The 49,063-nt window shown below is 41.5% G+C and carries 48 protein-coding genes and 1 pseudogene; 33 read left to right on the plus strand and 16 right to left on the minus strand.

Annotated elements, in window-relative coordinates; all coding sequences use genetic code 11:
- Positions 1–224, minus strand: a pseudogene (locus AAEY55_RS13850) (transcription elongation factor GreB); the annotation flags it as partial.
- Positions 225–417: 193 nt separating this feature from the next.
- Here AAEY55_RS13850 and ompR point away from each other — a divergent pair.
- A complete protein-coding gene (gene ompR / locus AAEY55_RS13855) occupies positions 418–1,137 on the plus strand; it encodes a two-component system response regulator OmpR (RefSeq protein WP_089368855.1) in 720 nt (239 codons plus the stop codon).
- Positions 1,138–1,142: 5 nt separating this feature from the next.
- On the plus strand, positions 1,143–2,444 hold the full coding sequence (gene envZ / locus AAEY55_RS13860) for a two-component system sensor histidine kinase EnvZ (RefSeq protein WP_089368854.1): 1,302 nt from the start codon (positions 1,143–1,145) through the stop codon (positions 2,442–2,444).
- A 72-nt stretch (positions 2,445–2,516) separates the two neighbouring features.
- Here the strand turns inward: envZ and AAEY55_RS13865 are convergent, their stop codons facing one another.
- A complete protein-coding gene (locus AAEY55_RS13865) occupies positions 2,517–4,559 on the minus strand; it encodes a glycoside hydrolase family 97 protein (RefSeq protein WP_089368853.1) in 2,043 nt (680 codons plus the stop codon).
- A gap of 179 nt (positions 4,560–4,738) precedes the next feature.
- On the minus strand, positions 4,739–5,602 hold the full coding sequence (speE, locus tag AAEY55_RS13870) for a polyamine aminopropyltransferase (RefSeq protein ID WP_089368852.1): 864 nt from the start codon (positions 5,600–5,602) through the stop codon (positions 4,739–4,741).
- A 200-nt stretch (positions 5,603–5,802) separates the two neighbouring features.
- Between speE and speA the strand changes: the two genes are divergently transcribed.
- The 3 genes from speA to AAEY55_RS13885 all read left to right on the plus strand — a co-directional run bounded on the left by speA (position 5,803) and on the right by AAEY55_RS13885 (position 10,110).
- Positions 5,803–7,683, plus strand: coding sequence for a biosynthetic arginine decarboxylase (gene speA, locus AAEY55_RS13875; RefSeq protein WP_011329474.1), 1,881 nt, complete (start codon positions 5,803–5,805; stop codon positions 7,681–7,683).
- 73 nt (positions 7,684–7,756) lie between these two features.
- On the plus strand, positions 7,757–8,629 hold the full coding sequence (locus AAEY55_RS13880) for an acyltransferase (protein ID WP_011329473.1): 873 nt from the start codon (positions 7,757–7,759) through the stop codon (positions 8,627–8,629).
- Between the two features lie 227 nt (positions 8,630–8,856).
- The gene (locus AAEY55_RS13885; protein WP_011329472.1) at positions 8,857–10,110 is read left to right on the plus strand and encodes a mechanosensitive ion channel family protein; all 1,254 of its coding nucleotides are present in this window, start codon (positions 8,857–8,859) and stop codon (positions 10,108–10,110) included.
- Here the strand turns inward: AAEY55_RS13885 and chrA are convergent.
- Positions 10,076–11,227, minus strand: coding sequence for a chromate efflux transporter (gene chrA, locus AAEY55_RS13890; protein WP_192531952.1), 1,152 nt, complete (start codon positions 11,225–11,227; stop codon positions 10,076–10,078). The genes AAEY55_RS13885 and chrA overlap by 35 nt on opposite strands.
- A 186-nt stretch (positions 11,228–11,413) precedes the next feature.
- Here chrA and AAEY55_RS13895 point away from each other — a divergent pair, with 186 nt between their 5' ends.
- The gene (locus tag AAEY55_RS13895) at positions 11,414–12,043 is read left to right on the plus strand and encodes an OmpA family protein (RefSeq protein ID WP_011329470.1); all 630 of its coding nucleotides are present in this window, start codon (positions 11,414–11,416) and stop codon (positions 12,041–12,043) included.
- A 12-nt stretch (positions 12,044–12,055) separates the two neighbouring features.
- On the opposite strand, the gene AAEY55_RS13900 is transcribed toward AAEY55_RS13895, so the two are convergent.
- Entirely contained in the window at positions 12,056–13,837 is a 1,782-nt protein-coding gene (locus AAEY55_RS13900) for an ABC transporter transmembrane domain-containing protein (protein WP_089368850.1), read from the minus strand.
- 88 nt (positions 13,838–13,925) lie between these two features.
- Here AAEY55_RS13900 and AAEY55_RS13905 point away from each other — a divergent pair, with 88 nt between their 5' ends.
- The 6 genes from AAEY55_RS13905 to AAEY55_RS13930 all read left to right on the plus strand — a co-directional run bounded on the left by AAEY55_RS13905 (position 13,926) and on the right by AAEY55_RS13930 (position 23,007).
- Positions 13,926–14,324: a DUF3224 domain-containing protein gene (locus AAEY55_RS13905; protein WP_089368849.1), complete on the plus strand. Its 399-nt coding sequence runs from the start codon at positions 13,926–13,928 to the stop codon at positions 14,322–14,324.
- Between the two features lie 12 nt (positions 14,325–14,336).
- Positions 14,337–14,525 carry a hypothetical protein gene (locus AAEY55_RS13910; RefSeq protein WP_076922740.1) on the plus strand — a complete coding sequence of 63 codons (189 nt, stop codon included), beginning with the start codon at positions 14,337–14,339 and terminating at the stop codon, positions 14,523–14,525.
- Positions 14,526–15,143: a LysE family translocator gene (locus AAEY55_RS13915; protein ID WP_089368848.1), complete on the plus strand. Its 618-nt coding sequence runs from the start codon at positions 14,526–14,528 to the stop codon at positions 15,141–15,143. It begins immediately after the preceding gene.
- A gap of 302 nt (positions 15,144–15,445) precedes the next feature.
- The gene (locus AAEY55_RS13920; protein ID WP_193038923.1) at positions 15,446–18,328 is read left to right on the plus strand and encodes a TonB-dependent receptor; all 2,883 of its coding nucleotides are present in this window, start codon (positions 15,446–15,448) and stop codon (positions 18,326–18,328) included.
- 21 nt (positions 18,329–18,349) lie between these two features.
- Entirely contained in the window at positions 18,350–22,354 is a 4,005-nt protein-coding gene (locus AAEY55_RS13925; RefSeq protein WP_193038922.1) for an alpha-1,6-glucosidase domain-containing protein, read from the plus strand.
- A gap of 110 nt (positions 22,355–22,464) precedes the next feature.
- Entirely contained in the window at positions 22,465–23,007 is a 543-nt protein-coding gene (locus tag AAEY55_RS13930; protein ID WP_089368845.1) for a PH domain-containing protein, read from the plus strand.
- A gap of 101 nt (positions 23,008–23,108) precedes the next feature.
- Here AAEY55_RS13930 and AAEY55_RS13935 read toward each other — a convergent pair whose 3' ends face one another.
- From AAEY55_RS13935 to AAEY55_RS13945, 3 genes are all read right to left on the minus strand, one after another.
- On the minus strand, positions 23,109–24,008 hold the full coding sequence (locus tag AAEY55_RS13935) for a hypothetical protein (RefSeq protein ID WP_089368844.1): 900 nt from the start codon (positions 24,006–24,008) through the stop codon (positions 23,109–23,111).
- Between the two features lie 159 nt (positions 24,009–24,167).
- Positions 24,168–24,512 (minus strand): rhodanese-like domain-containing protein, encoded by a 345-nt coding sequence (locus AAEY55_RS13940; protein WP_076922736.1) that lies wholly within the window; start codon positions 24,510–24,512, stop codon positions 24,168–24,170.
- Between the two features lie 5 nt (positions 24,513–24,517).
- The gene (locus AAEY55_RS13945; protein ID WP_010392474.1) at positions 24,518–24,706 is read right to left on the minus strand and encodes a DUF2892 domain-containing protein; all 189 of its coding nucleotides are present in this window, start codon (positions 24,704–24,706) and stop codon (positions 24,518–24,520) included.
- 129 nt (positions 24,707–24,835) lie between these two features.
- Here AAEY55_RS13945 and AAEY55_RS13950 point away from each other — a divergent pair, with 129 nt between their 5' ends.
- Genes AAEY55_RS13950 through AAEY55_RS13960 form a run of 3 tightly spaced genes read left to right on the plus strand, consistent with a single transcriptional unit; the run spans position 24,836 to position 29,503 of the window.
- Positions 24,836–25,138, plus strand: a complete 303-nt coding sequence (locus tag AAEY55_RS13950; protein ID WP_010392476.1) for a metalloregulator ArsR/SmtB family transcription factor — start codon at positions 24,836–24,838, stop codon at positions 25,136–25,138.
- A gap of 5 nt (positions 25,139–25,143) precedes the next feature.
- On the plus strand, positions 25,144–28,428 hold the full coding sequence (locus AAEY55_RS13955; RefSeq protein WP_089368843.1) for an efflux RND transporter permease subunit: 3,285 nt from the start codon (positions 25,144–25,146) through the stop codon (positions 28,426–28,428).
- Entirely contained in the window at positions 28,418–29,503 is a 1,086-nt protein-coding gene (locus AAEY55_RS13960; RefSeq protein ID WP_350551813.1) for a sporulation protein YqfD, read from the plus strand. The genes AAEY55_RS13955 and AAEY55_RS13960 overlap by 11 nt, the downstream gene beginning before the upstream one ends.
- Before the next feature lie 43 nt (positions 29,504–29,546).
- On the opposite strand, the gene AAEY55_RS13965 is transcribed toward AAEY55_RS13960, so the two are convergent.
- The 8 genes from AAEY55_RS13965 to AAEY55_RS14000 form a co-directional block, all read right to left on the minus strand.
- Positions 29,547–29,942 carry a YfeK family protein gene (locus AAEY55_RS13965; RefSeq protein ID WP_226898065.1) on the minus strand — a complete coding sequence of 132 codons (396 nt, stop codon included), beginning with the start codon at positions 29,940–29,942 and terminating at the stop codon, positions 29,547–29,549.
- A 1-nt stretch (position 29,943) separates the two neighbouring features.
- A complete protein-coding gene (locus AAEY55_RS13970; RefSeq protein ID WP_086998950.1) occupies positions 29,944–30,798 on the minus strand; it encodes an endonuclease/exonuclease/phosphatase family protein in 855 nt (284 codons plus the stop codon).
- 194 nt (positions 30,799–30,992) lie between these two features.
- Positions 30,993–32,231 carry an ABC transporter permease gene (locus AAEY55_RS13975; protein WP_011329457.1) on the minus strand — a complete coding sequence of 413 codons (1,239 nt, stop codon included), beginning with the start codon at positions 32,229–32,231 and terminating at the stop codon, positions 30,993–30,995.
- Entirely contained in the window at positions 32,224–32,931 is a 708-nt protein-coding gene (locus AAEY55_RS13980; RefSeq protein ID WP_011329456.1) for an ABC transporter ATP-binding protein, read from the minus strand. Before AAEY55_RS13980 ends, AAEY55_RS13975 begins: the two co-directional genes overlap by 8 nt.
- A complete protein-coding gene (locus tag AAEY55_RS13985) occupies positions 32,931–34,094 on the minus strand; it encodes an efflux RND transporter periplasmic adaptor subunit (protein WP_089368841.1) in 1,164 nt (387 codons plus the stop codon). Before AAEY55_RS13985 ends, AAEY55_RS13980 begins: the two co-directional genes overlap by 1 nt.
- Positions 34,095–34,148: 54 nt before the next feature.
- Entirely contained in the window at positions 34,149–34,862 is a 714-nt protein-coding gene (locus tag AAEY55_RS13990) for a YIP1 family protein (protein ID WP_011329454.1), read from the minus strand.
- Positions 34,863–35,048: 186 nt separating this feature from the next.
- Positions 35,049–35,726 (minus strand): TorF family putative porin, encoded by a 678-nt coding sequence (locus tag AAEY55_RS13995; RefSeq protein ID WP_011329453.1) that lies wholly within the window; start codon positions 35,724–35,726, stop codon positions 35,049–35,051.
- A 265-nt stretch (positions 35,727–35,991) separates the two neighbouring features.
- A complete protein-coding gene (locus tag AAEY55_RS14000; RefSeq protein ID WP_086998963.1) occupies positions 35,992–37,155 on the minus strand; it encodes a hypothetical protein in 1,164 nt (387 codons plus the stop codon).
- 424 nt (positions 37,156–37,579) lie between these two features.
- Here AAEY55_RS14000 and AAEY55_RS14005 point away from each other — a divergent pair, with 424 nt between their 5' ends.
- The 18 genes from AAEY55_RS14005 (at position 37,580) to rplQ (ending at position 48,277) form a co-directional block, all read left to right on the plus strand.
- Positions 37,580–39,529 carry an AsmA family protein gene (locus AAEY55_RS14005; RefSeq protein ID WP_089368840.1) on the plus strand — a complete coding sequence of 650 codons (1,950 nt, stop codon included), beginning with the start codon at positions 37,580–37,582 and terminating at the stop codon, positions 39,527–39,529.
- A 272-nt stretch (positions 39,530–39,801) separates the two neighbouring features.
- Entirely contained in the window at positions 39,802–40,170 is a 369-nt protein-coding gene (gene rplN, locus AAEY55_RS14010) for a 50S ribosomal protein L14 (RefSeq protein WP_011329449.1), read from the plus strand.
- 10 nt (positions 40,171–40,180) lie between these two features.
- On the plus strand, positions 40,181–40,495 hold the full coding sequence (rplX, locus tag AAEY55_RS14015) for a 50S ribosomal protein L24 (protein ID WP_011329448.1): 315 nt from the start codon (positions 40,181–40,183) through the stop codon (positions 40,493–40,495).
- Positions 40,496–40,511: 16 nt separating this feature from the next.
- Positions 40,512–41,051, plus strand: a complete 540-nt coding sequence (gene rplE, locus AAEY55_RS14020; protein ID WP_011329447.1) for a 50S ribosomal protein L5 — start codon at positions 40,512–40,514, stop codon at positions 41,049–41,051.
- Positions 41,052–41,061: 10 nt separating this feature from the next.
- Positions 41,062–41,367 (plus strand): 30S ribosomal protein S14, encoded by a 306-nt coding sequence (gene rpsN, locus AAEY55_RS14025; protein ID WP_011329446.1) that lies wholly within the window; start codon positions 41,062–41,064, stop codon positions 41,365–41,367.
- Between the two features lie 21 nt (positions 41,368–41,388).
- Positions 41,389–41,781, plus strand: a complete 393-nt coding sequence (rpsH, locus tag AAEY55_RS14030; RefSeq protein ID WP_011329445.1) for a 30S ribosomal protein S8 — start codon at positions 41,389–41,391, stop codon at positions 41,779–41,781.
- Positions 41,782–41,794: 13 nt separating this feature from the next.
- Entirely contained in the window at positions 41,795–42,328 is a 534-nt protein-coding gene (rplF, locus tag AAEY55_RS14035) for a 50S ribosomal protein L6 (RefSeq protein WP_011329444.1), read from the plus strand.
- Between the two features lie 9 nt (positions 42,329–42,337).
- Complete coding sequence (gene rplR / locus AAEY55_RS14040; protein ID WP_011329443.1) at positions 42,338–42,688, plus strand: 50S ribosomal protein L18; 351 nt, start codon at positions 42,338–42,340, stop codon at positions 42,686–42,688.
- Between the two features lie 9 nt (positions 42,689–42,697).
- Positions 42,698–43,204 (plus strand): 30S ribosomal protein S5, encoded by a 507-nt coding sequence (gene rpsE / locus AAEY55_RS14045; protein WP_011329442.1) that lies wholly within the window; start codon positions 42,698–42,700, stop codon positions 43,202–43,204.
- Positions 43,205–43,206: 2 nt separating this feature from the next.
- Complete coding sequence (gene rpmD / locus AAEY55_RS14050) at positions 43,207–43,389, plus strand: 50S ribosomal protein L30 (RefSeq protein ID WP_011329441.1); 183 nt, start codon at positions 43,207–43,209, stop codon at positions 43,387–43,389.
- Between the two features lie 4 nt (positions 43,390–43,393).
- Positions 43,394–43,828: a 50S ribosomal protein L15 gene (gene rplO, locus AAEY55_RS14055; protein ID WP_011329440.1), complete on the plus strand. Its 435-nt coding sequence runs from the start codon at positions 43,394–43,396 to the stop codon at positions 43,826–43,828.
- 10 nt (positions 43,829–43,838) lie between these two features.
- On the plus strand, positions 43,839–45,167 hold the full coding sequence (gene secY, locus AAEY55_RS14060; protein ID WP_011329439.1) for a preprotein translocase subunit SecY: 1,329 nt from the start codon (positions 43,839–43,841) through the stop codon (positions 45,165–45,167).
- A gap of 22 nt (positions 45,168–45,189) precedes the next feature.
- Positions 45,190–45,303 carry a 50S ribosomal protein L36 gene (rpmJ, locus tag AAEY55_RS14065; protein WP_002959476.1) on the plus strand — a complete coding sequence of 38 codons (114 nt, stop codon included), beginning with the start codon at positions 45,190–45,192 and terminating at the stop codon, positions 45,301–45,303.
- Between the two features lie 124 nt (positions 45,304–45,427).
- Complete coding sequence (gene rpsM / locus AAEY55_RS14070) at positions 45,428–45,784, plus strand: 30S ribosomal protein S13 (RefSeq protein WP_006794252.1); 357 nt, start codon at positions 45,428–45,430, stop codon at positions 45,782–45,784.
- A gap of 12 nt (positions 45,785–45,796) precedes the next feature.
- Positions 45,797–46,183 (plus strand): 30S ribosomal protein S11, encoded by a 387-nt coding sequence (gene rpsK / locus AAEY55_RS14075; RefSeq protein WP_002959471.1) that lies wholly within the window; start codon positions 45,797–45,799, stop codon positions 46,181–46,183.
- 21 nt (positions 46,184–46,204) lie between these two features.
- The gene (gene rpsD, locus AAEY55_RS14080) at positions 46,205–46,825 is read left to right on the plus strand and encodes a 30S ribosomal protein S4 (RefSeq protein ID WP_011329438.1); all 621 of its coding nucleotides are present in this window, start codon (positions 46,205–46,207) and stop codon (positions 46,823–46,825) included.
- Positions 46,826–46,849: 24 nt separating this feature from the next.
- Entirely contained in the window at positions 46,850–47,836 is a 987-nt protein-coding gene (locus AAEY55_RS14085; RefSeq protein ID WP_011329437.1) for a DNA-directed RNA polymerase subunit alpha, read from the plus strand.
- Between the two features lie 39 nt (positions 47,837–47,875).
- Positions 47,876–48,277, plus strand: a complete 402-nt coding sequence (gene rplQ, locus AAEY55_RS14090; protein ID WP_002959450.1) for a 50S ribosomal protein L17 — start codon at positions 47,876–47,878, stop codon at positions 48,275–48,277.
- Positions 48,278–49,063 lie beyond the last annotated feature (786 nt).

Raw genomic sequence — 49,063 nt, forward strand, 5'->3', positions numbered from 1 at the left:
AATAGTACGCATACTAGTTTTTGAAGCTTTAAAAGCTTAGCTCTTATAGTATTTAGTATGTTTGTAATGGTTCTAATGGCATAATCTGCATTTTCAGATCTATCTCCTAGGCTGGCCGCCCAGCTTACTATTTTGGTGATTTCAGGGCGTTTTACATTCCATAAATGGGTATGTTCTTGTTGTAATTGTAAGTAGCCTTCGCGGGTAATTAAGTTTGTTTTCACGCCATGTTCTTTTTTAATACTCATACAGAGCAAGGTATTAAAATAACCCAAACTTGTCGAGTGTATTATTAATAAAACACGCGCACAAATGAGTTTGAAATGTTCAGTAACAATCTAAGCGGCTAATAAATTGTTGCTTACAGGTTTTTTCATTTATATTAATGGGTAATAGATTATAAAAATAAGAAACACAATGGGACACGAAACGACAAAAGTATTGGTTGTAGATGATGACATGCGTTTACGCAGCTTACTGGAGCGCTATTTAGTAGAGCAAGGCTTTATTGTAAGAACAGCGGGTAATTCAGAGCAAATGGATCGGCTTATCGAACGTGAAAACTTTCATTTAATGGTGCTCGATTTAATGCTGCCGGGTGAAGATGGTTTGTCTATTTGTCGTCGTTTACGCCAAAAAGAAAACGACATTCCAATTGTTATGCTTACCGCTAAAGGTGATGAGGTTGACCGTATTATTGGCCTTGAATTGGGAGCAGACGACTACATTCCAAAACCATTTAATCCACGAGAGCTGTTAGCGCGAATAAAAGCTATTTTACGACGCCGTGCCAAAGAAGTGCCGGGCGCACCTGCTGCAGAAGAAAATTTGATTGAATTTGGGCGATTTTCGCTTAATTTAGCCACTCGCGAAATGAGCGAAGGCGAAAAAACAATTTCCTTAACCAGTGGCGAATTTGCAGTGCTTAAAGCGCTGGTCTTGCATCCACGTGAGCCGCTGAGCCGTGATAAATTGATGAACCTAGCGCGCGGGCGAGATTACAGCGCACTGGAGCGCAGTATTGATGTGCAAGTGTCGCGACTTCGCCGCATGATTGAGTTAGATGCCGCCAGCCCACGTTATATTCAAACTGTTTGGGGCTTAGGATATGTATTTGTTCCCGATGGTGAAAAGTAATTTATATGGGACTATTTCCGCGTAGTGCATTTGGGCAAACCGTTTTTTTAGTGGCGGCTTTGCTGTTAATAAATCAAATAGTATCTTACGTAACGGTGAGCTTATACGTAGTAAAACCTACCATTGAGCAAGTTAATTTAATGCTGGCTAAGCAAATTAAAACCGTATTTATTGACTGGGAAGATGGTGTTGAAGTAACTAATGAAGTATCGGATAAGTTTTTTGAAATTACCGGTATTGAAGTCATGACTCAGCATGAAGCAATGCGCAGTGGTTTGGGGCAAAGTCGCGAATATTCGGTATTATCGCGTAGTATGTCTGAGCAGCTAAATGGTTCTGCGCGGGTGCGTATTAGCCAAACCGATCCACTCATATACTGGGTAGAAGCCCCGCAAGCATTAGGTTATTGGGTAAAAGTGCCGCTTAGTGGGTTTAAAGAAAATAACCTCGAGTTTTTAACCTTTTACTTATCAAGTATTGGTTTTTTAAGTGTATTAGGTGGCTGGTTATTTGCTAGGCACTTAAATAGGCCGCTAAAAGCATTGCAACAAGCGGCGGTTAAGGTAGGTAAAGGCGATTTTAGTACTAAGTTAGCCGAACAAGGATCGAGTGAAGTTATTGCTGTAACACGGGCATTTAATCAAATGTCGCGGGGTATTGCTGCGCTTGAAAATGATCGTCGGCTGTTAATGGCAGGGGTGTCTCATGATTTACGCACTCCACTAACCCGCATTCGTTTAGCCACCGAAATGATGGCAGATGAAGATGACTATTTGCGTGAAGGCATTATTTACGATATTGAAGACATGAACGGCATTATCGACCAGTTCATTGAATATTTACGCCATCACAAACGTGAAGAGCTAAGCTGTGAGGACATTAACGCGTTAGTGGCAGAGGTAGTGCACACTGAGCTTAAACACCAGCGAGTAATTACCTTTAAAGGTAATCCTAGTATTGGCAATATACCTATTAGTGCAGTGGCAATTAAGCGTGTAATAACCAATATGATTGAAAATGCGCTGCGTTACTCAGAAGGTGATATTGAAGTGCTCTGCTATTTTAATAGCAATAAAAAGTATGTTGTTATTGCGGTAAACGATAGTGGCCCGGGTATACCAGAGGGCGAACTGGAGTCGGTATTTGAGCCGTTTAAGCAAGGCGATACAGCACGTGGTAGCGAGGGCAGCGGTTTAGGGCTGGCTATTATTAAACGCATTATAGATATACATAACGGTAAAGTTAAATTATCTAACCGGCCTGAGGGCGGGTTAAGTGCACAAATTTACTTACCAATTAAAGTATAATACCAACCCACTTTACTGCAGCGGGTTGCTATTAAGTTGTGCTGGCCAAAATTATAAACACGCAGTAAGCGATTAAAGTGCTTTAAAACGAATAGCCGTACCGCCACTGGTGGCCAGCTTAAGCGTTAATTTATCGCTTGCAGTAACAAGGCGTTTTTCAATAGTTAAATCGTACGGATTATTTTCCCACTCGGCATTCTTACCATCTTTATAAATATGTGCCTCAAACTGTTTGCCGTTATCTAAAAAGTCTAAACTAATCTCAATAGTACGCGCTTGCTCGTCAGTCACTGCGCCTAAATACCAGTCGTTGCCGGTATATTTGTCGCGCTTTCGCTCTTTTCGCGCAAATACAATAAAGTCACCTACTGCACCATCAAGGGCAATGCTTTGTTGCCAGTCGGTCGGTACGTCTTGAATAAATTGAAATGCATCGGGTTTAGCTAAATAATTTTTAGGTAGGTCGGCCGCCATTTGAATCGGACTATACAATACAACATACAATGCTAGTTGTTTAGCCAGCGTAGTTTGCGGGCGATTAGTATTAGCGCCTAAACCGTTAAAACTTAAATCGAAAATACCAGGAGTAAAATCCATAGGCCCAGCAAGCATGCGGGTAAATGCCAGCATAGCAATGTGCTCGGGTGGATTAGGAGGAGTACCCCATGCGTTAAACTCTTGTCCGCGTGCGCCTTCTCGAGTGATCCAGTTTGGATAAGTACGGCGCAGTCCGGTATCTTTAATCGGCTCGTGGGTGTTAATACTTATTTTATGTTTAGCAGCTAGCTTAACGTTATGTAAGTACTCGTTAACCATAAATTGGCCGTCGTGCCACTCATGGCGAGCTATACCGTTTTTGTCAATGCGCTTAATGTTTCCGCCATCGGCTACGTAACCGGTTTTAACTTGGCTAACGTTAGATTTTTCATACAATGCAAAGGCATCTGCCATTTGCTTGCGATAGTTACTGACGTTGCCGGATGTTTCGTGATGGCCAATGAGTTGCACGCCTGTTTGCTTAGAATATTTTGTTAGCGCTGCTATATCAAAATCATCGTAGGGCTGAGTAAAGCTAAACACATCACCATTAAAAAACCAGTCGCCATCCCAGCCTGTGTTCCAGCCTTCAACTAATACGCCATCAAAACCATATTTGGCGGCAAAGTCCATGTAGTATTTGGTATTTTTTGTAGTAGCGCCGTGTTTGTCGCCGCTGCCCCAAGTGTGTGTATTTATATGCATACCCCACCAAATACCTATGTATTTACCAGGTTTTACCCACGACACGTCACCGAGTTTATTTGGCTCATTTAGATTTAAAATGATATCTGAGTTAACTAAATCAACGGCTTTTTCGCCAATTTGAATAGTGCGCCATGGGGTATTAAACGCGCCCTGTTTTTTAACGGCAACACCGCTCGACCATGGCGTTAAATCGGCTTGAAAAACCCCAGGGCGGCGTTGATTAAGTACCATGGCGGCGTAATCAACAAGGGCGGCTTCATGAATACTAATATGCACACCATCTTGGTTTTTAAAGGTAAATGGCGTATGTACCAATGCGGCATCGTTTAATGGGGTGGTATTATATACATATTCGTAGCGATTCCAGCCGCGGGCAGGGATCCACCAAGCTGTAGCTGTGTGGCTGTTATTAACAGCAAACTCGGTAAGCTCTTTGGTTATTTCAATATTGTTAAGGCCTGCTTGTTTTGGTACTTCGTATCTAAAACCCACGCCACTATCAAACGCTTTAAAGCGCACGCTATAAGTACCGCCTTGAGGTTGTGGCTTAGCAAAGGTTACAGTTACCTCGTTATGCTGATCTACAACCGTTTGTCGCTCGCCCCAAGGTTGTTGCCACTGAGTGTTGGTACTTTGTTGTTGAACTTTGGTTATTTTAAAGCTGTTACTAAACGGTGCATGTTGTTTAAATTCAAACCCGAGAGCAGAATTATTAATGACTGTTTTATTTTTAAAACTAATAGAATAACTAGGTGTACTCTGCTCGTCTGAGATGATTATTTTTATATTACCGTCAGGCGATTGTACGGTAGCTGTTTGAGCAACCGTGATACTTGAAAAAGCCATGAGTAGCAGTGCCAATGTGCGCATAATAGTTCCTTGGGTTAGCGACGTGTTTGGCTATCAAGCATAAAGCGAGAGGGTGGTGAATACGACAGGTTGCATACGTATTCAGGGTGATAAAAAGTGAGCAGTGAGGTTGCTTGTACGCTAAGCAATAAAAAAGGGCTCTGTTGAGCCCTTAATTTAGTATTGCTTAGATTGCGAGATTATTTTTTATCAAAAGCGCGTTGCATAAAGTTTGGCGTAGCTAATGCACCGTGATGAATGCCGTTGTTGTAGTATTCGCTGTTCTTTGCAATATCGGCTGCTGCATCTTCTCTAAAGCCATTAAAGGCTGCAGATTTACGCGCTAAAGTTACTGACCATAAACCACTTGGGTATATAGGTTGCGGGAATGGCAGTGTTTGTAAGTCGTTAAAACCTACCGTTAGCATAGCTTCGCGCATTTCAACTAATAACGGCATATGCATAAGCGGTGATTCGCTTTGTTGTACTAAAATGCCACCTGGGCGAAGGGCGTTTAAGCAGCTAGTGTAAAATGCATGATTAAATAAACCTTCACCTGGGCCTACTGGGTCGGTGCCATCAACAATAACAACATCGATTGATTCGCTTGCGGCTTCGCGCATGTATTTAATGCCGTCGTCAAACATAACTGTTGCACGAGGATCGTTGTTAGATTCACACAGCTCTGGGAAGTATTTTAACGACATTTGCGTTACTACTTCGTCTATATCTATTTGCGTAACGCTCTCTACACCAGGGTGCTTTAACACTTCGCGTAAGGTACCGCAGTCGCCGCCGCCAATAATAACTACATTTTTAGGTGCTGGGTGCGCTAAAAGTGCAGGGTGGCTGATCATCTCATGATAAAAAAAGTTTTCGCGGCTACTTACCATAGTGCAACCGTCGATGATCATTAAATTACCAAAGTCGGTGGTTTCGAACATGTCTACTTTTTGAAAAGGAGACTGTTTTTCATCTAACTTTTTGTTAATACGTAATGAAAATGCGCTGCCATCGCGGTCGCTAATTTCAGTAAACCACTTACTTTGATCTAAATTTGCCATAGTTACTATTACACTTTTTTAAGTTGAGGATGAAAAAGGGGGCAATTTTGCCAGTGCTTGACGTTTTGCTCAATGACATTTTAACTGATTTAACCAATAAAGTTAGTTAGGAATGAGGGAAAGTTCAATTTTTGTTAGCCTAGAGGATAGCGACGTATTAAAATGCGTCATTGTATTTAATTGATTAAAGAAGAGTTGCCATGACTTGGGGTTTAGAAACAGCACGTGCCACTTATAATGTTGCACATTGGAGTGAAGGCTATTTTGATATTAACGCACAAGGCGAGTTGGTGGCCTACCCAGATGGCGACCAAGCAAAGGCCGCAATTTCTTTAACGCAATTAACCGAACAATTTAAACAACAGGGTTTAACCTTACCAGTATTGGTGCGCTTTACCGATATATTACAAAACCGGGTAGATACGCTTACCAATGCCTTTACTCAAGCACGAGCAAATCGTGAGTATCAAGGCGAATATACCTGCGTTTATCCAATCAAAGTAAATCAGCAGCGCTCTGTAGTGAGTAAACTTTTAGCTCACCCTAGCGGGCTGGTTGGCCTTGAAGCTGGCTCTAAACCAGAGCTAATGGCTATTTTAGGGGTGGCAAAAGAGCCCATTACTATTGTGTGTAATGGCTATAAAGACAGTGAGTTTTTACGCTTAGCCTGTATTGGTCAGGCTATGGGTCACAAAGTTAAAATAGTGGTAGAGAAGCTCTCGGAGTTAACCACCTTACTGGAAGAAATTGATAATTTAGGCATTGAACCGGCTATTGGTATTCGTATTCGCCTAAACTCAGTGGGCAAAGGTAAATGGCAAAACACCGGTGGCGAAAAAGGTAAATTTGGTTTAACGGCAGGGCAAGTGCTTAGCGCTGTTGAAGTGTTAAAAAAACATAATAAATTGCACTTAATGCAAATGGTGCATTTTCATATTGGCTCTCAAATAGCCAATATTCGCGATATTCACCGCGCTTTGCGTGAATGTGCACGCCATTTTGCTGAACTTACTCAGTTAGGTGTACCACTTAATACCGTTGATGTAGGCGGTGGGTTAGGGGTTGATTACGAAGGTTCGGGTTCACGTAGTGCGTGTTCAATGAACTATACCGTTGCAGAATATGCCCGTAACGTAGTAAATGCGTTTTCTGAGGTGTGTGACCAACATCAATTAACTCATCCGGCCATTATTACTGAATCAGGGCGTGCGTTAACCGCGCACCACGCGGTATTAATTACCGATGTAATTGACGTTGAAAAAGCGCCTAATCACTTAAACCCAGAGGCGCCTGCGCAAAACAGTACACTGGTATTAGATGAAATGTGGCAATGTTTACAGCGTTTAAGCCCGCGTATGGCGCTGGAAATTTATCACGACGCAATGCACTTATTTAGCGAAGCACACGATCAGTACGTACACGGTTTAGTGAGCATGCTAGAGTGGGCGAAAATAGAGCAACTTTACTTTACTATTTTACATCGGGTGCGCTCATCTTTGAGCAATAATGTGCGTGCGCATCGCGAAGTACTCGATGATTTAAACGAAAAATTAGCTGATAAATTATTTGTTAATTTTTCACTATTTCAATCGTTGCCAGATATATGGGGAATTGGCCAATTGTTCCCAGTAATGCCTATTGAAAACCTCACTCAACCGCTTACCCAGCGCGCTATTATTCAAGATATAACGTGTGATTCTGATGGGCAAATTCGCGAATATGTAGAAGGTGCAGGTATAGAAACAAGCTTACCTATACCTGAATATACACAAGGGCAGCAGTATCATATTGCAATGTTTATGGTTGGCGCTTATCAAGAAATTTTAGGTGACTTACACAACCTATTTGGCGACACCGACTCAGTGCATGTGGAGTTAAACGATGATGGTTATGTACTTACTAACGCCATTAAAGGTGACAGCGTTAAGGATGTATTAAAGTGTGTTGACTATGATAGCGCCATTTTAGCAGACAACTTTGCAGAGCAAATTAATAAGCTCGATGTGTCTGAGCCATGTAAAGCAGGCTATTTAGCAGAGCTTAATGCGGGACTAGAAGGCTATACCTATTTTGAGGACTAACCTCAGCCATTATTAATTAAGTATAAAAAGCGCAGTAATTAGCTGCTGCGCGCTATTTAAAGGAATAGAAACAATGTCAGTTATCCGCAGTGTATTTAGTATTTTGTTGTACTTTATAAATACTCTTATTTGGTTTGTGCCAATTTTTATTTGTGGTGTTATTAAGCTTATACCAATTAAGCCGCTACAAAAGTTAATGAGTTGGGCCGCCAAACAATTTGCCACTATTTGGGTTACCTTTAACAGCTTAAATCAAAAATTATTTACGCCAACTAAAATTAACGTTACTGGGCTTGAAGATATAAAGCTAAAAGATTGGTATTTAGTTATAGCTAATCATCAAAGCTGGGTTGATATTTTAGTATTGCAACGCGTATTAAATCGCAAAATACCCTTTTTAAATTTCTTTTTGAAAAAAGAGCTTATTTACGTGCCTATATTAGGTTTGTGCTGGTGGGCGCTTGATTTTCCGTTCATGACTCGTACGAGTAAAAGTCAGCTTAAAAAGAACCCTAAATTACGCGGTAAAGATTTAGAAACCACGCGTAAGGCCTGCGAAAAATTTAAAGAAATGCCAGTAAGTGTGGTTAATTTTGTAGAAGGTACGCGCTATACGAAGCAAAAGCACGCTCGCCAAAACAGCCCTTTTCCACATTTGTTAAAACCCAAAGCAGGAGGCGTTGCCTTTGTAATGCAAGCTATGGGAGAGCAAATTACTAAAGTAGTTAATGTGACTATTCATTATCCTGAGGGCATTCCGACCTTTATGGATTTTGCCAGCGGTAAAGTAAAAAATATAAACGTACATGTTGAAGTAAGACCGGTCAGTGACGAGCTAATTGGTGACTACACTAACGATCCCGACTTTAGAGTGCGCTTTCAAAGTGAGCTTAATCGGTTATGGAAAGAAAAAAACCAAACATTAATAAACCTTGAACAAAAATAAATGCATAAAAATATGAGCCTACAGTTACGCTAAAAACACTTAGCTATTCACGGTCAATACAGATTAACTTAGGTAGTGTTTTTTAATGTCACTTTGCTTGGCTCTGTTAATTTTACAGCGGGTATTACCCGCTGTAGTTACTATAATTGGTTATGCTGCAATGGCGCTTTTTACTCTAGCTAGCACTGTAATTTTAAACCTAACTCCCGCAAGGAAATAAAAATACCATGACCGATACCCACTTACAGAAGTTAATAGCGCCTTGGTTTGAAAAAGTGCCCGACGCTTTTTTTCTAAGCACTATTACTGCCGTCGCCATTGGTATATTTTCATTATTATTTGTGTACTTATTTACTCGTCGCTTAATGTTTCCTGCGATCCAAAAAATTGTTACTAAAATCTCACCTGAACGCATTGGCTTACTTGCACCTATGCTAAACAAGCTCAATAAGCGCATAGCTTGCTTACTTTGCTGTGCATTGTTTCTAGCCACATTTGATAGTGTGTACCCGGTGAATGAGATTGCAGAGGAAATTTTAAAAACCTTAGGCCAAGCGCTGCTCATTATTTATGCGGGCTTTATTTTTAGTAGCATAGTGAGTATTGCGGGCGCTATTTATAATCAATTAGATTTTGCCCGCGAAGTACCCATTCAGGGATTAATTCAGGTTGTTAAATTAATTACCTTTATTGTCAGTGTTATTTTAATTGTTAGTATAGTGCTAGAAAAATCACCTACTTATATTCTCTCGGGTTTTGGTGCTATTGCCGCCGTCACTTTATTAGTATTTAAAGACACCATATTGGGGTTTGTCGCAAGCATTCAAATTGCAGCCAATAGACTCGTTACGTATGGCGACTGGATCCAGGTAGATAATTATGGGGCCGACGGAGAAGTAATTGATTTAGGGTTAAACACAGTAAGAGTGCGTAACTGGGATAATACTGTAACGACTATTCCTACTTACATGTTAGTAGCAGGTTCATTTAAAAACTGGCGTAGTATGCAAGAGTCTGCCGGGAGGCGCATGAAGCGCTCGCTTAATATTGATATGAATAGTATTTTTTTAGTTGAAGATGATTTTCGCCAGCAAATAGAAGCGGCTATACCTTTGGCCGACTACATTCGTACGTCTTCACTGCCTGATCCTGTGTCTAATTTAGGTTTGTTTCGCCGTTATGCCGAAGGTTACCTAAAGCAACATAAAAAAATCAATACTTCACTGACCTTGCTAGTACGTGAGTTACAGCCGACAAACCACGGCTTACCGATTGAGTTTTATTGCTTTAGTAGCGATAAACGTTGGATATCGTATGAGCATTTACAAGCCGAAATAATGGATCATTTATTGGCTGTGTTACCTATTTTTGGCCTGCGTCCGTATCAAAGTGTGAGTGGCCAATTTAGCCCACCCACAGCCGTGCCTACAAGCGAAAAACCTAAAATTAAAGTGCCCAATAATACTGAGCCAACCCCGTAGTAATAAAGAGTATTAACAGCCACCAAATAGGTGGCTTTTTTAATCTTAGCCAAGCGAATGCTGCAATAACTAGCGCAATGTGCCAAAAATTGTGCACCGCCGATGTCCAAATAGGTGAATACAGCGCCGCAGCTAAAAAACCCACTACAGAGGCATTAAGTGCGGCAATAACACTGGCAAAGCGAGGCTTGTTGGCTAAGTTTAACCAACTTTTTTGAAACGCAAGTATGAGTAAAAACCCGGGCATAAATATAAGTACAGTGGCTACGATAGCGCCAAATAAAGGTTGTTCGGTACTTAGTTGTGCACCTAAGTAAGTAGCAATGGTAAACATGGGTCCAGGCACAGCTTGCGCGCTTGCATAGGCGCTCAAAAACTGATCGCTGCTTAGTGTAGGTACGCTTGCTTGCAATACAGGTAATACTACATGGCCACCACCAAACACCATGGCACCTGCTTGATAAAAGGGGGCAAACAAAGCTAATTCAGTAGTCAAAGGAATGAAACTGAGCACTAGCAGCAGTGTAAATAACCCTAAAGCGAGCCAATTTATATTACTTTTTGACTTACTTTGCTGTGCGGGTTCCGGATTTAATTTTAATAATGGCCATATTGCACCCACAGCAGCCGCGGTAATTAAAATAGCTATTTGTGTGCCCAGCAGAGGAAAAAGTATTAAGGCTAACGTGCTTAGTACGGCTAATAGCTTTAGGGCTGCGCTAGTGCAAAAGCTCTTTGCCATACTTAATGTGGCATCGGCGACAATAACCACAGCAAACAGTTTTAACCCAGCAATAATGGCAAAATAAACAGCATCAAACTGATGCGCACTTATAGCCAATAGCAACATAATTAAAAATGATGGTAGGGTAAAACCAATAAAGGCAGCAATGCCACCAAGTACACCCGCGCGCTCTACCCCAATGGCAAAACTAACTTGACTAGAGCCAGGCCCAGGCAAGGCTTGGCTTAAGCTTATAAGCTGTGCATAACGGGTGTTAGTGAGCCAATTTAGGGTATCGACAAAATGGCGCTTAAAATAGCCTAAGTGAGCAGCAGGGCCACCAAAACTCATGCAGCCAAGTAAAAAAAACTGTCTAAAAATAGCAATTAACATTACGCCCCAATCCTCGTTATAAATTATAAAATTATCATCCAGTAGTATGACATATTTATGAACTCAGCTATCGATAGTATTTTTGTTGTTATACAGCATAAAATGCTAATTTTAATTGATTCTTCATGGCTTGTTCATTCATATGTTTGCATAATAGCGCAAAATACTAAATAGATAGGACATAGCATGACTTTAACTAAATCACTTTTAAGCGTAACGGTAGTGGCTGTATTACTTAGCGGTTGTGAAATGAATAACACAGGTAAAGGAGCGGCAATTGGTGCTGCAGCTGGTGGTGTATTAGGTAAGGCTACTGGTAATCATAAAGATAAGCGTATCTTTATTGGTGCTGCAATTGGTGCATTAGCTGGTGCTGCAGTAGGCGATTACATGGACAAACAAGAAACCGCTTTTCGTGACGAGTTAGCGGGTTCTGGTGTTGAAGTGGTACGTGAAGGCGATAACTTACGTTTAGTTATGCCGTCAAATATTACCTTTGCAACCGATCAGTCGTATATTTCGTCGGGCTTTCACAATACGCTAAGTGCGATTGCTAAAGTGATGAACAAATACGAAAAAACTTATTTAAGCGTAGAAGGTCATACCGATAGCACAGGTAAAGATAGCTATAATATGAGCCTTTCACAGCAACGCGCTCAAAGTGTTAAAAACTATTTAGTTAATCAGCAAATTATGGCTGAACGAATTAGCACTACAGGTTATGGTGAAACACGTCCAATTTCATCAAACGATAGCGCAAATGGCCGTGCACAAAATCGTCGTGTAGAAATTCAAATAGTGCCTAACACGCAATAAGCACATAAAAATCTAGTCTTTATTGAACTGTAGTTCACATAAGCGCTGGTACAACGGGGAGCTTTGCAGTAATTGCTGATGGCTCCCTGTTGCTATTATTTCTCCGTGTTCCATTACCACAATCATATCTGCATGTTTTACCGTTGCCAGACGATGCGCAATGATCAAGGTGGTTCTGTTTTGCATTAAGTGTTCCAGCGCGGCTTGCACATGATGCTCACTTTGTGCATCAAGGGCGCTGGTTGCTTCATCAAGCAGTAATATTTCAGGATCCTTTAAGATTGCTCGCGCAAGCACAATACGTTGCTTTTGCCCGCCAGATAAACGCACCCCTTGCTCGCCTAAAAAGCTTTCGTAACCATTAGGTAGTTGCGCAATAAACTCATCGGCATGGGCGTGTTTGGCTGCGGAATATACTTGTTCGTCGGTTGCATCTGGGTTGCCATAACGAATGTTATGCATTACATCAGAGCTAAACAATATCGGGTTTTGTGCCACCATGCCCATGCTGTTTCGTAGCGTATTCAGTGAGAGATCTTTTATATCAATGCCATGGAATTTTATAGCGCCAGTGGCAGGGTCGTAAAAACGTTGTAGTAATTCAAATAACGTGGTTTTACCAGCACCAGAAGGGCCTACAATCGCCACCGTTTGCCCTTGCTCAATACTGAGTGATACATTTTTAAGTGCACTAACATCAGGGCGGGACGGGTAGTTAAAGGTAATATTACTGAGCTCTATGGCGGCTAAATCAGTATTGTTGTGTAACTGGTCATCAAGATGTTGTACTGGGTTAACTATTTCGCTTTTTACCGCGAGTAATTCAAGTAGTCTTGCTGCGGCACCCGCCGCGCGTTGCAGCTCGCCATAGACCTCGGCCACCGTTGCTACCGACATTGCTACCATAATGGCATAAAACACAAATGCACCTAGCTCACCACCACTCATAGTCCCTGCCAGTACATCACTACCACCGACCCACAGCATCACACTAATGGCGCTAAAGGTTAAAAATATCACCGCTGCAATTAAAAATGAACGTTGTTTAATACGGCTTTTCGCAACCTTAAAGGCTTTTTCGGTTTCAGCGGCAAATGCGGCTTGCTCACGTTGTTCATGACTATAACTTTGCACTACTTTAATATTTTGAATGATCTCACCTGCATAGGTGCTGATATCGGCAATGGCATCTTGGCTAGAGCTGGCAAGTTTGCGCACTTTACGGCCAAATACCATCATTGGCACTAACACCAGCGGCACACAGGCAACTACCACTAAAGTGAGCTTTAAATTAGTAAATAGCAACATGGCTAAACCACCTACCAACATCAGTGCGCTGCGCAGTGCCATGGAAAATGACGAGCCAATGATTGACTGCAATAAAGTGGTGTCGGTTGTTAAGCGCGACATTAATTCGCCGCTGCGGTTCTCTTCAAAATAGCTTGGATGCAAAGTAACTATGCGATCAAATACCGCTTTACGAATATCGTTACTCACGCGTTCACCAATCCACGACATTAAATAAAAGCGACTGAATGTTCCCACTGCGAGTAAGCTAATTAAGCCAATCAGCACTATGATGGCTTGTTTTAACTGTTCTTGGGAGCCTGCAATAAAGCCATGATCGATTACAAATTTAACCCCTTGGCCCAGTGATAAATTAACCCCAGCGGTTACAAGTAGCGCTACAAGCGCCGAAAATACCACCCATTTATAAGGCTTAATAAACTGAAAAATCGGAATTAAACTACTAAAAGCTGCTTTGTCTTTTGGCTCGGCTTTATTGGTGCTCATGCTGGATTCTTTTTGTGCAATAGGGTATAGATATGGTTACTTAAATCATAATTTCAATAACTAACTTCATAACAACTAAGGGACTAACATGGCAACTCATAAAGTAACCGGTGAATTTAACGTTAAACTCAACCCCATTGAAGGCTATGCAAAAGGCATTGATGGCGTAAATTTAGGTCGTATGTCGATTGATAAAACCTTTACTGGGGAGCTTGAGGCGACCAGCACCGGCGAAATGCTCAGTGCCATGACCGCAACTCAAGGTAGTGCCGGTTATGTAGCAATTGAACAAGTGGTTGGTACACTTGCAGGCAAACAGGGCAGTTTTGTACTGCAGCATTTTGGCACTATGGACAAAGGCCAAGATCGTCTAATTTTAGAAGTCGTGCCAGATTCTGGTAATAATGAACTTACAGGGCTTAGCGGAAAAATGGCGATTCGCATTGAAGATGGGGTGCACTTTTATGATTTTGAGTATCAACTTTAAAAGGTTATTGCAGTGCAAAAAATAATAGAATTTAAAAAGGCGCGCTTTTTTGGTGGAATTAACCTTGAGGCCCTTAATGAAAAAATTTATCAGTTAAACCAAGATGGTTGGAAACTAGTTAATGTGAGTACTATTACTGGTTTTTTCGGCCAAGTTTATGGTTATGTATTACTGATCGAAAATAATGAATTTGAGATTTAGATGACCCTCTCACTGTGGTTTAGTTTAGTCGCCATTTGTATGATGGGCGCAATGTCACCTGGGCCTAGTTTGGCTGTGGTGTTAAAACACAGTATTCATGGCAGTATGAAGAACGGCATGTTGGCGGCGCTGAGTCATGGTGTGGGGGTCGGTTTTTATGCCGCGGCGTCGTTACTTGGCCTCGGCGCATTAATGATGCAATTTCCCACTGTGTATCAAGTACTGGTGTATTTAGGCGCCGCGTATTTAGCTTATTTAGGGATTAAAATACTACTTGCAAAGCCAAGCGCTGAAGAGCTCCAAGTGGCTCAGCAAAGTGGTAGCGCTCAACAGGCTTTGCAAGATGGCTTTGCTATCGCATTTTTGAACCCTAAACTCGCTGTATTCTTTTTAGCCTTGTTCTCACAGTTTATTGACCCTGTAAACTTAACTTTTCAGGTTGGTATGATCATGTGTTTAACCGTGTTGTTGATTGATACCGGCTGGTATTTGCTTGTTGCAGCCTTGACAGAGCTTTCAAAAAAGCGTTTTGCTTTTACTAAATCATCCCCTTGGCTTGATAAAATATTAGCGGTGGTTTTTATAGGGTTGGCAATAAGAGTGGTGCTTATGGTGTAGTTTATTCAATTTTAGCAATCCTTACCGCTTACCTTAAAAACTGTTTTAGTAATTTTTAATGCTCCTGTGAAATAACGACGTGTGGCTGACTTTTCCTTTTAGTTGGTCGATATATTTTACGTTATCCACATGATCGCAGCACTTCATGACTAAGTTCCTTTCCTTGCTAGCTATTGCCCTTGCTGGTGCATACGTATTCATCACACTTAATTTACTTTTTGGTTACACTTTATTGGTTTTATTTTATCCACAAATTAAAAATAAACAGCACACAATTATAAAATCAATAGGGTAGGAAACTCATGGGGAAATTCAAACTGAGTGCGTTAATGCTCGCGATGTTTGCAACCTGCAATGCATTGGCTGCGGCTGAAAGTGACGCACCAAACACCGTAAAAAAACCACAACTAGAAGAAGACCTTGAAGTCATTGAAGTGCGTGGCTTTAGTCGTAGTTTAATCCAATCACTTAATCAAAAGCGCTTTACCGATACGGTATCAGAGCAGTTGTCGGCGGATGATTTAGGCGCTTTGCCTGATGTATCTATGGCTGATGCGCTGACACGACTGCCGGGGATCTCTGCGGTACGAACCGGCGGCCAAGCGGCAGAAATCAATATTCGCGGTATGTCCGGTGGCTTTGTATTTTCAACTTTGAATGGTCGCGAGCAAGTATCAACTAGCGGCAGTCGCAGTATTGAGTTTGATCAATACCCGTCTGAGTTGATCAGCTCAGCTGCGGTGTATAAATCACCAAAGGCGTCATTAATTGAAGGCGGCGTGGCAGGTACGGTAGAGCTGCAAACAGCCAGCCCGCTTAATAATGATCAGCAACACAAGTTTGTGGTTAACGCCAGAGGTATGTACAACGACCGAGCGTCAGAGGTGAACGATGCCACTGAGTTTGGCGATCGCATCAGCTTTTCCTATCAAGGTAAGTATCTTGACGATACTTTAGGTGTCGCCCTTGGCTATGCACGGTTATTTCAACCAAGCGTAGCAACACAATTTATTGGCCAGGCCTATAACGATCATAAAGATGTCGACGGTGTTGCTAATGATACTAATGGCCCTGAAGTAAAACCAGAAAACGAATATATCAGCGAAGGCTTTGAGCTCCAGCATTTAGGGGGTGAAGAAACCCGTAACGGTTATATGGCGGCGATTGAGTGGGTGCCGGTGGATAATTTTAAATTAAAAGGAGACGTGTTTTTATCACGCTTTGATACTGAGTCATTTGCCCGTGGTTTACGAGTAAAGTTAGGCGGCCCAACGGCCACTTATACAAACGCTCAGCTAGAGGGTAATTCAGTGGTTGGCGCCTCTGTTAATCGTACTTCAAAAGGCTACACTCGTGTTGAAATTGTCAATGATGATAACCAAGACTTTGACGAAGTAGATAGCTATGGCATTAACGCTGATTGGCAAGTGACAGAGCGCTTAAATGTTAACGTTGATGTGTCGTTGTCACGGGCTAAAAGTAATTTCCGCAATGGTTTATTGTGGGCGTTGGTTGCCGAAGATGCGACAGCGCAAGAACCGGTGTTAGATAAAAACGTATCTATAAACTACCAACTTAATGGGCTTAATTTACCAGATGTAGGCTTTAATCAAGCCGCTGCATTTAGTGATATCGACCGGGTAATGGTCAGTAAGTACGGTATTTACCCTTATCAAAATGAAGATGAAGTAAAAGCTTATCGCCTTGATTTTAAATATGAGTTGGATAACAGCTGGTTTAGCTCTGTGGAATTTGGTGCGCGTTATTCAGATCGCGAATACAGCAACAATCGTTCGGTGTTTGAATACGGCAATGACGGTGATTTCTCAGCAACTGAGCCGCCACTGCGTTTAACCAATGACATGGTAAATGTTGTTGATTGGGAAGGTAAGTTTAGCTACTTTCCATCCTATTTAGCGATTGATGTAGATAAAGCGCTCAATGCGTGGTTCCCAGAAGGTGCGCCTACACCGGTGACCACCTGGGGTAACGCAGATGGTGTAGTAGATCCACAAGGTTACACCACTAACTACTCGTGGACTATGTTACAAAGTGGTTCGGTATACGAGGAAGTGCTTTCAGCTTACGCCATGCTCAATATTAATACTGAAATTGGCACTATGCCAGTGCTGGGTAATATTGGTATTCGCCGTGTAGATACCGACCAATCGGCCACTATTTTAGAAAACGTTAATGGTGATTTGGCACTGGGTGCGCAAAACATTACCGACAGCATCGGCATCATAAATCAAAATTATTTACCTAATGTACTTGGCACAACGTATACCGATTATCTGCCATCCCTTAATTTAAACTTTCAGCTAACGGATAACACGCAATTACGCTTTGCGGCGGCTAAAGTGATGTCGCGTCCACCGATTAATCGCCTAGCGGGAGATGCCAGTGCACAAGCTGATGAAACTACTGGAAAAATTAACGGATCAAGTACCAATAACCCATTCTTAAAACCATTTTATGCCGACCAATACGATATCTCTTACGAGCATTATTTTGATGAGTCAGATGGTGCGCTAGTGATCGCAGGTTTTTATAAAAACATTGATTCGTTTATCGATACCATCGCCATTGAAGGGTTTGACTTTAAAGGTAACGGTTTTAACGTTCCAGACTATATAGAAAACCCCGTCAGCGGCGAGCAAGTTGCCACAACTAACGGCACTTACACAACGGCGGTAAATAACGCCAATGGTGGTTATATTCGCGGTATTGAACTTGCCTACACGCAAGTACTTTCGTTTTTGCCCGCGCCGTTTGATGGCCTCGGTTTTAACGGGAGCTACTCATACACCGAAAGCGAAGTTGAATCGATTACTAGCTTAGGTGGTGAAACGGTTACACAAGGCTTACCTGGTTTGTCTAAAAACGTGTTAAACGGCACTATATTTTACAGCTTAGATAATTTTGAAACCCGCCTTAATGTGCGTTACCGCTCAGACTTTGTCTCAGAGCAAGTGGCGATCAATGAGCAGGTGGTCAATTTTGATGCTGAGACCGTGGTTGACTTTCAAACCTCTTATCAATTTACTGACTCATTTGGCATGTTGCTGCAGGTTAATAACCTTACCGATGAACCAACCCAAAGTTACTTTGGCAATGAAAATATCACCGGTACTACCCAGTACTTTGGTCGTCAGGTTTATTTAGGTTTTACCTATAGCCACTAATAGCAAATTGGAGCATAAATAATGAATAAAATAACTAAATTGACTCATTTGCTATTAGCGGTGAGCTTAACACTACTGTTTGGCTGTGGTGGCTCAGGCAGTAGCGATGTCAAAGCAGGTCAAGCCTTGTTGACTTGCGATGTACCACAAGTGCCTAACTCAGCAGGCACTCAATGCGTTGACCCAGAGCCTATCTCTTGCGACGTACCGTTATTTCCAGATGCAAATAATGAAAGCTGTACCAGTGGCTATAACCCCGACTTACCAGACCCTGTGGTATTTGCAGGCGAAGGCGAGGCTATTTTATTTTATAAGCGCCCTGAAAATGAAGGGTACGAAGGTTATCGATTACACTCATGGAATACCGACGGCTGTGATGCTTACGCGCCACCGTTTGATGCTACAGAGTGGTCCGATGGTCACGAATACGACGGTATTGATCCTAACTATGGTGCTTACTGGATTGTGGCACTAAAAGACGGTTACACCGAGTGTGCTAATTTTATTATTCATATTGGCACAGAAGGCTCAGGCAAAGCACATGGTGATGCGGATTTAACCATGCCACTGATGCAAGACGACGAGCGTTTTGTGCGTATGAATTTCACCTTTGACGGTGAGCCATCTGTATTTGAATACCCAGTTGCAAGCCTTGGTGAGCGCCCAGTTGCAATTGACGGTGCATCAGCTCACTGGATTGATTTAAATACTGTACTGTATAAGCCAAGTAATAAGCTTACACAAATCATTAAGCTGCATTCATCTGCTGCCGCCGAATTGGTTGTTGATGTTGATACAGGCTTAAATGGTAAAACCGTTGAATTAACGACAACGAGTTTAACCGATGCACAGGCAGCGAAAGTACCGCACTTAACAGATTGGACTGCCTATCAAGGTAATTGGGATGGCGAAACCGCCAAGCAACTCATTAAGCAGCAGTTAGCCGTTGCAGGCTACGATGCTGATGGCAAGCTACTTGAAGCAAGTTTTGTGCAAACCGCCAAAGCGTTGGATGCGCTGTACACCCAAGGTGAAAGTGACGCGAACGAAGCCATGTTAGGCGTGCATTATAATAACAATGTAATTGATGTTTCAGTATGGGCACCAACCGCTAGCAATATGATGATCAATGTATTTGACGCCGATAAAGCACAAGTGCATAGCACCGCCATGACGTTAGACAACAATACCGGTATTTGGTCGGTGAGCTTAGATAGTAAATACGACCGTCATTATTACCGCTTTGCGTTTGATGTTTACCACCCTACTACTCAAGCGATTGAAAGTTTATGGAGCACTGACCCTTACTCACTGAATGTATCTAGTAATGGCCTGTATTCGCAGTTGATCAATTTAAATGATGACGACACTAAACCAGAGGGCTGGGACGAGCGCATTGTGCCAACAATTACTAACCCTGAGGATGCAATAATTTACGAAGGTCATGTGCGTGATTTTAGTATACGTGATGAGTCAGTGAGTGAAGCAAACAGAGGTAAATATTTAGCATTTACTGAGCTTGAAAGCATCCCTATGCAGCACCTTAAGCAACTAGCTGACAAAGGTTTAACGCACTTTCATTTACTCCCTGTAACAGACATTGGCACCATTGAGGAAGATGCGGATAAGCGCGTTGAAATCACTGACACCCTAGGTAAGTTATGTGAGCGAATAGACGATACCGCCGATGCTTGTAAAATCGAAGATAAAAACAGCATCATTGCTGATTTAATGCAAAGCTACTTCCCGGGTTCTGATGATGCTCAAGCACTTGCCAGCGCGATGCGTGATTTAGACGGCTTTAACTGGGGTTACGACCCGCATCACTTTATTGCTCCTGAAGGCTCGTATGCATCAAGCAGCGAGGGCATTGCTCGGGTTAAAGAGACACGCGCCATGGTGCAATCACTGCAAGAAGTCGGTCTTCGTGTGGTTCTTGATGTGGTATACAACCACACAACCTCATCAGGCATTTGGGAAAAGTCAGTGTTTGATAAACTCGTGCCTGGTTATTACCACAGATACAATGAAGTATCAGGCACGATAGAGCGCTCAACATGTTGTGAAAACACCGCGACTGAACATGTGATGATGGACAAGTTTGTTAGCGATTCATTGGTCATTCTTGCCCGTGATTTTGGTTACGACAGCTTTCGCTTTGATGTTATGGGGCACATGCCTAAATCATCAATTTTAGCAGCGCGCGAAGCGGTGCAAGCGGTTGACTCAGATAACTACTTTTATGGCGAAGGCTGGAACTTTGAGGAAGTGGCTAATAACCGCTTGTTTATTCAAGCTAAGCAAGCTGATATGGCAGGCTCCGAAGTGGGGACTTTCAATGACCGCATCCGTGAAGCTGTGCGCGGTGGGGCGTTATTTGCAAATGAACCTACAGATGCTAATTTAGCAGACCAAGATACTCTGCGTTTATCACTGGCGGGTAATTTACAAAACTATATCCTGAAAGACTTTAAAGGTAATTCGGCAAAAGGTAATAGCTTTAGCTGGAATACGCAGCCGACGGCTTATGCTTTAGACCCAGCAGACACCATTAACTACGTATCAAAGCATGATAACGAAACACTGTGGGATCAGTTGCAATATAAGCATGCATCAAGCATGAGTATTGAGCAACGTGTGCGTGCGCACAACATGGCGTTGTCTATTCCACTTATGAGCCAAGGCATTCCGTTTATGCAACTGGGTGCTGATTTACTGCGTTCTAAGTCAATGGATCGTGATAGTTATAATGCCGGTGATTGGTTTAATGCTGTTGATTTAACCAAAGAGAATAATAACTGGAACATTGGTCTACCTAACGCAGAGAAGAACCAAGAAAAATGGTCTGAAATAATGCCTATTTCAGCTAATGCAGATGCACAGGCGATGCCACAAGACATTGCCTATGCAGGTGATGTATTCCAAGAGTTCTTAGCTATCCGTAGCGCAAGCCCGTTATTTAGATTAACCACTGAGCAAGATGTAATTGATCGTGTGGGCTTTCATAATGTGGGTGAAAACCAGCAGCATGGTTTGATAGTAATGAGTATTGACGATGGTGAAGGTCTCGTTGATTTAGATACCGCAGTAGATGCTGTTGTTGTTGTTATTAATGCGACGCAGCAAGCACTTTCACACACGGTACTCACGGCTACTGGGTTTGAATTACACCCAACTCTTAAAAACAGTGTAGATAGTAGCATGACGGAAGTGAGTTTTACGGCCAGTGAAACCGACGGCACGTTCACTGTGCCTGCTTACACCATGGCTGTGTTTGTTAAACCACAAGGCGAGAGCCAAGGCGCTGGCTTGAGTGCTGATGCAACTGTTGGTGCGCCAGATATCGTCCCTTATGGCAGCACTGAGGTGTATCTTCGTGGTGATTTAAATGAGTGGGGGCTCTCTGACCAATTTGAATATGTTGGCAGTGGCGAGTATCAAATTATGAAGGCGCTAACAGCTGGGGAAAGCTTTGGTTTCAAAGTTGCTTCAGAGAGTTGGGAACTCGTGAATTTTGGTGCTAATTCAGAGCAAGAGGCTGTTGTTCAATTGGGAGTAGAAAAACAACTTAGTTTTAATGGAGCTAATATTAGCTTTACGGCAGACACCGCAGATAACTATTTGTTCTCGTTTAATGCTTCAGATAAAGAAAACCCAACATTAACAGTGGTAAAAATAGGGCCATTTGGAAATGTGTCGTTGTATTTACGTGGCAGTTTAAATGAGGCAGATAGTTTGTGGGGGACAGGCGATCAATTCACATACACAGGTGATGGTTTATATACTTTTTCTAAACAGCTAAGTGCACAAAGTGATGCATATGAGTTTAAAGTTGCTACCAGTGATTGGAGCACTGTCAATTTAGGAGCTGGTGGAGATAGCTCAGAAGTAATATTAGGGAGTGAAACACCTTTAGCGGCTTCTAATAATAACTTGAGCTTGTTAATTGAAACCGAAGGAGAGTATCGCTTTGTGGTTAATGCAAATGATCTCGAAGCGCCTTTTATTATTGTTAACTTACAATAAGCTTTCACTAAGATAGCCGAAGCCGAGTTTTATACTCGGCTTTTTTATTATAGTTGCATTCAGCCACAATATTCCCTAGGTTAATAGAATAAATATCAAGGAGGTAATGAATGTCTGAGTTAGCCCTGAAAACCGCCAGTTTTAACCCTAAAGTAAAATCTTACTGGATCACGCTAGGAGTAATTACTTGTTTAGTGTGTTTGGTTGGGATCCCATTAATCCCAATTGTAGCGTTAATAATTTGGATCGTGGCTGGGCGTATGCTTGCGGCTATGTCAGCTAACTTATTAGAGCGTAAGCTAGTAGTAAAACGCGGTGTGTTTTTTAAAGAAGAAAAGTCCATCCCACTTGAAAAAATAACTGACGTCGGGTTAAGCCAAGGCCCGTTGATGCGTTTATTTGGTTTATATCGACTAAGCTTTGAAACCGCAGGTCAGTCTGGTCATGGCGCATTAGTATCGTTACTAGGGGTAGTTGATGCCAGTGAGTTTCGCGAGGCCATCTTAACGCAAAAAGACAATCTAGCCGAAACAAAGCCAAGCAAGGCTAAAGCTGATGAGCCACAAAGCCAAGTCGAATTACTCCGAGCTCTCACCTACAGCGTAAAAAACATCGAGCAAATGCTAGTTACACTTCTGGAAGAGAAAAAATGATTAGGTCATATAGGGAGCTAAAGGGAATATGGTTAAGTAAGGATTGCTTTTGGCTTGTTTATTTGTAGGCGCCATCCGATGACGCCTACAACATGCTAACCCTAAGTATCTCCATTATTAGTGCTCGAAATATACGAGGACATTGATGATGACAGATTTCTATCTAAAGCATTTTTTAAGCATTGGGAGACTGATGGCGCTGATATTTTATAGTGATTTAATGCAATACCGTCTAAATAAGTTAAATAAGGGTTTACCGATAAACTGAACGCACCTAACTCTTTTATCCACTTCGCTAAAAAAATAACACGGTATTGCCCGTCGCTTCCATTGTTAAGATTAACTTCTAAATTTAAATTCTTACTCACCTCACTCCACAGACTCTGATACAAGGTCTCACCAACTATGATCGGTTTTGATGTAAAAAAGCTATCAGGATTTTTAATATTATTTTCAACTTTATGATTTACCCAGTTTTGAATTCGAGATGATGTATATTCTTCAAATACAGCCTTTACTGCATTATTTACATGGGAGGGGCAGTTGTTTTGTCTATCTAGATGAGAAGACTGACTTATTTGATAAAGTGGCATTAGGCTTAGTTCAGTTTGAAGTGTGTGTTTAAATGTTGAGAAATGCTCATCAATTGCTTTTTGTTTAGATATAGCAATAAGATCATTTTTATTTAATATCGTAGCTTCTATATATTTATCTGACTCATTTCTACTATGATTTCCCACAAAAAATGCAAAGTGGTTGTTACCAGAGACATCCATCATAATAACTTTATGCGGATTTGAATCACATGTTTGATCAGCAATAGCAGCTTTTTGATCAGAGGGTGTAGTGTGGCATTGAGCTAATGGTACATTGCTTTTTGCTAGTTCAGAGGCTCTGCCATAATTACAATCTTCACATACCATTAAGGTAATGCTGTCATCAGCATTTACAGAGTGAGCAATACCGAGTAAAAATAGTAATAAAGCGGCAGCTTTTTTCATAAAGTCTTCCTTAGACGGGTGTTCCTTTTTCATACATTAGCGTTGAAGTTTATTAATTTCAATCTTTGATTTTAATTGAACATAGTGTTCCTTTAAATTTGGATTATGTTATTTAAGCTCGGCGATCGGTTGATCGCCGAGTGATTTAATTTTTGGCCTTTAAAATGCCTGACAAACAGCTTCTGCTTTACAAGTAATAACTGTCACGTTTTCGTAGCCTACTCGGGTCAGCGCTTCAGCACTTAATGTTGCACGCGCACCACTAGCGCAATGTAAATAAATAGGACGGGCTGCGTCTTTTTCTATTTCCATGAGCTTCATTTCAAGTAGCCCGCGAGGAATGTTTATAGCGCCTATAGCTGCTTTGGTGGCATGTTCAGCGGGTTCTCGTACATCAATCAACAATCCTTTATTTTGCTCAAGCTCTTTCTTTGCTTGTTCGGCATCAATACGGCGCTGATTAGGAGTAATTATTTTTAGTAAATCGGGAATAGGGGTAAGCATGGTGTTTATTCCTTAAAGCCAAGTTTGCGTAATAGAGTGATCATTGGGCACCAGCTAGTAAAAGCTGATTGAATTAAATTTACTGCGATAAAAGCTGTAAAGTAAATCCACTTAGGATCGTGATAAGTTTGCAATAAAAGCGACACAATAATCATTATGCCAGCGATTAGTCTGAGTGCGTTATTTAGCTTCATTATAGTAGGCCAGTTATTTAGTTCAGTACAGTCACTATATTAGGTTTATCTATATTAGTAAAATCTAATATTAGACTTTTCTAATCTAACGCCTTATACTTAGACTCTATTTTAGAATAAGAGCATAGTATGAATATTGACTTTACTGCCATGGCCGGCAATGTAGAACAAGCCGAGCAGCTATTAAAAATTTTAGCCAATAAAAATCGCTTGATGATTTTATGTTCTTTGCAAGATTCAGAAATGAGCGTATCTCAGCTCAATGAAGCCGTGCCATTAGCGCAGTCTGCGTTATCTCAGCACTTAGCAGCGTTGCGTAAAGCAAACATTGTGGCTACGCGCCGCGAGAGCCAAACAATTTATTATCGTGTCATTGATGAAAATGCAGTCGTTCTGCTTGGTACCTTGTATGGGTTATTCTGTAAGGGCTAAGTGCGATGAGCTTAATAGACAATGCGGTAAAAAGTAGTTTAAGTGGTCGCATTCCGATTATTATTTTTGTGATGTCTTTGTTACTTGGGGTATTTGCACTAAATCAAACACCTCGAGAAGAAGAGCCGCAAATTACTGTGCCCATGCTCGATATTTATGTATCAGCACCTAACGTTGAGGCGCCTGAAGTCGCTAGGTTAGTAACACAACCGCTCGAGAAGTTACTGGCTCAGCTGGTGGGGGTTGAGCATATTTACTCAACCACACAAACTAACAGTACAGTGGTTACGCTGCGTTTTGAAGTAGGGCACAACCGCGAACAAGCTATTTTAGATACCTATGCAAAATTAAATAGTTATCAGCATACAATGGCTTCTGTTATCAAAAGTTGGCAAATACGGCCCGTTGAAGTGGATGATGTACCTATTGTTATGCTGGGGCTATACAGTAAAGCCCCGCAACTCTATGGTGATTACGAACTAACCCGTTTTGCTAACGAAATTGCTAATAATTTACAACGCATTGAGCATACCAGTGAAGTTAAAGTAATTTCGGGGCGTACACGCACTCTTACCATTAATTTAAATGCCAGCGCACTGGCTGCCCATCAAACCACGGTAAACGATGTTTTTTACGCATTAAATGTATCAAACCAACTCACTCAAGTAGGGAATGTGGTTGATAATCAGCAGCAAATTGCTATTCAGGCAGGTGATGTACTAAGAACACAATCAGCGGTAGAGCAATTAGTTGTTAATGTGGTTAATGGTAAAAGTGTTTACTTGATGGACATTGCAACAGTCAGCGATGGCCCTAGTGAAACTGAGCATTACCAATGGTTAGCGCAATCAACTGATCAGCAGCAGTTGCCTATGGTTACTTTAAGCGTAGCTAAGCAAACAGGGACTAATGCAGTTGCTGTTGCTAATGATGTTCATACTATGATTAATGAACTTGCAAATACCTTATTGCCACCAGAAGTTAGCTATACAGTACTTAGAGATTATGGCCAAACTGCGAATGAAAAAGTAAATAACCTCACATCAAGTTTAGTGTTTGCAGTGTTTACTGTGGTGATATTTGTTGGCGTGTTTTTAGGTTGGCGCCCTGCTGTGGTAGTTGGGCTGGCGGTTCCTATTTGTTATGGCATTACACTCTCATTAGATTTTGCATTTGGTTACACCATTAATCGGGTGACCTTATTTGCGCTTATTTTATCATTAGGCTTACTGGTAGACGACCCTATCACGGGTATTGATAATATTAGTCGCTTTATAAATAATAAAGGCGATAAAAAACAACATGTTGTTGGCGCAATGAGCGAAATTCGAAATGCCTTGCTTATGTCGACACTCACTATAATGGTGGCGTTTATTCCACTGGCGTTTATTACCGGCATGATGGGGCCATATATGGCACCTATGGCATTTAATGTGCCGGTTAGCGTGATGGTTTCTACCATTGTTGCATTTTTTGTAACCCCTTGGCTTGCGATGAAGTTACTCAAGCCTGATAACGAACAACCCTCCGAGCTTGCTCCTAAAGTTGGTGCATATCAAAGAATATTAAGCCCATTATTGGTTTCTAAGGGGCGAGCAAAACTTGTTTTGTGGCTAACCCTAGCATTATTTATTATCAGCGCCATGTTACCCGTGATGCGTTTGGTGCCTTTAAAGCTACTCCCTTTTGATAATAAAAATGAGCTGCAAGTACTGATAGATATGCCAGAGGGGACTAATCTGGAGCGCACAGCTGCATTTACTAAACAAATCCAAACACTCACATGGCAATTAAACGAAGTAAGTGAAATAGCCACTTATGTAGGCCAGCCTTCAAGTATGGACTTTAATGGTATGGTACGCGGTTATTACCGACGAGAAGCACCGAACTTAGCTGAACTAAGAGTGCTACTACTAGATAAAACAGCGCGCGAGCATCAATCTCATGCGGTGGCAATGCGTTTGCGTAAACAGTTAGCACCATTAGTAAATAACGGCATAGTGATTAAAGTAGTTGAAGTGCCGCCAGGGCCGCCGGTGTTAAGTACTTTAGTGGCAGAGGTTTATCGAGATACATTTATTGATAGGCAAACGCATTATTTAGCCGCAGAGCAAGTTGCAACGCGCTTAAAACAAGAACCTCATGTGGTAGAGGTTGATACTTCAATGGTTGCAGCAGCCCCTTTGCAGCGTTTTATTACTGATAAAACGAAAGCGGCGCATAGTGCTATATCTACCGAAAATATCACGCAAACACTTAGCATAGCGTCACAAGGGCAAACGGTTGGGCAGCTTTATGTCAGCAACGAAACTCAGCCTGTGCCAATAAAACTGCAGCTATCTTATAGCGAACGCAATCAATTTGCACAATTGCTAGCATTACAACTAAGGGGCGACAGAGACATAGCTAAAAATGCGAGTAAATTTGGCTTAAGCAGTGCGCCGCGGCCTTTAGTTGCGCTTTCTGAGCTTGGAGAGTTTACTCAATTAAATGTAGCGCAAACTATTATGCGCAAAGATCAGCGCGAAGTTATTTATGTTATGGCAGAGCTAAATGGTAGAACTCCCGCAGCAATAATTGCCGATGTAACTGCTGATTTAAATATATCAACAGACGATTTTGTAAAAACGCCTTGGTTAGCGCGGCACTTTTTTAATAATGGTGGCACCGCACCTTGGCAATTACCGCCAGGTACGCAAGTAACATTTAGCGGTGAAGGAGAGTGGCGTATTACCATAGATGTATTTAGAGATATGGGGATTGCCTTTGCATTTGCACTTAGCGCCATTTTTATTATTTTACGGCTACAAACACGCTCAGTAAGCTTGTCGCTTATTATTATGTCGGCAATACCACTCACTGTTATTGGTATTATGCCTGGTTTTTGGTTACTTAATCAGTTTGGTGAGCGCAGTATTGCATCAGCTCCCGAGCCGGTTTTATTTACCGCTACTGCGATGATAGGCATGATTGCCTTGGCGGGTATTGTGGTGCGTAATTCACTTATTTTAGTTGAGTTTATTAATCAAGCACGCGCCCAAGGTATGGCAATAAAAGCAGCGTTAATTGCAGCAGGAACAGTGCGCATGCGCCCCGTACTACTAACCGCAGGCACTACATTATTAGGTAACTTAGTGATTACACTAGATCCGGTATTTAGTGGCTTAGCAATTGCGATTATTTTTGGCATTGTGGCATCAACGTTGTTTTCGTTATTTGTAGTGCCGCTTGTTTATTACTTAGTATTTGCAAACACAGAAACCACTGCGGGAGAAACGCATGCAAGGTAAATCAAAACTAGTTGGCTCGTTACTCGCTTTATTAGTGGTAGTAGGCGCCGTATTGTATATGGCGGGCAGCTTTTCAAATAAGCAAGTTGCTGGTTTGAAAACGACCAACGCTAACAATTACCACGGTAAGCGGGAAACGGTTTTACTACAAAAAATATCCCGTAGTGAATGGGTGCCAGGCAGTATTATTGCGAAACAAAATACCCAAATTTCATCGCGAGTTATGGCGCAAGTTGAGCGTTTAAGTGTACGCGCGGGCGATAAAGTAACCAAAGGTGATTTACTCATTACCTTACAACAAGATGACTTTAAAGCGCAATTAGCACAAAGTGAGGCGCAAATTAATGCTATTCAAGCCGCATTAACCCAAGCTACAAAGCAACTTAAGCGAATTGAAAGTGTGTATGCGCAAGGCTTAGTATCGTTAAGTGAGTTAGATAATGCGAAGGCAAATTTTGATAGTTTATCGGCCAATTTAATTGCCGCTAAGCAGCAGCAAACACAAGCCAAAGTTGCGCTGAGTTACACTCGTATTACAGCGCCTATTTCGGGGGTTGTAGTAGAGCGGTTAGTCGAACCTGCTGATACAGCTACGCCTGGGCAGGCTTTATTGGGATTATATAACCCGCAGCAGCTACAAGTTGAGTTTAGTGTGCGAGAAATGCAAGCGGTTAAATTGCAGTTAGGGCAAAGTTTAACCATAAAGCTGCCTGCGCTTAATTTAACCTCGCCAGCCACAGTGGCCGAAATAGTTCCGGTTGCCGATAGCGCCTCACGTAGTTTGTTAATTCGCTTAGACTTTGACTCTTCTGTAGGGGTAATGCCCGGCTTGTATGCGCAATTAGAGTTAGTATTACCCGATGAACAAGGAATATTGCTAGATAGTAGCTGGATACATGAGTTTGGCCAATTAACTATGCTGTATGTGATTAATAGTGACAATGAGCAAATAGAACGCCGGTTTGTGCGCTTAGGTGAAATAATTGGCGCAAAGCAGCATGTAGTTACTGGGCTTAACCCCGGCGATATTCTAGCGATAGATTACGTACCTAACTTAGCGCATACAGCTAGGTAACGCTTAGCTTGTTATTATTGATAGCTTTAGAGAGCCGTATTTACTACGGCTTTTTTGTGTTTCTAAATCGTATTAGCTCATTGGTTAGCCAGCTATTTGCGGTTAACTTAGCACCACTGCTTAAAATTACCGTGTAGGCTTTACCACTCCATGAACTTTTACTGGCTAGATTATTAATAAAGTCGTCGGCTGTTTTTGCATAACGTTTAGCTTTACGGTATTTCATGGCTAAATGCTCGGCGGCTTCTTTGCTAGTATGTTCATCGCCATTGCGGATAAAAGTGGCGTTGCTGTTGCTAATAAAGGTAATTAAATGCTGCACTTCTTGGTCGGGTTCTCGATTGGGTAATTGTTTTGGGGGTGCAGCTAGGCTTATTTGGCTAAAAAAGGTGAATAATATGGCCAGTAGCCAAGCAGAATAAATACGAGTTTTTTTCATGTTATACATCATCAATTTTTAAAGTGGCTAAAATAGGGTTGTGATCAGAACTGGTATATTCGCTTACTAAAGTATCAGAAATAACAACACCACGAGCCCACACTTGATCCAGGGCTAAACCAAATGCTTTTGTACGCTTGTCATCTACGTATATAGCTTCTTTAAGGCCCAGTTTAGTCAGCGCGTCATTAACTAGCTTTTGGCGTGCATCGCTCCATGCGTTTAAATCGCCCGCAAAAAGAATTGGCCCTTTGTGTTGTTGCATTATTTTTATACTGGCTTGTAACTGTTGCGCGTAGGCTTTAGTACCAAACGTAAAGTTAATGCCGTGCAAATTAACGCTCAATAAGCGTTGTTGGTTAGCCATTGCATATTCAACAATGTTAGTTGCTTTTGGGCTTCGTAACCATGGCTCTTTATGAATAAAAGTACAATGTACAGTTGCAGGCCAGCGGCTAAGCGTCATTACACCAGATTGTACATTGCCACTTTTATAACCGGGCGAAAAACGCCAAAAAGGTTTAAGGCTAGTAAGGCGTGTATCTACAATAGCCTCTTGTAATAAAACAATATCAGCAGTTTCATTAAGGTGAGTTAAATCTTTATATAGGCCTTGGTTTTGTGCCTTATAAATATTCCATGAGAGTAACCTAGCTTGTTGAGGAACAATAAACTTACGGCTGTATGTTTTTTGCCTACTTGCCTGTAGTTGCTGATTACAACGCAGAGGAGTATATGCGGTTTCGGTTATACCTTGCGCTTCATCTGATGGGTTTAGTTGTGCTAGCGCCAAGCTAGAGTTTATAGTTAAAAAAGAGCATGCAGCAATAATGCAACGTATTAGCTTTTTGTGCATTTAATACCTTATTTAAAATTAGCCGTGAGCAATATCAATAGTGTGTACTTTGGGTGGTTTAAGCGTTAAAAGTTCATTTTTTAAGTGGTGTTTAAGTAGGGTAATACTTTGTGCTTGAAGTTTAAAGAGAGTTTTAATCACTGTGTTAATTATGTACTAGGCTTACATCCTTGTAAGCAACTACAATGCTATTGTTACTCGTAACGCAGTGCATCTATAGGGTTGAGCCTGGCGGCTTTAATGGCTGGGGCTAAACCAAACACTATGCCAATTAATGAAGTAAAACCAAACGACAACATTACCGCCCATGCCGGAATATACGCATCTGGCATGCTAGGAACCATAAACGAAATAAGCCCCGCTGCACCATAACCAATGGCAAGCCCAATCAACCCGCCAAATAGCGATAACACCACAGCCTCAACTAAAAACTGCAACATTATAAAGCCGGGTGTAGCGCCTAGCGCTTTAAGGGTGCCAATCACGCGGGTGCGCTCAGTTACCGACACTAACATAATATTCATTACACCTATGCCACCAACTAATAAGCTAATACCAACAATACCTGCGGTTATGGCAGTGGCACTACCGGTAAATTTATCTACTTGGGCGCGGGCTTTTTCAGCAGTTTCAAATTCAAAGTCATTGTCGTCGCCGTCTTTAAGTTTATGTAACTGGCGCAGTATACGAGTAATTTTTGCTAGTACCTGCTCTTCGTTAGCGTTGTCTTCAAGCCTAAACATAATTTGTACATTACTTTGCGTATTGCCTCCCTCTAACGCACTCATAGTGCTAATGGGAATATTAATATAATCGTCTTGATCAAAGCCCAAAAAGCTACCTTGTTTTTCGGCTACACCAATAATTCTAAACCATTCGCCACCTAGCTTTATGTATTCACCTACCGGATTGCTGGGTAAGTTTAATTTTTCGATAATTGACGGCCCAATAAAAGCTACGCGGCGGCGTTTTTCGTCGTCTTCAGCGCGAATAAAACGGCCTAGATCGGGGTAGGTACGGTATGCTTTTTGATAGTCTTGCTCAGTACCCATAACCCGCGATGAATGACTTTTATTACCATACTCAGCTCCGCCTGAAAAACGCCAAGTAAACATTAGTGCGGTGAGTGTTTCTGCTTCTTTTACTCGTGCTTTTAAGGTTAAAAAATCGTCGTAGCTAAGTTTTGCATTTTTACCAACCATTTCTAGCTCAATACTGGTATACGCCTTAATAGTAGTTACATCGGGCGACATATCAGCGAACTGATCGTTTATTTGCTTGGTAAAGCCTTGCATTACAGCAACCACAGTTACTACTGCGGCCACGCCAATAATAATACCTAAACAGGTGAGGGCAGAGCGCATAGCATTTGCTTTAATTGCCGAAAATGCGGCTTTAGTGCCTTCCATAGTGGCCAGTGCAAGTTTAAACATGCTGCCTTGCTCCTTGGTTTTTAGTTACGTCACTCACTACTTTACCATCCACTAAGCGAATTACCCGCTGACAGTGGTCGGCAATTTCTTGCTCATGTGTAACCAAAATAATGGTATGCCCTTCGTTATGCAGCTCATCAAATAAGGCCATAATTTCGCGGGTGGTTTTACTGTCTAAGTTACCGGTTGGCTCATCACCTAATAATATATGCGGTTTAGTGACTAAAGCACGAGCAATAGCAACTCGTTGACGTTGCCCGCCCGACAGCTGGCTTGATAAGTGATTTACTTTGTCGGCTAAGCCCACGCGCTTTAGCGCCTCAAGGGCTTGCTGTTTGCGTTGTTTGCTAGGGGTAAAGCGGTAAACTAAAGGCTGCATTACATTTTCTAGCGCCGATGCGCGTGGTAATAAGTTAAAGCTTTGAAATATAAATCCGACGCTTTCGTTGCGTTGGTGCGCAAGCTCGGTTTCGGTCATACTTTTTACTAACTTATCTTTTAAATAATACTCGCCGCTGGTGGGGGTATCTAAGCAGCCTAACAAATTCATTAGGGTAGACTTGCCAGATCCTGAGGGGCCAATAATGGCCACATATTCATTGGGCATAATGCTAATGTTTACATCATCAAGTGCTTTAAATATCTCAGCGCCCATTTTGTATTGTTTATTAATATGCTCAAGCTTGATCACCGCAGTCATTAGTTGTTTTCCTTCGCAGCGGCTTTTACTTTTACTGTGTCGCCTTCTTTTAAAGTACTAATAGGGCGAGCCGGGCCAATAACTATTTTGTCACCTTCATTGAGCCCCTCGGTAATTGCTTGTTCAATATCTGATGATATACCAACAGCTACGGTTACTTTACTAACGCTGTTGTCGTTATTTAGGCGCCAAACAAAGGTGCTGTCGTCTTGTTTTTGAATTGCTTCTATTGGTAACTTTAAACCATTTTCGGCAATGCTGGTGGCAATTTCTGCTCTACAGCTCATTCCGGCATATAGTTGACGATCGGTAGCATCGAGTAATACTTTTACCTTAAATGATAACCCTTGTGAGCCAGGCTGATTTTTAGCCGAGGTACCAATGTTTATTACTGTGCCAGTAAAAGGATTATTAGGATAAGCAGCGGCATAAATATTTGCTTTTTGGTGGAGTTTAATACTGGCTATGTCGGTTTCATCAACCCGCAACTCAGCTAAAATAGCACTGGGGTCAGCAACCAGCATTAAATCAGAGCCTATTATATTGGTCGTTCCGGCAATAACCGTTTCGCCTTCTTTAATATTAACCGAAGCCAATAGGCCACTCATAGGCGCTTTAAAAACACTTTTATTTAACCGATCTTGGGCAATTTGCAACGACGCATGAGCTTGGTTAAACGACTCTTTACGAGATTCAATATCTATTTTAGCTAAGTCGCGGGCACTTGCTAGGTTTTCATAGGCTTCTTCATTGCCCAAACCGACATCGTAAAGCTCTTTTTGTCTTTTTAGTTGGCGCTCAAAGTTAACTAAGCGAATTTGGCTATGTTTAATTTCTATTTCGGTGGCACGTAGTAGCGCTTTATTGCGGGTTACTTCAGATTCAAATGCAGTGGTATCAAGGCGCATTAAAATATCGCCTTGTTTTACACTTTGGCCTTCTTCGACAAATACTTTATCTACTCGGCCGGTAACTTCAGAGCGCAGCTGAACTTGAGTATTAAATACTAAGTTACCAGACGCCATTATTGAGTCGGCAATATTGCCTAGTTCAACATGGGCGATATTTACCTCGGGCTGTTTTTTATCACCAGAAATTTGTTTTGATACAATTAACGCTATAAAAGCGGCAATAGCGAGTGTGATGATAATGGCTTTTTTCATTTTATCGGTCCGTGAGTGAAAATGTGCAGAGGCTAACTTGCCTCTGCATAATAATTAAAGTGCGGCTATAATCGCCCAAACACTAAAAATAATAATACTTGGTAAGGCTGCAAACAGCAGTGCTTTATTAGTTGAGAAATTAGTCCAGCATTTTAGCCCAACCATGCCCAGCGCAATGCTCCAAATAGTGAACAGGTTAATTGATTCTAGTAAGGTATAAAAAGTATGTGTGGCATCAAGCCCAACAATGAGCTGATTGATAGAAGCGTAACTAAACACCGCTTGTTGCGAAATTTGATCTGTGTTGGCCATTAATACTAAGGCGATAGTGCCAAGGCTTGAAATAACCGTAGGCATCATTGTCCATAATGAAAAGCCATACCAAGCACCGTAACTATGTTGTGAGTTAGGATCGAGTTTAGCTATCAGCATATAATAAAGTGCAACTAAAGCATTCATTATTACTATGCCAATAATACCGCCGATCATGCCAAACCACATTTGGTTTGGGGCATTTTGTTCAATCGCTTGACGAATCATTTTTTGCTCGCCAATAGTGGCATCAACACTTGAAACGGCTACTTGCTCATTAATTAAAAACTGTATATCAACACTATTATAAAAAACAAACATACTCGCGGCGGTGGCAACTGCTATACAAATAAGGGCCAACCATGACCAGCCTTTTGCTTGCTCTATACCATTAAACGCTTTACTTGGGCTGATATAAATATCGATTAGTGCGCTTAGCGCGTTAGGTGACTTCATTATTATTCCTTAATAACCTAATTTGGGGGGAATTACTGGCTATAGCATAAGGCAAAATGAGGATAAGGTGATTATTTTATTGTAACGGTTTGTTAACGTAGTTTGTTTAGTGGCCAGGTTATTTATGCTGCTAAAACTAAAAAAGAGCCTTTCGGCTCTTGGGTTGCAGCAATTACAGTGTAATTTTTAAAGTGTAAAGTCTACTGAATAAGCAACATAGGCTTTTACGTCAGAGCCATCTATATCGGTATCAGATAAACCAAAAGTGAAACCATCTTTAGATACTGCTATGCCATAATCAATAATATTGTCATCACCTATAAAATCACCAGAGTAGTGGCCTAAATGAAATGCTATTTCGGTGCCGTTATTGCCAACAGCAAAAGCATAATCTGCCGTTAGGTAAAGTGAGTCAGCAAAGTCTGTACCGTCACCACTTGCTGCAGAGGTTGCTAATACAGCAGCACCAAAGGTGAAGCCTTTTACACTTATACTGCCGTAAATCTCAGAAAAGTCAGCATCAGCCGTGGAAGCTGCATCTGGGTATGCATAATAAATGTAACCAACATCGTAGCTCACGCTTTCATTAATAGCGCCACCAAAGCCTGCATACAAGTCTAATTCATAGGTCATCTCATCGGCCCAAGAGGCATTTGATGCCCAAGCACCGGCATAAAAACCAGACTCGTTGGTGTAGTCAATGCCGCCTGAAATGGCAGCATCACCACTGGTTTGTTCTTGTCCGCGCCATAAATAGTTTGATGTTGCTGCCGCATTAGCGGTTACTTCAGCATAGGCTGCTGTTGATGCGACACTAACTAAAGAGAGTGCTGTTATTGTTATGACTTTTTGTAGTTTTAGCATGTTTTAGTTCCTGTTATATGATTGCATGCCAAAGCTTTAAGGCTTATAGCTTGGCAGCATTTTATTATTTAACAGAAAAGAAGATTGCACGGGGTATGCCAGCTTCACTTTATTGCAGTGAATATGGTTTTAGGTGTTTTAAAACAATAGCTTATAATTAGTAGAGGGAGAGGTGCAGAGATAAGATTTTAAGGGGTTTTACATTTGTGGTGCATAAATTAACCTAGCTGCACCAAATCGGCGCTGCTAGGTTAGTTATTAATAATTAACCAAAAATAGTACGCATTAAGCTAATTGTTTCGTTAACTCCACGACCTTTTTGTACTTCATTAATAATAGAATCACGTTTGCTACGAATATGCTCAGGAATATCGTCAGCTGCAAGTGCGCGGTCTACTAAAATTTCTGCAGATTCTTTACCTCTACGCTTAGTTTTACCTGTACCTGAAGTACTGCGCTTTGGCTTGCTTAGCAGCTTGATGTAATTAGAGCTATCGGCTGTTGTGGTGTCTGCATAGTAAAAAAAGCACGGAATAAGCGCTTTAATGCTTACCAGCTGCTCTTCTAATTCGTTGTCTGCTTTAGCCATTTTAAACCAAGACAGAGTTTGAATTTTTTGTACTATGTCTTGCCAGTAACGCTCAAAGTCAGTGTTTTTTAGCTTGCTAACACCCAGTGCGCCACATAAAGCATCTAATCTATTATTGCTAATAGGAGTAAATACGTCAGGACGACGCATCGCTAATAAGCGAGTTGCTGGAGCGAGCGTTGGCTTTTCGTTACCATCGCTAAAAGCTTTTAAGTAAGCAGCAACAAATTGCTGGTACTCATAATGAGTAATATTACCTTCCAACGGAATATTGCTAAGTGCATCATCAAACGCATCAGGCATATCAGCCAGTAGTTGATGAAACGCTTTAGCGCTTTTAGTTGATGCAAACCATTCAACATCAAAGTTGTAAGTGCTTGGATCAAGCGATGCCATGTGCTTACCACTAAATGCAAGTAAGTCTTCTGGGATCATATCTTTAAGTGATTGCGGGCGAATGCTTGCAATGTAGCTTGTTAAGCGAAGCTGCTCATCAAGTGCAATAAGATCTTTGTGCTGCTCAATAAATGTAGTTACTACAGGCCAAGGCGCTACACGTAACGTTTTAACTTGTAAAAAGCTAATAGCAGAAATAAGTTGGTCGTGCAGTTTTTTTAGTACTGGTAACTGTTGCGGCTCTAGCAAGTCGTAATTCATACGATCTTTGCTTGCGTTAAGCAGTTCATAGCACCAAAGTAAAAAATCATCTGGGTGGTTTTCTACTTTCACGGCCATTAGATTTAGGCTGAGTTCTGAGGATTGCTTCAGAATGTTTTGGTATATTTGGTTTTCTTGCTCGCCTAGCGACATTTGTGACGGTGAAATTAGCAGTTTTTTCATGCCTTGTAGAACCTCGAGTTAGATGCATTTTTTAGCTGGTCTATTTTAGCGCAAATCTTGCAATAACAACAGAGGCATATACAAGCCTTAAGAATACAACAGTTAAAGTGCTCATAATTATTAATTTATTAAAACAATAAAATAGTTAACTTCAGTGACGAAAACTCAATTAGTTTAGATTGTTTGAAAATCATACGACAGTGTGTTTTTCATGTCTTACTTGTTGAAAAGTAATGATTTGTTGTTTTTTATAAAGCGTTCATGTGTTGTTTGTTAATATTTAAATAGTGTTGATATTATTAGCGCGTAGATTCATCATTAAAAAATAAATTAGTTGAAAGTTATTTTTTTTAGTACTGACAATGATTTTAGTGATAACTCTCGCTATGATATGAGTATTATTTGCACATTTGAAAGGACGATCATGAAAACCTTATTTAAAATTATAGGTGTAATACTGCTGTTATGTATTGCACTTATCGTTGCAGCACCCTTTTTAATTCCTACTGATGCTATTTTTAATAAAGTCTCTGAGCAGGTAGAACAAACCACAGGACGTACATTAACTATTAAAGGCGATAAAACGCTGAGTGTATTTCCTGCATTAAAATTAGAACTTAATGATGTACATTTTGCCAACATGAAATCGGGCTCTCGCGCCGATATGGCAAGTATGCAGCAGCTTGCAGTACACATCCCTTGGCTATCGCTATTAGATGGTGAATTTAAACTCGATAAGTTTGTTATTAACGAGCCTGATATTTTATTAGAGACCGATAAAAACGGTAAAGCTAACTGGCAGCTATTTGATGCGGTAGCTGAGCAGCCTAAAGAGCAAACAGGATCTGCGGAAGCTATAAAATTACCTGAGAACTTTGACATTGAGCTAGGGGAAGTTGCCATTTATGGTGGTACCTTTACTTATTTAGATGGTAAAACCGGGGTTAAACAGCAAATAAGTGATTTAGAACTGGCTATTTTACTTCCATCACTGCGTAAAACATTAGAAGTAAAAGGCGCAATAACTTACATGCAAGAGCGCTTTGAGCTTGATGTAAAACTAGATACGCCAGCAAAAGCGATCGAAGGTACTACTTTTAATATTCAGCAGAGTTTAGATTCACGTTTAGTTGATTTAACCTTTGAGGGAACTATTGCTAAACAAGGCCAAGATATAAAAGGTCAGTTAGCGCTAAGTGGAGACTCGGTAAAAAATATAGCCAAATGGCAAGGTGTAGAGTTAAACGCCAAAGATAACGCCTTTAATGCTTTTAGTGTAAATGGCAAAATGCATTTAGCGGGTGAGCAATTTAAGCTTGAAGAGCTTATTGCCACATTAGATGCACTGCAAATAAAAGGTAAAAGTGAGCTTAATTTAGGTAAACGACTTGCTGTAATGGCAAACATTGACTTAGGTATGCTTGACTTAAACCCATACTTACCAGAAGCCGTAGCTAAAAAAGAGCAGCCAACTACAGACGAAACTAAACCAGCAGAGCCTATTGTATGGGACGACACTAAAATAGACTTAAGTGCCTTAAATACGCTTGATGCTAATGTAGTAATACGCTCAAGCGGTTTAAAAGCTAACGATATTAAACTCGGTGCAAACCAATTTACAGTAGCGTTAAAAAATAGTGTCGCTAAATTAAGCTTAGATAACTTTGCAGCCTATGAGGGAACAGGGAAAGGGGCAATTAATATTAATGCCCAGCAAATACCTTATAAAATAACCACTAATTTTGATTTGGCAGGTATTGATGCACAACCGTTATTAACCGATGCCGCAGGATTTGATAAATTAATGGGTAATGGCTCATTAAATTGGAACTTAACCACAAATGGGCAAAGCCAAAAAGAGTTTGTTAACGCACTTAATGGTGAGTTAGGGTTTGAGTTTGCTAATGGCGCAGTACAAGGCGCAAATATAGCTGAAATGATTCGCAAAGGTAAAGAGTTGCTTAAAGGTAATGTAGGGGCTGTATCAGAAGGACTAGATACTGGCTTTGATAAGTCACAGCAAACCGACTTCTCAGCATTAACGGGTAGCTTTAAGTTTACTAATGGGGTGGGCCATAATAACGACCTGTCGTTAATCAGCCCACTGATCCGTATTTCAGGCGAAGGTGATGTGGATTTACCTAATACTATTATTAATTACCGACTAGTAACCGGTATAGTCGGTTCTATTGAGGGGCAGGGTACAACCGATGATAGTACCGGCTTTAAAATACCACTGCGTATTAAAGGGCCATTCCATGATGTAGGCATTAAGCTTGATTTTGGTAATGCGCTTAAAGAAGAAGCAAAAGAAAAGCTCAAAGAAAAAGCAAAAGACAAACTTAAAGATAAATTGAAAGGTTTGTTTGGCTAAAACCCTGATAAATAATCTACAAGGCACTAAGATAGTGCCTTGTTTGTTTTGTAACCATATGTAAAGTAGCTAGATAGCCGTAATTACTCAATATTAATTAGCTTTCCCTCATAATTAATTAAAAAATAACCTACCGCTCCCCCCGTAATGCTGGTACAATTGCCCGCCCTTAAGAGACAACTAGCTTGTTTTTTGAGTGGATTTCAATCGAAATGTCTTGATTTTAAACGAATTTAAGACAAGTTGTAATTACTACACCGGAGGTCATTAACATGATCCAAATGCAAACTCAGCTGGAAGTTGCTGATAACAGCGGCGCTCGCAAAGTGCAGTGTATAAAAGTCCTTGGTGGTTCTCACCGTCGCTATGCAGCGATTGGCGACATCATTAAAGTTTCTGTAAAAGAAGCTATTCCTCGCGGTAAAGTGAAGAAAGGTGATGTTAAAAACGCGGTAGTTGTGCGCACCAAAAAAGGCGTTCGTCGTCCAGACGGTTCTTTGATCCGTTTCGATAGCAATGCAGCTGTTATCTTAAATGATAACTTGCAGCCTATTGGTACTCGTATCTTCGGCCCTGTGACTCGTGAACTTCGTAATGATAAGTTCATGAAAATCGTTTCACTAGCCCCAGAAGTACTGTAAGGAGTCTATCATGGCAGCAAAAATCCGTCGTGATGACGAAGTAATCGTTCTAGCAGGTAAAGACAAAGGTAAGCGCGGAAAAGTGCTTTCAGTTGTTACTGAATCTGGAAGATTATTTGTCGAAGGCATAAACTTGATCAAAAAGCACCAAAAGCCGGTTCCACAATTGAACCAGCCTGGCGGTATTGTTGAGAAAGAAGCGTCTATCGACGTATCAAACGTTGCGATCTACAACTCGGAAACGAGTAAAGCAGATCGTGTAGGTTTCAAGATTGAAGATGGTAAGAAATTACGTATCTTTAAATCTACTGGTAAAACTATTTAATAGTTGGAGTAGAATGATGGCGAAACTGCATGAAGTATATAAAGACAAAGTAGTAGCTGAACTTCAAGAGAAGTTTGGTTTCAGCTCTGTCATGCAAGTCCCTCTGATCGAAAAGATCACATTGAATATGGGCGTGGGCGAAGCCCTAGCTGACAAGAAAATTCTAGATAACGCTGTTGCGGATCTAGCTGCAATCTCTGGTCAGAAACCTCTAATCACTAAAGCACGCAAATCTGTTGCTGGCTTCAAAGTGCGTGAAGGTTACCCGATAGGTTGTAAAGTAACCCTACGTGGCGAACGTATGTGGGACTTTTTTGAGCGTTTGGTATCAATCGCTATCCCACGTATTCGCGACTTCCGTGGCGTAAGTGCTAAGTCTTTTGATGGACGTGGCAACTACAGCATGGGCGTACGTGAACAAATCATCTTCCCAGAAATCGATTACGATAAAGTAGACCGTGTACGCGGTATGGATATTACTATTACTACTTCTGCGAAATCTGATGAGGAAGGCCGTGCGTTGTTAGAAGCGTTTAACTTCCCATTCAAGAAATAAGGGTAGGGTTATGGCAAAGAATTCTATGAAAGCGCGCGAAGCAAAGCGCACAAAACTAGTTGCTCAGTTCGCTGAAAAGCGCACAGCACTAAAAGCTATCATCAGTGATGTTAATACATCTGAAGATGATCGTTGGGACGCGGTACTTAAGCTACAAGCTTTACCACGTGATTCTAGCCCTGTACGTCAGCGTAATCGTTGTAACATTACGGGCCGCCCACATGGTTTCCTTCGCAAATTCGGCATGAGCCGTATTAAAGTTCGCGAAGCAGCTATGCGCGGTGAAATTCCTGGCCTTAAAAAAGCTAGCTGGTAAAAGAATCACGGGAGTAAGACTATGAGCTTGCAAGATCCTATCGCGGATTTGTTTACACGAATCCGTAACGGTCAGTCAGCGAAGAAAGTATCTGTAACGATGCCTAATTCAAAACTGAAAGTAGCAGTAGCTAAAGTATTAAAAAATGAAGGTTACATCGCTGATTTCGCAATCAATGGCGACGTAAAACCTGAGCTTTCTATCGAATTGAAGTACTTCGAAGGCAAAGCTGTTATTGAAAATATCCAGCGTGTTAGCCGCCCTGGTTTACGTATCTATAAGAGACGTGACGAATTACCAAAGGTAATGGGTGGTCTAGGTATCGCTATCGTATCAACTTCTAAAGGCCTAATGACAGACCGCGCAGCACGTAGTGCAGGCGTTGGTGGTGAAATCATTGGTTTTGTAGCTTAATCGGAGGGGAACTATGTCTCGCATAGCAAAGGCACCAATTAGTGTTCCTGCCGGTGTAGAAGTTACATTAAAAGGCCAGGAAATCACAGTTAAAGGCAAAAACGGTGAATTAACTCGTACTATCAACAACGCTGTTGAAGTAAAAGTTGAAGAAAACGTTATTACAACTTTACCTCGTGAAGGCGTAACAGATGCATGGGCTCAAGCAGGTACTGCTCGCGCTCTAATCAACAATATGATTGTTGGTACGCATGAAGGTTACGAGAAGAAACTTCAGTTAGTAGGCGTTGGTTACCGTGCAGCAGCTAAGGGTAAAACATTAGATTTAACTCTTGGTTTCTCGCACCCAGTTCATTTCGCAGTTCCTGAAGGAATTACGATTGAAACTCCAAGCCAAACAGAAGTTCTAGTTAAGGGCGTAGATAAGCAGTTAGTTGGTCAAACAGCTGCTAACATTCGTGCATACCGTAAACCTGAGCCATATAAAGGCAAGGGTGTTCGTTATTCAGATGAGAATGTGCGCCGTAAAGAGGCTAAGAAGAAGTAAGGTAAGACGATGGATAAAAAAACAGCTCGTCTACGTCGTGCTAAACGCACTCGTAGAAATTATATTGAACAAGGCACAACGCGTCTTGTTATCCACCGCACGCCACGTCACATATACGCTCAAGTAGTTACTGCTGAGGGTACTGTACTGGCTGCTGCTTCTACTGTTGAAAAAGCTATTTGCGAAACAGTTAAAGGCACCGGCAACGTTGCAGCTGCGCAAGCAGTTGGTAAAGCGGTTGCTGAACGTGCGGCTGACAAAGGCATCGAAAAGATTGCTTTTGATCGTAGTGGCTTTAAATATCACGGCCGTGTGAAGGCGCTAGCTGATGCTGCGCGTGAAGCCGGTTTGCAATTCTAGGAGTAGACAATGGCTAACGTAGAAGCAAAGCAACAACAGCCTGATCTAGCTGAAAAGCTAATCGCGGTGAACCGTGTGTCTAAAGTAGTTAAAGGTGGTCGTATCTTTAGCTTTACAGCACTAACAGTAGTTGGTGATGGCGCAGGTAAAGTAGGTTTTGGTTATGGTAAAGCACGTGAAGTTCCAGCTGCTATTCAAAAAGCAATGGAAAAAGCACGTCGCAATATGATCAATGTAGACCTAAATGGCAACACATTACAGCATCCTGTTAAAGGACGTCATGCTGGCTCACAAGTGTTTATGAAACCAGCCTCTGAAGGTACTGGTATCATCGCTGGTGGTGCAATGCGTGCGGTACTAGAAGTGACTGGTGTGCAGAACGTACTTTCTAAATGTTACGGTTCTACTAACCCAATCAACGTAGTGCGTGCAACAATCTCTGCTCTTGAGAATATGAATTCTCCTCAGTCGATTGCTGCTAAACGTGGTCTTCGCATAGACGAGATACTGGGGTAACCATGGCAAATCAAACTGTAAAAGTAACACAAGTAAAAAGCTCTATCGGTCGTTTACCGAAACATAAAGCTACATTACGCGGTCTTGGTTTACGTCGTATCAACCACACTGTTGAGTTAGAAGACACAGCATGTGTACGTGGTATGATAAACCAGGTTTCTTACATGGTTAAGGTAGAGGGTTAATTTCATGCATTTGAATACACTTTCACCTGCTGCAGGTTCAAAAACTGCTCCAAAACGTGTTGGTCGTGGTATCGGTTCTGGTCTTGGTAAGACTGGTGGCCGTGGTCACAAAGGTCAAAAATCACGTTCTGGCGGTAAAGTACGCGTTGGTTTCGAAGGCGGTCAAATGCCTATGCAACGTCGTCTACCTAAGTTCGGTTTCACTTCTCGCAAATCATTAGTATCTGCAGAAATAAACCTATACGAAATCGCTAAAGTAGAAGGCGATGTGGTAGACCTAAGCGCGTTACAAGCAGCTGGTCTAGTTAAAAAGAACGTTTTGTTCGTTAAAGTTGTTAAATCTGGCGAAGTTTCACGCGCTGTTACCGTTAAGGGCCTTAGAGCCACTAAAGGTGCACGCGAAGCTATCGAAGCTGCCGGAGGCAAGGTAGAAGACTAAGGAAGTACTAATGGCTAAACCAGGTCAAGATATGCAAAGTGCACAAGGTGGACTTTCGGAATTGAAGCGCCGATTACTCTTCGTATTAGGTGCTATCATTATATACCGTCTAGGTTCATTTGTGCCGATCCCTGGGATTGACGCCGCTGTACTTGCCGATTTCTTCGAGCAACAAAAGGGCACCATTGTTGAGATGTTCAACATGTTTAGCGGTGGTGCGCTTGAGCGAGCTTCAGTGTTAGCACTGGGTATTATGCCGTATATCTCGGCTTCGATTATTACGCAACTATTAACGCATATGTATCCTCCGTTTATAGAGCTTAAGAAAGAAGGTGAGCAAGGGCGTAAAAAAATTAGCCAGTACACACGCTATGGCACGCTTGTGCTTGCTACTATCCAATCAATCGGTATTGCCACAAGCTTACCGGGCATGATGGAAGGGTTAGTTGTTAACCCTGGTATGGGTTTCTATTTCACCGCAGTGGTGAGTTTAGTGACTGGTACTATGTTCCTTATGTGGTTGGGCGAACAAATAACAGAACGTGGTATTGGTAACGGTATCTCTGTTTTAATATTTGTTGGTATTGTAGCTAACCTGCCGTCTGCTATTGGTTCGACAGCTGAAATGGCGCGCCAAGGTGATTTGAATGTTTTTGTACTGTTGATGGTTGCGGTAATCGTATTCGCTGTTACTTATCTTGTAGTGTTTTTTGAACGTGGCCAACGACGTATTGTTGTTAACTACGCTAAACGCCAACAAGGTCGTCAAGTATTTGCTGCCCAAAGCACGCATTTACCACTAAAAGTAAATATGGCGGGTGTTATTCCACCAATTTTCGCTAGCAGTATAATTCTGTTCCCTGGTACAATTGCCAGCTGGTTCGGCCAGGGTGAAGGTCCGGTCGCTGATGTGTTACAAGCTATAGCTACAACGTTGACCCCAGGTCAGCCATTGTATGCAATGGTTTTAGCAGCAGCTATCATCTTCTTCTGCTTTTTCTACACAGCGTTGGTGTTTAACCCACGTGAAACAGCAGATAACCTGAAGAAATCTGGCGCATTTATCCCAGGTATTCGTCCAGGTGAGCAGACATCTAAATACATTGATAAAGTGATGACACGCCTGACATTGGCAGGTGCTTTGTATATAACCTTTATCTGTCTGGTGCCTGAATTCATGACAATGGCATGGCAAACGCCATTCTACTTCGGCGGTACATCAATTTTGATTATCGTAGTTGTTATCATGGACTTTATGGCACAAGTACAGACTCACCTGATGTCTCATCAGTATGATTCTGTGCTGAAAAAAGCGAACCTTAAAGGCTATGGTCGATAAGGTCAGTTTACGGAGTTGAGCAATGAAAGTACGTGCTTCCGTTAAGAAAATATGCCGTAACTGTAAAGTTATTAAACGTGCTGGTGTAGTACGCGTAATTTGCAGTGAGCCTAAGCATAAGCAAAGGCAAGGTTAAGTAAACAGCGTGCAGGCTGAGTTTTCTCGGCCTGTGTTTTTAGTAGTGATTTGGTCTTCGTTTGAGTATCCTTACGGGCTCTTCAAACAGATGATTACCAAATTCGAATATAGGAGATGTGTTAGTGGCCCGTATTGCTGGCATTAACGTCCCTGATCATAAACATGCAGTTATTGGTTTAACAGCTATTTATGGCATAGGTAAGACTCGCTCTAAGGCTATCTTAGCAGCGACTGGTATCGCCGAGACCACAAAAATCGGTGAACTTTCAGACGAAACTCTTGACGTATTGCGTGATGCAGTTGGCAAGTACACCGTTGAAGGTGATCTTCGTCGTGAAGTTACTTTAAATATCAAGCGCCTAATGGACCTTGGTTGTTATCGTGGCCTACGTCACCGTCGCTCTTTACCACTACGTGGTCAAAGAACTAAGACTAACGCGCGTACCCGTAAGGGTCCTCGTAAGCCTATTAAGCGATAAGGGGATAGTATTATGGCTAAGACACCAATTCGTCGTAAAAAGGTTAAAAAACAAGTTGCTGATGGTATGGCTCATGTTCATGCTTCTTTCAACAACACTATTGTAACGATTACCGATCGTCAAGGTAATGCACTATCATGGGCTACTGCCGGTGGTTCAGGTTTCCGTGGTTCACGTAAATCTACTCCATTTGCTGCTCAGGTTGCTGCAGAGCGTGCAGGTACTGCTGCTCAAGAATACGGTTTAAAAAATCTAGAAGTTTTCATCAAAGGTCCAGGTCCAGGTCGTGAATCTGCTGTACGTGCTTTGAATGCTGCTGGCTACCGTATTACCAACATTACTGACGTGACGCCAATACCACATAATGGTTGTCGTCCACCGAAGAAACGTCGCGTTTAACAATAGGTTAGGAGAAATAACATGGCAAGATATTTGGGCCCTAAGCTCAAGCTGAGTCGTCGTGAAGGCACTGACCTGTTCCTTAAGAGCGGCGTAAGAGCTATCGACTCTAAGTGTAAACTTGAGACTGCACCTGGTCAGCATGGCGCTCGTAAAGGTCGCTTATCTGATTACGGTTTACAATTACGTGAAAAGCAAAAAGTACGTCGTATCTACGGTGTATTAGAAAAGCAATTCCGTAACTACTACAAAGAAGCTGCTCGCCTTAAAGGTAATACAGGTGAAAACTTGTTACAGCTATTAGAGCAACGTTTAGACAATGTTGTATATCGCATGGGTTTTGCTAGCACACGTGCAGAAGCACGTCAGTTAGTAAGCCATAAAGCGATTTTAGTTAATGGTCGTGTTGTGAATGTTCCTTCGTACGTAATTGCTCCAGAAGATACTGTTGTAATCCGTGAGAAGTCTAAAACACAAGCACGTATCATCGCTGCTCTAGAGTTGGCTGAGCAACGTGAAAAGCCGACTTGGGTTGAAGTTGACGGTAAGAAATTGGAAGGCAGCTTTAAGCGTCTACCTGAGCGTTCAGATCTGTCTGCGGACATTAATGAACAACTAATCGTCGAACTTTACTCTAAGTAAAGTTAAGAGTTAAGAGAGGATAAAATGCAGGGTTCTGTTACAGAATTTCTAAAACCAAGGTTAGTCGATATCGACGCTATCAACCCAACACGTTCTAAAATAGTTTTAGAACCACTTGAGCGTGGCTTCGGTCACACTTTGGGTAATGCCTTACGCCGTATACTGCTTTCATCTATGCCTGGATGTGCAGTAACTGAAGTTGAAATCGACGGTGTATTGCATGAGTACAGCGCGAAAGAAGGCGTTCAAGAAGACATCATTGAAATACTATTAAACCTAAAAGGTTTAGCAGTAACGTTAGAAGGCAAAGATGAAGTTTTTCTGACCCTGGCTAAATCTGGTGTAGGCCCTGTGACTGCGTCAGATATTCAGCACGATGGCGATGTAACAATTGCTAACCCAGATCATGTTATTTGTAATTTAACAACAAATAACAGCGAGATCAGCATGCGTATTCGTGTTGAACGTGGTCGTGGTTATGTGCCGGCATCTAGTCGTTTATCCTCTGATGACGATGAGCGTCCAATTGGTAGATTGTTGCTTGATGCATCATTTAGCCCAGTTGAACGTATTGCGTACTCGGTTGAATCAGCTCGAGTTGAGCAACGTACAGATTTAGACAAGTTAATCATTGATATGGAAACAAACGGCACTTTAGATCCAGAAGAAGCGATCCGCCGTGCGTCTACTATCTTAGCTGAGCAATTAGATGCATTCGTAGATTTACGTGATGTAACTGAGCCAGAAGAGAAAGAAGAGAAGCCAGAATTCGATCCTATTCTACTTCGTCCAGTTGATGATCTTGAACTAACAGTACGCTCAGCAAATTGTTTGAAAGCCGAGCAAATTCAATATATCGGTGATTTAGTTCAGCGCACTGAAGTTGAGCTTCTTAAAACGCCTAATTTAGGTAAGAAGTCTCTAACTGAAATTAAAGACGTGCTAGCTTCACGTGGACTTTCTCTAGGCATGCGCCTAGAAAATTGGCCACCTGCAAGTTTAGCTGAATAATCTAAATCACTATATTAGTTTAGTTAGAAGGATAGGGTCATGCGCCATCGTAAGAGTGGTCGTCAATTAAACCGTAACAGTAGCCATCGTAAAGCGATGTTTAGCAATATGGCAGGTTCTTTGGTGAAACATGAAATCATCAAAACTACTTTGCCTAAAGCGAAAGAGTTACGTCGTGTAATTGAACCTTTAATCACACTGGCTAAGACTGACAGTGTAGCAAATCGCCGTTTAGCGTTTGCTCGCACGCGTGATAATGAAGTTGTTGGTAAGTTATTCAGTGAAATCGGTCCACGTAACGCGGATCGTCCAGGTGGTTACACTCGTATTCTTAAGTGTGGCTTCCGTACTGGTGATAATGCACCAATGGCTTATATTGAACTAGTTGGTCGCCCAGCGACTAGCGAAGCAGTTCAAGAAGACGCACAGTCTGCAGAGTAAGTCTTAAAGAAACCTAAAAGCCGAGCCTATGCTCGGCTTTTTCTTGCCTAAAATTTGTTAATCTATATGGATCAGTGATTACCTTCTATTATGATCGTTTACGAGTACTGACTCATAGATTCTAAATTGATAAGTTGTTTTAACACCTGCTTTAATATCCCTACCAAGTTACTCTTTACTTATTACTCATTCAAAATAGCCTATCAGATCATGGTTAAGGATTATCTTCATTATATATTGTTCGTTTAGAGCTATTATATAATACAACTCCAAAACTTAGATTATCCAGTAGAGCGGCCCACTACGAAGTTTATATTTATAAATCTGATTATAAGACATAACGTGTACTCATTTACCTATATACCTATATTAAGAATCTCATATCAAGGTTGAGTATTACGGCCTAAGTAAACTTATTTCTTAATATTATTAAATTATGATTAAACATAGCTCGATCAATTCAATTTTCGCCTTTTGATTACTTTAAATGATTTTAAGTAATACGAGTCTTCTCATATTGGTTAGTTATTTAGCATAGATGATCCAAATATGTCTTTATTCATTAGTAGTTGTCATAACTTTCATTTCAAATAGCGCTATAAATTTCTTAACGATAGTAGTTTAGTTGTGTTTTTAAGCGTTTAGCTCAAATACTCAGCGAACAGCAGTTTATTTCAAGTTTTCTTTAAAAAACAGTTGATCTGTTTTTGGATCTCCCTATAATGCGACCCCACTGAGAAGGGAAACGCCGAAGCATAGCAAGGCAGCAACTACTTAGAGAGTTAA

The organism is Pseudoalteromonas sp. 120-MNA-CIBAN-0494 (assembly GCF_040308885.1).
Taxonomy (GTDB): domain Bacteria; phylum Pseudomonadota; class Gammaproteobacteria; order Enterobacterales; family Alteromonadaceae; genus Pseudoalteromonas; species Pseudoalteromonas nigrifaciens.

Excerpts from the sequence above, each read along its gene's own strand:
- rpsD (WP_011329438.1), top strand. The coding sequence starts at position 46,205 with ATGGCAAGATATTTGGGCCCTAAGCTCAAGCTGAGTCGTCGTGAAGGC.
- AAEY55_RS13915 (WP_089368848.1), top strand. The coding sequence starts at position 14,526 with ATGACCCTCTCACTGTGGTTTAGTTTAGTCGCCATTTGTATGATGGGC.
- ompR (WP_089368855.1), top strand. The coding sequence starts at position 418 with ATGGGACACGAAACGACAAAAGTATTGGTTGTAGATGATGACATGCGT.
- rplR (WP_011329443.1), top strand. The coding sequence starts at position 42,338 with ATGGATAAAAAAACAGCTCGTCTACGTCGTGCTAAACGCACTCGTAGA.
- AAEY55_RS14005 (WP_089368840.1), top strand. The coding sequence starts at position 37,580 with ATGAAAACCTTATTTAAAATTATAGGTGTAATACTGCTGTTATGTATT.
- speA (WP_011329474.1), top strand. The coding sequence starts at position 5,803 with ATGACTTGGGGTTTAGAAACAGCACGTGCCACTTATAATGTTGCACAT.
- rpmJ (WP_002959476.1), top strand. The coding sequence starts at position 45,190 with ATGAAAGTACGTGCTTCCGTTAAGAAAATATGCCGTAACTGTAAAGTT.
- rplF (WP_011329444.1), top strand. The coding sequence starts at position 41,795 with ATGTCTCGCATAGCAAAGGCACCAATTAGTGTTCCTGCCGGTGTAGAA.
- rpsK (WP_002959471.1), top strand. The coding sequence starts at position 45,797 with ATGGCTAAGACACCAATTCGTCGTAAAAAGGTTAAAAAACAAGTTGCT.
- envZ (WP_089368854.1), top strand. The coding sequence starts at position 1,143 with ATGGGACTATTTCCGCGTAGTGCATTTGGGCAAACCGTTTTTTTAGTG.
- AAEY55_RS13950 (WP_010392476.1), top strand. The coding sequence starts at position 24,836 with ATGAATATTGACTTTACTGCCATGGCCGGCAATGTAGAACAAGCCGAG.
- AAEY55_RS13970 (WP_086998950.1), bottom strand. The coding sequence starts at position 30,798 with ATGCACAAAAAGCTAATACGTTGCATTATTGCTGCATGCTCTTTTTTA.
- AAEY55_RS13925 (WP_193038922.1), top strand. The coding sequence starts at position 18,350 with ATGAATAAAATAACTAAATTGACTCATTTGCTATTAGCGGTGAGCTTA.
- AAEY55_RS13960 (WP_350551813.1), top strand. The coding sequence starts at position 28,418 with ATGCAAGGTAAATCAAAACTAGTTGGCTCGTTACTCGCTTTATTAGTG.
- rplO (WP_011329440.1), top strand. The coding sequence starts at position 43,394 with ATGCATTTGAATACACTTTCACCTGCTGCAGGTTCAAAAACTGCTCCA.
- AAEY55_RS13885 (WP_011329472.1), top strand. The coding sequence starts at position 8,857 with ATGACCGATACCCACTTACAGAAGTTAATAGCGCCTTGGTTTGAAAAA.
- AAEY55_RS14085 (WP_011329437.1), top strand. The coding sequence starts at position 46,850 with ATGCAGGGTTCTGTTACAGAATTTCTAAAACCAAGGTTAGTCGATATC.
- AAEY55_RS13955 (WP_089368843.1), top strand. The coding sequence starts at position 25,144 with ATGAGCTTAATAGACAATGCGGTAAAAAGTAGTTTAAGTGGTCGCATT.
- rplE (WP_011329447.1), top strand. The coding sequence starts at position 40,512 with ATGGCGAAACTGCATGAAGTATATAAAGACAAAGTAGTAGCTGAACTT.
- rpsN (WP_011329446.1), top strand. The coding sequence starts at position 41,062 with ATGGCAAAGAATTCTATGAAAGCGCGCGAAGCAAAGCGCACAAAACTA.
- speE (WP_089368852.1), bottom strand. The coding sequence starts at position 5,602 with ATGGCAAATTTAGATCAAAGTAAGTGGTTTACTGAAATTAGCGACCGC.
- AAEY55_RS13930 (WP_089368845.1), top strand. The coding sequence starts at position 22,465 with ATGTCTGAGTTAGCCCTGAAAACCGCCAGTTTTAACCCTAAAGTAAAA.
- rpsH (WP_011329445.1), top strand. The coding sequence starts at position 41,389 with ATGAGCTTGCAAGATCCTATCGCGGATTTGTTTACACGAATCCGTAAC.
- rpsE (WP_011329442.1), top strand. The coding sequence starts at position 42,698 with ATGGCTAACGTAGAAGCAAAGCAACAACAGCCTGATCTAGCTGAAAAG.
- AAEY55_RS13905 (WP_089368849.1), top strand. The coding sequence starts at position 13,926 with ATGGCAACTCATAAAGTAACCGGTGAATTTAACGTTAAACTCAACCCC.
- AAEY55_RS13895 (WP_011329470.1), top strand. The coding sequence starts at position 11,414 with ATGACTTTAACTAAATCACTTTTAAGCGTAACGGTAGTGGCTGTATTA.
- AAEY55_RS13965 (WP_226898065.1), bottom strand. The coding sequence starts at position 29,942 with ATGAAAAAAACTCGTATTTATTCTGCTTGGCTACTGGCCATATTATTC.
- rplX (WP_011329448.1), top strand. The coding sequence starts at position 40,181 with ATGGCAGCAAAAATCCGTCGTGATGACGAAGTAATCGTTCTAGCAGGT.
- AAEY55_RS13990 (WP_011329454.1), bottom strand. The coding sequence starts at position 34,862 with ATGAAGTCACCTAACGCGCTAAGCGCACTAATCGATATTTATATCAGC.
- AAEY55_RS13880 (WP_011329473.1), top strand. The coding sequence starts at position 7,757 with ATGTCAGTTATCCGCAGTGTATTTAGTATTTTGTTGTACTTTATAAAT.
- AAEY55_RS13920 (WP_193038923.1), top strand. The coding sequence starts at position 15,446 with ATGGGGAAATTCAAACTGAGTGCGTTAATGCTCGCGATGTTTGCAACC.
- chrA (WP_192531952.1), bottom strand. The coding sequence starts at position 11,227 with ATGTTAATTGCTATTTTTAGACAGTTTTTTTTACTTGGCTGCATGAGT.
- AAEY55_RS14000 (WP_086998963.1), bottom strand. The coding sequence starts at position 37,155 with ATGAAAAAACTGCTAATTTCACCGTCACAAATGTCGCTAGGCGAGCAA.
- AAEY55_RS13985 (WP_089368841.1), bottom strand. The coding sequence starts at position 34,094 with ATGAAAAAAGCCATTATCATCACACTCGCTATTGCCGCTTTTATAGCG.
- AAEY55_RS13940 (WP_076922736.1), bottom strand. The coding sequence starts at position 24,512 with ATGCTTACCCCTATTCCCGATTTACTAAAAATAATTACTCCTAATCAG.
- rplQ (WP_002959450.1), top strand. The coding sequence starts at position 47,876 with ATGCGCCATCGTAAGAGTGGTCGTCAATTAAACCGTAACAGTAGCCAT.
- AAEY55_RS13995 (WP_011329453.1), bottom strand. The coding sequence starts at position 35,726 with ATGCTAAAACTACAAAAAGTCATAACAATAACAGCACTCTCTTTAGTT.
- rpmD (WP_011329441.1), top strand. The coding sequence starts at position 43,207 with ATGGCAAATCAAACTGTAAAAGTAACACAAGTAAAAAGCTCTATCGGT.
- AAEY55_RS13935 (WP_089368844.1), bottom strand. The coding sequence starts at position 24,008 with ATGAAAAAAGCTGCCGCTTTATTACTATTTTTACTCGGTATTGCTCAC.
- AAEY55_RS13865 (WP_089368853.1), bottom strand. The coding sequence starts at position 4,559 with ATGCGCACATTGGCACTGCTACTCATGGCTTTTTCAAGTATCACGGTT.
- AAEY55_RS13975 (WP_011329457.1), bottom strand. The coding sequence starts at position 32,231 with ATGTTTAAACTTGCACTGGCCACTATGGAAGGCACTAAAGCCGCATTT.
- AAEY55_RS13945 (WP_010392474.1), bottom strand. The coding sequence starts at position 24,706 with ATGAAGCTAAATAACGCACTCAGACTAATCGCTGGCATAATGATTATT.
- AAEY55_RS13980 (WP_011329456.1), bottom strand. The coding sequence starts at position 32,931 with ATGACTGCGGTGATCAAGCTTGAGCATATTAATAAACAATACAAAATG.
- AAEY55_RS13900 (WP_089368850.1), bottom strand. The coding sequence starts at position 13,837 with ATGAGCACCAATAAAGCCGAGCCAAAAGACAAAGCAGCTTTTAGTAGT.
- rplN (WP_011329449.1), top strand. The coding sequence starts at position 39,802 with ATGATCCAAATGCAAACTCAGCTGGAAGTTGCTGATAACAGCGGCGCT.
- secY (WP_011329439.1), top strand. The coding sequence starts at position 43,839 with ATGGCTAAACCAGGTCAAGATATGCAAAGTGCACAAGGTGGACTTTCG.